Source organism: Arthrobacter sp. 05N425 (assembly GCF_056397125.1).
The window spans coordinates 1-44,488 of record NZ_JBFTMU010000017.1 but is presented as its reverse complement, the minus strand read 5'-3'; the positions used below and the strand labels follow the sequence as shown (position 1 = coordinate 44,488).

The following is a 44,488-nucleotide window of genomic DNA, read 5'->3' as shown; positions in this document are numbered from 1 at the left end:
GCGTCGTGCCGGACGGCCGGCCCGGGGTGGCCGGTGCCGGCTGCGCTGCCCGGGCAGGCTGTCCGGTGGGCGCCGCCTCCCGTGTCAGGGCCGCGAGCCGTGCCTGCTGGCGCTGCCGGTCGAGTGCGTCCACCCGCGCTGATTCGAGCGCCACGGTGGTGTTGCGAAGGGTGGCGAGTTGGCCGACCAGGACCGTCCGCTGCGCCGCGGCCTCTGACACTGCTTTCTGCCGGTCCGCGTCGGCGCGTTCGGCGTCGGCCTTGCGGGACTCCGCGGTGCGGGCAGCATCATCGGCGGCGCGGTCGGCCTCGGCGGCGGCATCCTTCGACGACCGGGCGGCGGCAGCGGCGGTCTCTGCTGATTGGAAGGCGCGGGTGCGGCTGGCGGCCACCGCCTCCAGCGTGGCGGCCTGTTGCAGCGCCTCGCCGTTCCCGCCGACCAGGTTGCCGAGCGCCGGCGTCATCCCGCCATTGCGGTAGAGATCACCGGCGAGTTGGCCAATCAGTTTGCGCGCCTTTTTCTGCTCAGACTCGGCGGCGGCGGCCTTGGCTTCCGCCAGCTCGGCGGCATCCCGCCGGATCTGGAGTTCCACCAGGGCATCGACGTAGGCGTTGTTGGCGGCGAGCGAGGTGGCCAGGCCGGCCTCCTTGGCCGCGGAAGCGTCGGCCAGGATCCGGTCGATCCGGTTGACCTGATCCGCCGTCGCGCTTTCGCTGGCCTTCGCCGCGGCGATGTCCGCGGGCGTCGGGAGGTCCGGCGCGGCCGGCATCCTCAGGCCGGGGACCGACTTCGTGGCGGCCGGGGCGGCCTGGGCGGGGATCGCCAACGTTCCGAGCAGTACGACGGCGGTGCACAGGGCGGCGGCCCTGCCGCCGGGTCCGGTCCAACTCATGGAAAAACCTCGTTGCAGTCAGGCTGGCGCGAGCGAGGTCTGAAATTGGCGCATGAAAAAGCCCCTCTGCGGATCGCCCAGCAGGGACGAGGCTACGTGCCAAATACCACTTTGGCAACAAGAGTCACATCAATAACATAAACAACAACAATGTCATTTGGTCACATTCGCAGGGGCGTGTCGAGCATTGCGGCGGGTGCCGGGGCGGGGCAGATGTACCCGTACACCGCTGCGCCGGCCGGTCAGGCGTGCTGGTGCGCCTCGTGTTCCGCATAGGTGGCCGGTTCGAGCTGGAAGGTGCAATGTTCGGTGTCGAAGTGCGAGCCAAGGCAGGTGACCAGTTTGTCCAGCACCCTGTCGGCGCCGCGGGCGCCCAGCGCAGCGTCCTCCACGACCACGTGGGCAGAGAAGACCGGCACCCCTGAGGTGATCGTCCAGATGTGGATGTCGTGGACGGACACCACGCCGTCGACGGCCAGGATGTGTTCGCGGATCATCTGGACGTCCACGCCCTTGGGAGTGGCTTCGAGGAGCACGTCCACGACGTCCCGGAGCAGGTGCCACGCCCGGGGCAGGATCATCAGCGCGATCAGGATCGAGGCGATGGTGTCAGCGGCCTGGTAGCCGGTGACCATGATGACGATGGCCGCGACTATGACGGCGAAGGAGCCCAACAGGTCGCCCAGGACTTCCAGGTACGCTCCGCGGACGTTGAGGCTTTCCTTCTGTGCGCCGCGGAGGATCATCAGCGAGACCAGGTTGGCGACCGCGCCCAGGACGGCGGCGAACAGCATAACGTCGGTGTGGACCTCGGGAGCCGAGCCAAGGCGCCGGATGGCTTCGGTGAAGATGACCACGGAAATGACGATCAGGACCAGCGCGTTGGCCAGCGCGGCCAGGACCTCCGCCCGCTGGTAGCCGTAGGTCCGCGCATCGCTCGCCGGCCGCGCGGCAATCCAGGCCGCCAGCAGCGCGATGAAGACGCCGGCGGCGTCGGAGAGCATGTGCCCGGCGTCGGCGAGCAGGGCCAGCGAACCGGAAACGAGGGCGCCCACGACCTGAATCAGGACCACGGACAGGGTGATGCCCAGCACGGCGATCAGGCGCTTGCGGTGCTTCCCGGTCGCCGTGATCCCATGTGAGTGGCTGTGGTCGTGTCCCATGATTCCAAGGCTAGTCCCACCGGAGGCGGCTAGCCCCAGCCGAGATCGTGCAGCCGTTCGTCGCTGATGCCGAAGTGGTGTGCGATCTCATGGACCACGGTGACCGTCACTTCCTCGACCACGTCCTCGCGGGAGGCACAGAGGTCCAGGATCGGCTGGCGGTAGATGGTGATCCGGTCCGGCAGCGAACCGGCGTCCCACCAGGAATCCCGCTCGGTCAGCGGCACGCCCTCGTAGAGGCCCAGCAGAACCGTGTCCGGGTCCTCGTCCGGTTGGGGGGTGTAGTCGTCCTCGATGAAGACCGCCACGTTGTTCATGGTCTTCGCCAATTCCGGCGGGATCCGGTCCAGGGCGTCGCCCACCGCGGCTTCGAATTCGTCCTCGGACATCGGGAACGGTCCGTGGTGGCGGTCGTGGTTGTGGCCTGCGTCGTCGTTCCCGCTGGGCACGATCGGCAGGCCGGGAGGGAGTGATGCGGGCATACCCGGAACTCTATGCCCTGGCCGGTGCGCCCCGCAGCGGCCGGGAACGGCGCCGGGTCAGCGCGACGCCGGCGAGGCAGATCACGCCGCCCACGAGGCCCCAGATGGTGGGGATCTCGCCCAGCACCAGCCAGGAGATCAGGATGGTGGTCCCGGGCACCAGGTAGGTGGTGGCGGCAAGCCGTCCGGCGTCGATCAGCGAGAGCGCATAGGCCCAGGTGGTGAACGCGATCGCAGTGGGAAAGACGCCCAGGTACACCAGCCCCAGCGTTGCGGGCAGCGGCGCCGCCTGCAGTTCAGCGACGAGCTGGCCGCTAAAGGGCAGGCAGCACACGGCGCCTACCATGATGCCGAACCAGGTGGCCTGGGCCGCGGGGAACTTCCGGAGCACCGGCTTCTGCACGATCACGCTCACCGCCGCGAGAGCGGCCGCGAGCAGGCAGAGCAGCACGCCGGCAACGTCCGCCGTCGAGCGCTGGCCGGAACCGAGGGCAATCACTGCCACGCCGCCGAAGGCCACCAGGCTGCCGATGATCAGCCAGCGCGGGAAGCCTTCCTTCAGGATGATCCCGGCCATCACGGCGACGAGGATGGGGTTGACGTTGATCAGCAGGGCGGCGGTGCCGGCGTCGAGCATGTGTTCGGCGGCGTTCAGGGCAACGTTGTAGCCGCCGAACCACATCACGCCGTAGGCCAGGATGGGCCACCACTCACGGCCCCGGGGCAGCACGGCGGTCTTGCGGAACTGCGGCAGTACCACGAGACCCAGCACGACGGCGGCCACGGCAAGCCGTCCCAGGGTCAGCGGTCCGGGGGAGAAGCTGGGGCCGACCGCGCGGATGCCCACGAAGGCCGACGCCCAGAGCACCACGGTGACGACGACGGCGGCGATTCCGAGCCTGCTGATCTGCCCGGGCCGGCGGGTTGCCTGCGCCGCGGCCGGTGGGGCGGCATGCGAGGCCGCTTCGTGCGTGCTGTCCGGGTGCGTGCCGTCCGGGTGGGTATTGTCCGGATGTGCGCTGTCCGGGGAGGGGGAGCCTGTCTCGGCTGTTGTTGCCATGCTGCCAATCTAGCCCGTGCGGCGGCCCGGCAGCTGGCGGGAATCGGTCAGGTCTAGTCGGTTTACTGCCAAAATGCAGCCAAGCCCAGCGCCGCGCCCGGCCCGGCGCACCGGCGCAGATTCAGCGGCCCTGATTCACCGGAGCGGGCGGGCGGCGGCCCGGATGGCCGCCGCGACCTCGTCAAGTGCGGCCGATCCGTGCCGCCATTGCTGCCAGTGGAGTGGGACATCCACGTGCGCCGCGGGATCCAGTGCCGTCATCGTGCCGCGCTGCAGTTCCTCCGATACTTCGATTTCGGGGAGCAGCCCCCAGCCCATCCCCCAGCGGATGGCTTCGCCGAACTCGTGGGCGGCCGGAATGTAATGCCGGGGCGCGTTCAATGCCGTGCGGCTCACCCACCGGAGGTATCGGTCCTGTAAATCATCCTTGCGGTCGAAAACAATGACCGGGGCGGCGGCGAGGGTAGCCGCCGAGGCGCCGCCGGAAAACCACCGGGCGGCGAAACCGGGGGTGCAGACCGGCAGGTAGCGCATGACACCCAGCCGCCGTGAGGTGCAGCCGGGCGCCGCCTCGGCCGTGGTGGTGATGGCGGCGGCCGCTGCGCCGCTGCGCAGGAGGCCCAGCGAATAGTCCTGGTCCTCCCGGAGAATCTCGAGCTGGACCCTTCCCGCCACCGCGGCCAGTCCGGCCAGCGCCCAGGTATGCAGGGAATCGCTGTTGATCACCAGGGTCAGGCGCGTCCGCCCGTGCGGTTCCTCCGGCCGCAGCTCCTCGGCAAGGTCTGCGGAAAGGAGCTCCAGCTGCCGGGCAAACCGCACCACCGCCTGGCCGGACTCGGTGAGTCCCGCCGGCCGGGCCCGGGTGAGCACGGGACGGCCGACCGCGGCCTCGAGGGCACGGATCCGCTGGCTGATGGCCGAGGGGGTCACGGATAGGTGGGCGGCTGCGGCGTCGAAGCTTCCGTGCGTGACGATGGCAGCCAGCGTCCGGGCCTGCTCGGGGGAGATGTCCATCATTAGCCAATCTTATGTGGCAACAGAAAGATTAGCTGGCTTCATCTTTGCCCGGCGCTTACCGTCGAAGGGTGATCCTTCCCCTGTTTTCCGGCCTCTCCGCCGGCCTGTCGCTCATTGTGGCCATAGGCGCGCAAAATGCCTTCGTCCTCCGACAGGGCATCCAGCGCTCCCATGTGGCCATGGTGGTGGCGGTCTGTGCCGTTTCGGACCTGGTGCTGATCGTGCTGGGCGTCGCCGGCATCGGCGTCCTCTTGGACCGGACGCCCGCCGCCCTCGTGGTGATCAAGTGGGCGGGAGCCGCGTTTTTGCTCGTCTACGGAGCGCTCGCGGCCCGGCGCGCGATCGGCGGGGAACAACTGGACCTGCCCGGGGACAAGCCCCCGGGCAGCAGGGCGGCCGTGCTGGCCACCTGCCTGGCTTTCACCTGGCTGAACCCGCACGTCTACCTGGACACCGTCTTGCTGCTCGGGTCGCTCGCGGCCGCCCACGGCGAGTCCGGACGCTGGTGGTTCGCGGCCGGCGCCGGCCTTGGAAGCATTGCGTGGTTCACCGCCCTCGGCGCGGGGGCGCGATTCCTGGCCTCCGTGTTCCGGCGCCGGGCGGCCTGGCGGGTGCTCGACGCCGCAATCGCCGTCGTGATGATCACGCTTGCTGTGTTGTTGCTTGCTTGAGCGCCGCGCCCGCCTGGCCGGCCCCGGCCGCTACTCTCCGCGCCCGGACCACTCGAGGAGTCGTTCCACCGGCCAGGTGGTGATGATCCGCTCCGCAGGCACGGCGTTCCGGGCGGCCCGCTCCGCGCCGTATTGCAGGAAGTCCAGCTGGCCCGGAGCGTGCGCGTCGCTGTCGATGCTGAAGAGGCAGCCGGCGTCGAGCGCGAGCTGGATCAGTTCATCCGGGGGGTCCTGGCGCTCCGGCCGTGCGTTGATTTCGACGGCTACGTCGTTCGCCGCGCATGCCGCGAACACACGCCTCGCGTCAAAGTCCGAGGGCGGCCTCGTCCCGCGGGAGCCGTCCAGCAGGCGGCCGGTGCAGTGGCCGAGCACCCTGGTGTGCGGATCCTCGATCCCGGCCAGCATCCGCCGGGTCATGGTCCGACTGTCCGAGCGGAGCTTCGAGTGCACGCTCGCCACCACGATGTCCAGGCGGTCCAGCAGTTCCGGTGCCTGGTCCAGCGTTCCGTCCTCCAGGATGTCGACCTCGATGCCGGAGAGCAGGCGGACCGGGGGGTGGCCTGCGCCTGGCCCGGGGGCCTGCGCGGCCACGATCCCCGCGACCACCTCCAACTGCTCGGTGAGGCGTTCGGCGCTGAGGCCGTTAGCGATCTTGAGGGTGGGGGAGTGGTCGGTCAAGGCCAGATATTCGCGGCCCAGCATCCGGGCCGCGTCCAGCATGGACTCGATCGGCGAGCCGCCGTCGGACCAGTCGCTGTGCGTGTGCAGGTCGCCGCGGAGGTTCGCCAGCAGTTCATGGCCGCCGGCGGCGAGGGGCTCGGCGCCGCGTTCCCGCAGGCCCGCGAGGTAGTCGGGGACGCCGCCGCCGACCGCCTGCGCAATCACCTCGAAGGTCCGGTCGCCGATCCCCTTCATCCGTTTCAGCCGGCCGTCGGCCGTCCGTGCGGCCAGTTCCCCGGGGGAGAAGCCGCCGATGAGTTCGGCCGCCTTGCGGAACGCCTGGACCTTGAAGGTGGTGGCGCGTTCGCGTTCGAGCCAGAAAGCGATCTCATTGAGGGCAGCGGTGGCGTCCATCTGACCATCATCCGCACAGCCGCATGGGCCCTGTCCAGAGCTTATTCCCGGGTTGTGGAGTGGATTTTGGAGATTCCGGAAGTTGGCCCTATAGTTTTATAGGTCCAGTTCGGAGGAACCCGAAGGGAACAAAAACGGAAGGCTTCGGCCCTTAATTTTTGCCCTTGTTTCAGTGGGTTTTACCGGATGGCGTCCTGGCCCCCATCGTCTAGCGGCCTAGGACACCGCCCTTTCACGGCGGCGGCACGGGTTCGAATCCCGTTGGGGGTACGCAAGGAACTGGTCAAGCCGGACCAAAAAGTCTGGTAGGCTAAAGGCCTTGAAAAATTGCAGTAGCGATACTGCAGGCAGCAAGAAACAGCAGTAAACAAGCAGTAAAAGCAAGGCCCTGTAGCGCAGTTGGTTAGCGCGCCGCCCTGTCACGGCGGAGGTCGCGGGTTCAAGTCCCGTCAGGGTCGCTCTGATTGCCAGAAGAAATTCCGGCCGTCATGGTGACACGTCACCTAGGCTCTGTAGCTCAGTTGGTAGAGCGTTCGACTGAAAATCGAAAGGTCACCGGATCGACGCCGGTCGGAGCCACCACTGGGAAGCATCAGTTCATAAACGAACTGGTGCTTTTCTTCTTTAACCCACCCGCCGCTCCGTAATGGCCCTATTGCGGCGTGAAACGGCCCCTCTGGAGCAATCGAGGATGCCCGGAAGCTCGGTCCGAACCTGCAGGCACTACGCAGAGGCTACGGATAGACAGGACGCGGCGCAGGGGGTAGACATTGAGCGAACCCATGGCGTAGAGGGGGAGGACGCTCAGTGGAGATCGCCGACAGCTCGGATCTGCAGGAGACGGACACCGTTGGGAAGTGTCCGTGTGCAGGGGCCCGCTTCAACCCCGCTGCCTGCGGCCGCCTCGCCCGGCGCCGTCGGAGCGGCCGCTTCGCCGGGCAAAGGGCGCCCAGATGTTTGTGACTTTTTGGCGGTTTCGCCGCGCCTTGGCACCACGCGCCGCGGCGTTGGCCGCCGGAGCTGCCCTGGTGGTCCTCGCGGCTGCCCTGCAGGTGGCGCTGCCGTGGCCCCTGAAAGTCATTGTCGACGATGTGCTCAAGACCCCGGGCGCTGCGAGCAAGAACGAGTTCCTGCGAACGTTCGGTGCGGCCGGGCTGGAAGGTCAGCAGCTGCTGGTGGTGGCAGTTGCGTGCCTGTTGGTGTTCACCCTGGCGAATGCGGCGGCCAACTATTTTGGGGCGCGGCTGCTCAACGGCGTCGGAGAGCGGGTAATGGCATCCGTCCGCTCCGAGGTGTTCACCCACCTCCAGCGGCTCTCCCTGTCCTTCCACGACAAGCAGAGGCTCGGGGATCTGGTGACTCGGGCGACCACGGATGTCGACTACGTGCGCGCCATGATCATCTCAATGCTGGCTGTCCTGGTACCCAACATCCTCATTCTGGCTTTCATCACGACGATCTGCATGGTGGTTGATCCGGGCTTCGCCATGATCGCCCTGGCGGTCTCACCGGTGTTGTTCGCTACGGTGCTGATGTACCGCCCCCGCATCAAGGCTGCGTCCCGGGCCGCGCGGAGAAGGGACAGCGACATTGCCTCCACGATGGCGGAGACCTTCTCCTCGGTGCGGGTTATGCAGTCCTCTTCCAGCGAGGCGCGCCATGAGGCCGATTTCCAGCTCCGCAATGCCGCGCGGATGAATGCGGGCCTGAGGCTGGTCCGGTTGCAGGCAGCACTGTCCCCGCTGGTGGATGTCATCGTCACACTCGGCACCGTCGTCGTGCTCTGGGCGGGCGTGCAGCGGGTGCTGGACGGTTCAATGACGCTGGGACTGTTGCTGGTCTTTCTGGCGTACCTCAAAGCCCTTTACGATCCGATGAAGGAACTTTCCAAGCTGACGACGGTCATGAGCCGGGGCCAGGTCAGCGCGGAGCGGCTCCAGGACGTCCTCAGCACCGCCCCGGCAATCACGGACCCGCCCGGTGCCCCGCCGGCGCCGCGGCTGGCGGGCGCGGTGGAGCTGCGAGATGTCGACTTCCACTACGACGATTCCGAGGTGCTGCACAAGATTAACCTCCGTGTGGAGCCGGGCCGGATGATTGCGCTGACCGGGCCCACCGGTGCGGGCAAGTCAACGGTGGTCAGCCTTATTCCGCGGCTCTACGACGTGACGGGCGGCGCTGTTCTCCTCGACGGCGTGGACGTCCGCGAACTGCAGCTGGCCTCGGTGCGCCAGCAGATCTCGATGGTCCTGCAGGAATCCATCCTGTTTCACGGCACCATCTACGACAACATCGCCTACGGATCGGACAACGTCACTCCGGAACAGGTTTTCGCCGCAGCCCACGCCGCGCATGTCGATGAATTCGTTGATCAGCTGCCGCTGGGCTATGACACCCCGGTTGCCGAGCGGGGCGTCAGCCTCTCCGGCGGACAACGCCAGCGCATCGCGATCGCCCGGGCCCTGGTCCGCGATACACCGATCGTCATCCTCGATGAGCCCACCTCCGGCCTGGACGCCATCTCCGAACAATACGTGATGGAGGGAATGGACCGGCTGATGGCCGGGCGGACTGTCATCGTGATCGCGCACCGCCTCTCCACTCTCCGGCGCGCGGACAAGATCTACGTGCTGGACCACGGGCGGATTGTGGAAAGCGGTAACCACCGGCAACTCCTCGCAGCCGGCGGTCTCTACAGCCGGCTCGACGGGCTGCAGGGGGCCCAAGATCCTCCAGCCTTGCCGCTGCCTGCGCGGGGCGCGATCCGCGAGGGAACGCCGGCGAGGCCCGCGACCTCGGGAGCCCTCCCCTGGCGGATCGGAAGGGAGGGCGCGCTGGAGGTGCTGTTGGTCCACCGGCGCCGTCATCAGGACTGGTCCATCCCCAAGGGAAAAGCCCAACCGGGCGAGACGGACCAGGAATGTGCGCTGCGGGAAGTGGGCGAGGAGACGGGTCTCGTCTGCCGGGCCGGTGCGGAGCTGCCGCAGGTGACCTATCTGGACCGCCGCCGGCGCCTCAAGACGGTGCGCTACTGGGCCGCGGAGGCCCAGGGCGGCGTCTTCTCGGCCAACGATGAAGTGGACGAGGCCCGCTGGTTCAGCATTCCGGCGGCGCTGCGCACGCTGAGCGAACCACGCGAACGGCCCGTGCTTCTCGCACTGGGCGGCGTCCTGGAGCGGGAACTTGGGATCCGTGCGGTGCCGGCCCGGGACAGGATGCTGCTGCTTATCCGCGGGGCCACGGCAACACCCCGCCAGCTGTGGGACCACTCCGAACTCACCCGGCCGCTGGCCCACGAAGGACGCACGACAGCCCGCTCCCTCGAAGGACTCGGCTCGTTCTTCGAAATAAACCGGATCCTCTCCGCGCCGGCCGCCCGGTGTATCGGCACTGTTGAACCGCTGGCACGCCGTGCATCCCTGACGGTGGAAGTGGCCAGTGATCTTTCCGATGGCCGCATCGAACGGGCGATGCGGCTCGTCGACAACGCCCGCGGCACGGGGACCGTGCTGTGCACGCATGAGGATGTCATCGCCTCGGTCCTGGACCGCCTGGCCGCGCGCGACCGGACAACCCTCGACAGCCGCGCCGGCCGCCGGCGCGGCTCGGTCTGGGCCCTGACCGGGGACACGTCACGCTACACCGGCGCGTATTATCTCCCCATGCCCGAGGCGGTCCGCCTGCCCGAACAGCGCGCGACCAACAATTAGCTGTCCAACGCCGCGCGGGACGATAATTCCCTCGCCCGACACGGGCGCCGTGACCAGGGTTGGGGACACGCCGGCACTCCCGGCTAGACTCGCACGCTGGGGAAGAACGCCATCGCTGCGGACAGTCCCTGGACGGATCCGCGGCGCACGCCCGACCAGAAGAGTGATTTTGACGAAAACTGCACGCCCGCTGACCGTGACCGCCCTCCTCGCCGCCCTGGCGCTAACCGCCTGCTCTGCGCCGGAAGCCGCGGCCCCGCCGTCGTCGTCGKCCCCCGCACCGTCCGCCTCCGCGACGCCCAGCCCCACCAAGTCCTCCGGCCCCTATGGCGACTTCCCGACGGCGGCCGAGGCCTGCAAGACGATTTCGGAGCAGGCCACGGGCGCCTCGCTGTTCCCGCTCTCGGCGGCACAGGGCAAAACCGCCGAACTTGAGCAGCTCAAGGCCGAACTCAGCCGCACGGCCGAACGCGTACCGGACAGCCTCAAGGCCGACTTCGCCAAACTCAACGAGGTCGCCGTCGCGGGCCTGAGCGACCAGACCGTCTATTCCAGCGGCAAGTTCCAGGACGCCATGGCTCCCGTGACCGGTTGGATTGCCGCCAACTGCAAGTAGCTCCTCGGGCACATGGCTCCCGGGTCCGAAGCGGCCCGGAAATCCAGGCGATGTGGCCCCACCGTCGGCCCTAAGGGCTAGGGTGGTGTCAAAGAGAAGGGGGAGTGCCAGATGGAGTACCAGAATCCTCAGTCCGCGGATCCCGGGGTGGGTCTGCCGGCGGCGGCCCGTGCCGCGACCGGCCGCACCGTGATTTCCGAAGCCGCTGTCGCCAAGGTTGCCGGCATCGCCGCCCGCGCCGTTCCCGGCGTGTATTCCCTGGGCACCGGGCCTTCCCGCGCCCTGGGCGCCATCCGCGACGCGGTCGGCAGTTCGGACCACGCTGCCGGGGTGCGCGCCGAGGTCGGCGAGACCCAGGTGGCCGTGGACATTGACCTCGTGGCGCTCTACGGCACCCCGCTGCATGCATTGGCGGACCAAATCCGGGCGGCTGTCTATGCCGCCGTGGAGGAACTCGTCGGCCTCCAGGTCATTGAAGTCAATATCGAGATCCATGACGTCTTCGTCCCCGGTCCGCCCAAGCCCGCGGCCTCCGGCGAGGCACGACCCACGAGGGAGGCCCTGCAGTGAACCTGACCGTAGTCGGCATTGCGGCCGGCGCTTTCCTGGCTTTCATGTCCTTCACGTTCGGGGCCTGGGGCTTCCTCGGCTCCCTGCTCTTCATGGCCGTCGGAGCCCTGCTGGGCCGTGCGGCGGAAGGGAAACTGGACCTGCGCAGCGTCGTCGATGCCCTCACGGGCCGGCGATCCTCCTCATGAGTTCCACCGCCGGACGGCTGCTGGCCGGACACAACCGGATCAGCACCCAGGCCCTCACGAGCGTGGCGCGGGCCGCAACTGCGGAGGCGCTCGGTGTGCCGCCGCAGGACGTCCGGGCCGACTGGGCCGACGACGACGGCCTGCTGGCCCTGTCCCTCGTCACGCCTATCGCCGTCCCGTCGCTCACCGCGGTGCTCCGGGACCCGGCCCGCGTGGCATCCTTCGGCGGCCCCATCTGGGACCGTGCGGTGGCCGCGAAGGCGGAGATTCTGCGCCGCGTCACGGAGCTCAGCGGCGCGCAGCTGAGCCGGGTGGACATCCGCATCAGCGGGGCCAGCGTCAGTGACGGAGGGCGGGTCCGGTGAGCCAGGCCGCCGAACGCCCCTACGGCGGCGCCGGGTCCCCGGAGGCCGCTGGCACGGGCACCCACCCAGCCGGATCCGGTCCCGCCGCGAGTCCCGGGGCAGACCCAGGCGACGCCGTAACCGAGCGGGTCCTAGCCCGCGAGACCAGCTCGTCCCGGGCGTCAGCCGCCGTCATCGCGGCAGTCCTGGTGATCGGGCTGTGCGTCTACGCCCTGCTGGAAACGGCGGTGCGGGCCGTTGGGCAGCCGCCGTGGCTGATCGATCCGCAGACCGCCGCCGAGAAAGTCATCGCCCTCCCGGCCGGAGTCCCGCCGCTCCTGCTCGGCGTCGTCGGCGCGGTGCTGTTCGCGGCCGGGCTCTTTTTCTTCCTCAACGCGGTGTTGCCCGGACGGCGGGCCCGGCACGTGCTCGCCGACGCACGGGCCGCCGTCGTGGTCGATGACGAGGTGATCGCCTCGGCGCTGGCGCGGCGCGCCCGGCTCGCCGCCAACGTGACGCAGGAGCAGGTGATGGTGGTGGTGTCCCGGCGGCAGGTGCTGGTCAACGTCCGGCCCACCTCCGGTGTGCCGCTCCGCGCAACGGACGTCCAGTCCGCCGTGGAGGCGGAGCTCCGAGACATGGCGCTCTCGCCCCTGCCGGAGGTCCGGGTCAACCTGGCCTCCTCGGGGGTGATCGGCGCGTGAACGGTACCCCGCGGATCCTCAACCGGATCCTGATCGGCATCCTCGGCGCCAAGCTCCTGGTCATCGGGGCCCTGCTGATCCTGCTGGCCACCGTCCCCGCCGTCGGCCGCTGGTGGCAGTACTGGTCGGCGGGGGTATGGGCCGGCGCCCGCGGACTCTTCGACCGCACCCGCTTCCCAGGGGGGACCGAGAGCTGGCTGTGGATCGTCATAGTGGTCCTGCTGCTGCTCGTCATCGGGGTCATGGTGGCCTGGCTGGCGCAACAGGGCAAAGGCCGCGCGAACCTGCTCGTCGCCGAGGACGACGCCGGCGAAGTGCCCGGCAATGTCCGGATCGGCGGCGGTGTGGCGGAACAGGCCCTCCGGGCGGCACTGGCCGACCGGCCTGACCTGGCCGGCGCCACGGTGGCCACCTACGAGTTTGCCGGCGAGCCGGCCCTGCGGATCCGGGTACAACCGCGCCAGGGCGTCGCCCCGCACATCCTGGCTGCGGAGGTCTCGGCCCTGGTGGAGGCACTGGATGCCGTGATCGGGAAGCGCACACCCGTGCTGATTCACATCGGCTCCGGCGCTCGGTCCAGGTTCGGCCGCGCCGAACGCGTCCGCTGAGCCGACGCCGGGCTTCGGCCGGCTGACGGTGAGGTCTTGGACACATTTGCCCCACCGGAAACGCAGGCCCCAGCCCGATGGCAACCCCGCACCGCCGCGGCAACGCGCGGAATGACCGCCGCCGCAGGCGGTCTCCATTGCGTAAAGGTTTAATGTAAACGCTTGCATTCCTCACCGCCGGGTCGCTAGTGTGATGGTCACCACACCAACTGCACCACCGGTCCAGCCGGTACTCAGCGAGGAGCACCTGTATGAAATCCCGTAATTACCTACTTCCCGTAGCCGCGGCCGGTGTCTTGGCCCTCTCCCTCTCGGCCTGTGCTGGCGGGGGAGGCGGCGGTGGCACCACGGGCGGTGGCGGCGGCGGCGACGCGGCAGCCAACCTGGACGGGCGCGGCCCCATCACCTACGTGCAGGGCAAGGACAACAGCAACGTGGTCCGGCCGCTGATCGAAAAGTGGAACGCCGCGCACCCGAACGAGAAGGTGACGTTCAAGGAGCAGACCGACCAGGCCGACCAGCAGCACGATGACCTCGTCCAGAACTTCCAGGCCAAGAACGCCAACTACGACGTGGTCAGCGTTGACGTCGTCTGGACCGCCGAATTCGCGGCGAAGGGCTGGCTGCAGCCGCTCAAGGACAAGATGGCACTCGACACCGCCGGAATGCTGAAGCCAACCCTCGACGCCGCGTCCTACAAGGGCACCCTGTACGCCGCGCCGGAGTCTTCCGACGGCGGCATCCTGTACTACCGCAAGGACCTGGTTCCCACGCCGCCCAAGACCTGGGACGAAATGATGGGCATGTGCTCGATCGCCAAGGCCAAGAACATGGGTTGCTACGCCGGCCAGTTCTCGAAGTACGAGGGCCTCACGGTGAACGCCTCCGAGGCGATCAACTCCTTCGGCGGTTCCGTGCTGGACAAGGACGGCAAGCCGAGCCTGAACACGGAGGAAGCCAAGACCGGCCTCAGCAACCTCGCCAAGGCCTACGCTGACGGCAACATTCCGAAGGAAGCCATCACGTACAAGGAAGAGGAATCCCGCCAGGCCTTCCAGGACGGCAAGCTCCTGTTCCTGCGCAACTGGCCGTACGTCTACAACCTGGCCACCACCGAAGGATCTTCCAAGGTCAAGAACGTGCTGGGCATGACCGCACTCCCGGGCAAGGACGGCCCCGGCGCCTCCTCGCTCGGCGGCCACAGCGCCGGCATGAGCGTCTACTCCAAGAACAAGGCCACCGCGCTGGACTTCCTGAAGTTCCTCACCACGGAAGAAACGCAGAAGTTCTTCGCCACGCAGGGTTCGCTGGCTCCGGTGCTGACCAAGCTCTACGACGACAAGGAACTGGTTGCGAAGCTGCCGTACCTGCCGGTGCTGAAGACCTCGATTGAGAACGCCGTCCCGCGTCCGGTGACCCCGTTCTACCCGGCCGTTACCAAGGCCATCCAGGACAACGCATACCCGGCCATCAAGGGCGAGAAGGCAGTGGACGCAGCGCTGTCGGACATGCAGAAGTCCATCGAAACCCAGTCAAAGTAGTCCAAAATGGCAACTGAATTGGGCCCGACGCCGGTTAAGAAGCCGGCGTCGGGCGGGACCGAGCTCCACCACGCACCCAAGGGGGTGGGGGAGGACAACGTGATCGCCAGCCAGGGCAGGTGGGCGTCCTGGCTGCTTGCCCCCACCATCATCGCGCTGGCTGTCGTTATCGTTTACCCGATTATCAGCGCCATCGTGATGTCCTTCCAGGCCGACGCCGGCCTGGATCCGGCCACCGGCCTCTTCACCGAGGGCGGCCCAGCCGGCTTCTCGAACTATGTCAACTGGATCGCCCAGCAGTGCACGTCGCCGGACGGCGGCACAGTCGCCTGCCCGCCGGGGACCCTGGGTTCCCAGTTCTGGTCCGCGACCGCCACGACGTTCTTCTTTACCGTTGTGACCGTGGCCCTGGAGACCGTGCTCGGCTTCTGGATGGCCATGATCATGGCCCGCACCTTCAAGGGACGCAGCCTGGTCCGCGCCGCAGTGCTGGTGCCGTGGGCCATCCCCACCGCCGTCACTGCCAAGCTGTGGCTGTTCATCTTCGCGTTTGAGGGCATCGCCAACAAGCTCTTCAACACGACCATCCTGTGGACCGGCAGCGAGTGGCCGGCCAAGTGGGCGGTCATCATCGCCGACGTCTGGAAAACGACGCCGTTCATGGCGCTGCTGATCCTGGCCGGCCTGCAGATGATTCCTGCCGAGGTGTACGAGGCAGCCAAGGTTGACGGCGCTTCGGCCTGGCAGCGGTTCCGGATGATCACCCTGCCGCTGGTGAAGCCGGCGCTCATGGTGGCCATCCTCTTCCGCACCCTCGACGCGCTGCGCATGTTCGACCTGCCGTACATCCTGACCGGCGGGGCCAACAACACCACCACGCTGTCCATCCTGGTGATCAACCAGATCAGGCAGGGCTTCAACGTGGCGGCGGCACTGTCCACCATTACGTTCATCATCATTTTCCTTGTCGCCTTCATCTTCGTGCGCTTCCTTGGCGCGAACGTGGTGGAGCAGCAGACCGGCGCTAGTAAGGGGAAGAAATGACCACCGCCGCGACCGAGCTGCGCGCGCAGCAGGACCGGGGGCGCAAGGTCGCCCAGAACCGGGAAAAGTGGGCCCAGGGCCGGACCTACATCAGTGCCCTGGTGATCCTCATCTGGTGCCTCGCCCCGGCCTACTGGATGGTGGTGACCGCCTTCCGCGACGTCGGGTTCACCTACGACACCTCGATCCTGCCGACGCACGTCACGCTGGACAACTTCAACACCGCGTTCGATACGTCCTTCGGGAACCACTTCGGCCAGGCGCTGCTGAACAGTGTGTTCATCGGCGTCGTGGTGACCGTGGTCTCGCTGCTGATCGGCGTCTTCGCGGCCTACGCCCTGGCCCGGTTGAACTTCCGGTTCAAGTTCCTTGTGCTGGGCTTCATCCTGGGGGCCTCGATGTTCCCGGGCGTCGCCCTCATCACCCCGCTGTTCCAGCTGTTCACCAACATCGGCTGGATGGGTACCTACCAGGCCCTGATCATCCCGAACATCTCGTTCGTGCTGCCGCTGACCGTCTACACGATGACGTCGTTCTTCCGCGAAATGCCGTGGGAGCTCGAGGAATCGGCGCGGGTGGACGGCTGCACGCAGGGCCAGGCCTTCCGGAAGGTGATCATGCCGCTCGCGGCTCCCGCCATCTTCACCACGGCCATCCTGGCGTTCATCTCCTCGTGGAATGAATTCCTGATCGCCAGCCAGCTTTCGTCCGACGCGACCCAGCCGGTCACCGTCGCCATCGCGAGCTTCGCCGGCGCACAGCCCAACCAGATCCCCTACACGGCGATCATGGCGGCTGGCACCATCGTGACCATCCCGCTCGTGGTCCTGGTGCTGGTGTTCCAGCGCAAGATCGTGGCCGGGCTGACGGCCGGCGCCGTCAAGTGACGGTTTCCTGATGGCGGACTACTGATGGCACGCGGACAGAACCAGGGTGAAATCCACCCCACGCACCGCAGGGTGCGTTCGGGCGAGGACTTCGACATCATCATCGGGTTCCTGGGCTTCTGGGCGCTGGTCCTGCTGGCGGTCACCGTCTGGATGGAGGTGACCGCCCAGCCGGCCGTCGGCTGGGCGCTCGGGCTGCTGGCGACGCTGCTGGCCCTGTACGGAATGATCCGGCTCCGGCGGCGTTTGCCCGGCCGGACGGCCACCCGGCGGCGCTGAGGGCGCACGCTGGGGCGGATCGGAAACTAGGAAGGACCGGCGCCGTGGGGGCGGCACGCTAGCCGCGCTTCTGCGGGTAGCCGACAAGGGGATACGGTGGCACGGACAACAGACAGGGCGCAACGCGGCGGCCACTCCGGCGTCAGCATCGAGGATGTGGCGGCCGCCGCGGGCGTCTCCACCGCCACCGTCTCCCGGGCCGTCCGGGGRCTGCCCAGAGTCTCTCCCGCGACCCGGGAAAAGATCCTCGAAATCGCCGAGGCCCTGGGCTACGTGGCCTCCTCCTCGGCGTCGGGCCTGGCCACCGGCCGCACCCGGACCATCGGGGTGCTGGCCCCGTTCGTGAGCCGCTGGTTCTTTTCCAAGGCCATTGAAGGCGCGGACCGGGAGCTGCACGGCCGCCAGTACAACCTCTCGCTCTTCAACCTGGGCGGTCACGGGAGCCACCGCGAGCGGCTGTTCAGCAAGACCATGGTCTACAAGCAGATCGATGCGCTCCTGGTCCTCTGCATGGCCCTGAGCCGCGAGGAACTCGAGCACCTGCAAAAAATCGACATCCCGCTCGTCGTGGTGGGCGGCCACGTCGAGGGCTGCGCCTACATCGGGATCGACGACTACGAGGCGGCCTCCACCGCGGTGCGCCACCTCATCGGCCTGGGCCACAAGGACATCGCGCTGCTGCACGGCGACGACGAAACAGACCTGAACTTCGACGTTCCGCGGGTACGCATCAAGGCGTTCCAGGATGTGATGGCCCAGTCCGGGCTGGACGTCCGGCCCGAATGGGACGAGTGGGGCGACTTTACCGTCCGCAGCGGCCAGGACGCGTTCAAGCGGCTCTGGGACCGGCCCGGACCGAAGCCCACCGCGATCTTCTGCGCCTCGGACGAGATGGCCATGGGGGTCCTGTTCGAAGCCCGCCGGGCGGGCGTCCGGATACCGGAGGACCTGTCCGTGGTGGGGATCGATGACCACGAATTCTCCGCCGCCGTCGGCCTCACCACCGTCGGCCAGCGCCCCGACGAGCAGGCCGAGCTCGGTACCAAGATGCTGCTCGATGAGCTCGACGGGATTGCCGGGGCCGTGCGTTCCACGGTGGCTCCGCACCGGCTGATCGTGCGGGACACGACGGCGGCCCCGTTGCTCGCGGTGCCGCTCGCCCCGGCTTCCGGCCAGGGATCCCGGCGGGCTTAGGCCGCGGGGTTCGGCGCCGGGACCGGGCTTCGGCGCCGGCGGTACGGGCTCAGGAGGCGCGGGCCAGCTGCCGGATCGGAATCCAGCGGGAGGCAAGACGCCGGTAGGCGGCCGCCGCTCCGGTCATGTCACCCTCGGCAAGGCACTCGATCCCCAGCCGCACGTCCATCGGGGACTCGTCCGGGTAGACCTTGTCCGCCACCGCGCCGTAATCAAGCTCCACGACCGACTCGGGGTGGAAGAGTTCGAGCCACTCGGTGAGCTGGGTCAGGTCCTCCAGCATGTCCAGGTCCGGGGCAGCGAGGGCAAGATGCGCGACGGCATGCCGGACCCGTTCCAGTGCGGCGGCGATCGTTGCCCGGATGCGCACGGTGACGATCCGGCCGTCGGACTCCACCACGTCCGTGGGATCGGCTTCCTGGAAGAGGCAGAACCAGCTGAACGGAATGCCCCAGGTCGACGCGCGGGTGTGCACCCGGCCAAGCCCCTCGCGCGCCTTCACCTGGTCGATGCGTTCCTGGTGCCGGTCCCGCTGCTCCTCGGGGATCAGCAGCTGCGCCAGCGGGCCGTKGATCCCCTCCATCAACGCGTTGGCGGCCAGACCGGCGCGGAGCACCAGCTGGCTTGGGCAGTACAGCAGCCTGGCCGGCAGGACTTCGCCGTCGCCGATTTCCTCCCCCTTGCCGGCAGCGTCGTTGCGGGCGGCGGCGGAACCGCTGACGGCCAGCACACGCACCAGGTCGGTCTGTCCGGTGGGGAAGGGATCCCCGCCGGGGCGGGTGATGCGGCCCAGGGAGGCCAGCAGCTCGGCGTTCTCCACCGCGGCGCGGGACTCCGCGCGGGCACCGGCGGTCCGCAGGGCCGCCTGTTGCTCGGCCGGGAAGGCCTCCAGCGGCTCGTAGACCCGGAGCGTGGAGGAGAACGGCAATCCGGCCTGGCCACGGTAGAGGTTGCCCGTCATCGCGGGCCTGCGCTTCCCTGGCGGGCGTCCATCAGTCGGCCAGCTCCACGATGACCGGGGCGTGGTCCGAGGCGCCCTTGCCTTTGCGCTCCTCGCGGTCGATCGAGGCCCCCGATACCCGGGCAGCCAGAGCGGGGGAGGCGAGGACGAAGTCGATCCGCATCCCCTCCTTCTTCGGGAACCGCAGCTGGGTGTAGTCCCAGTACGTGTACACGCCCGGCCCGGGCGCGTGCGGGCGGACGACGTCGGTGAACCCGGCGTCTTCGAAGGCGTGGAAGGCCGCGCGTTCCGGTTCGCTCACATGCGTCAGGCCCTCGGCGCGGAAGTAGTCGATGTCCCACACGTCCTCGTCCCGCGGGGCGATGTTCCAGTCACCCATCAGCGCGATCTGCGCCTCCGGGTCGGCCCGGACCCAGCCCTCGGCGTGGGCGCGGAGCGTGTCCAGCCAGCTGAGCTTGTACGGCATGTGCTCATCATCGAGCGCCCGGCCGTTAGGGACATAGAGGCTCCAGACCCGGATCCCGCCGCAGGTCGCACCGATCGCGCGGGCTTCCTGCACTTCGTCCTTACCGCCCTTGCCAAAGACGGGCTGGTTCATGAAGGTGCGCTCGACGTCGTCGAGCCCCACCCGAGAGGCGATGGCCACCCCGTTCCACTGGCTCAGGCCGAAGTGCGCGACCTCGTAGCCCATCCGCTCGAACAGTTCCCAGGGAAAGTTGTCGTCCTTGCACTTGGTTTCCTGGATGGCCAGGACGTCACAGTCGGTGCGCTGCAGCCAGGCCTCAACGCGGTCGGCACGGGCACGGAGCGAGTTCACATTCCAGGTAGCAATCTTCACAGTTCCTAACTTACCGTTCCTTGGCCGGGCGGCGGTGCGGCAAGTACGCGCCGGACAGGGCAGGCCGCTGCGGCCGGGCACTCTGGAGATTAGTAGGAAGTCCGAGTATATTCGGGTGCAGAGATGATCTAGGTCACATGCAAAGGAGCATTCCATCATGGTTCGTGAGCTTTCCCATTACGTCGGAGGACAACACGTGGAGGGCACCTCGGGGCGCTTCAGCGACGTCTACGATCCCTGCACCGGCGAGGTCCAGGCGAGGCTTCCCCTGGCCAGCGCCGAAGAAGTCCGCAACGTGGTCGCCAATGCGGAGAAGGGCCAGCTGGAATGGGCTGCGATGAACCCGCAGCGCCGCGGCCGGGTCCTGCTGAAGTTCGTGGACCTGGTCAACCAGAACATGGACGAGCTCGCCACCCTGCTGTCCTCCGAGCACGGCAAAACCTTCCTGGATGCCAAGGGCGACATCCAGCGCGGCATCGAAGTGGTCGAGTTTGCCGCCGGTGCCCCGCACCTGCTCAAGGGCGAGTTCTCCGACAGTGCCGGGACCGGCGTCGACGTCCACTCGATGCGGCAGCCGCTCGGCGTCGTCGCCGGCATCACGCCGTTCAACTTCCCGGCCATGATCCCGCTCTGGAAGTCCGGTCCGGCCCTGGCCGCCGGCAACTCCTTCATCCTCAAGCCCTCCGAGCGGGACCCCTCCGTGCCGCTGCGGCTGGCCGAGTTGTTCACCGAGGCCGGGCTGCCGGACGGCGTGTTCAACGTGGTCAACGGCGACAAGGAGGCCGTGGACGCGCTGCTGGAGGACCCCCGCGTTCAGGCCATCGGCTTCGTCGGTTCCACCCCGATCGCGCAGTACATCTACGCCACCGCCGCCGCGCACGGCAAACGCGCCCAGTGCTTCGGCGGCGCCAAGAACCACATGGTGATCATGCCGGACGCGGACCTGGACATGGCCGCGGACGCCCTGATCGGCGCCGGATTCGGCTCCGCCGGCGAACGCTGCATGGCGATCTCGGTGGCCGTCCCGGTGGGCAAGGCCACCGGCGACGCACTCGTCGCAAAGTTGCAGGAACGGATCGCGGACCTCAAGGTGGGCCACAGCCTCGCCAAGGACTCGGACTTCGGGCCGGTCGTGGCCGCTTCCGCCAAGGAACGGATCGAGGGCTACATCGCCTCCGGCGTCGAGGAAGGCGCCAGCCTGCTTACGGACGGCCGCGGCCTCAAGGTGGAGGGCTACGACGGCGGGTTCTGGGTAGGCCCGACCCTCTTTGACAACGTCACCAAGGACATGAAGATCTACCAGGAGGAGATTTTCGGCCCGGTGCTCAGCGTGCTCCGCGCCGAGGACTACGACGAGGCCCTGCGACTCTGCAGCGAGCACGAATTCGGCAACGGTGTTGCGATCTTCACCCGCGACGGTGACGCCGCCCGCGACTTCGCCAGCCGCGTGCAGGTGGGCATGGTGGGCATCAACGTCCCGATCCCGGTGCCGATCGCCTACTACACCTTCGGCGGCTGGAAGGCCTCCGGGTTCGGCGATCTCAACCAGCACGGCGCCGACGCCTTCCGCTTCTACACCAAGACCAAGACGGTCACCACCCGCTGGCCCTCCGGCATCCGCCAGGGCGCCAGCTTCGTGATGCCGGAAGGCAGCTGATGGCGGCCCGGCCCTCCGAAGAGACCGCAGGAGAATCCGCCGAGGTCCTCTTTGAGCGCCGCGGCCGGCTCGGCGTCATCACGCTGAACCGGCCCAAGGCCGTCAACGCGCTGACCGCCGGCATGGCGGCGGCGATGCTGGACCAGCTCACCCTCTGGGCCGACGACGACGCCGTCGCCGCCGTGTTGGTCCGCGGCGCCGGCGAACGGGGGCTGTGCGCGGGCGGGGACATCGTGGCGATCTACCGGGACATGCTCGACGGCGGCGACGCGACGGCGGATTTCTGGGCCGTCGAGTACCGGCTGAACCTGCTGATCTCGGACTACCCCAAGCCCTACGTGGCGTTCATGGACGGACTGGTCCTGGGCGGCGGCGTGGGAATCTCCGCGCACGGCTCGGTCCGGATCGTCACCGAACGCACCCGGATGGGCATGCCGGAAACCACCATCGGCTTCGTGCCCGACGTCGGCGGGACGCTCCTGCTGTCCCGCTCGCCCGGCGAGACCGGCACCCACGCGGCCCTCACCGGGGCGCATCTGAGCGGCGCCGACGCGTTGTTCCTAGGCCTCGCGGACACCTTCGTGCCCTCTGCAGAGCTCGCTGAACTGGCCGCGGCGCTGGAAACCGAACCCGTGGACGCCGCCGTCGCACGCTTCGCCGGGGAAGCACCCCCGTCGGTCCTCGCCGCGCAGCAGGAATGGATTGACGCCTGCTACTCGTCCGACGACGCCGAAGAGATCCTGGACCGGCTCCGCACCGTGGGCGGCGAGGCCGCCGACGTCGCCGAGACCATCGCGGGCAAGTCCCCCACCGCCGTGAAGGTGGCGCTCGCCTCGCTGCGCCGCGCCCACGGCCTGAGCCTGGCCGAAGCCCTGGAACAGGAGTACCGGGTGGGCCTGCGGTTCCTCGCCGGGCCCGACTTCCGCGAGGGCATCCGCGCCCAGGTCGTGGACAAGGACCGGACGCCGCACTGGCAGCCGGCCAGCCTGGCCGAGGTCAGCGGCGACGACGTCGAGGCCTACTTCGCGCCGCTGGGGGAGCGTGAACTGCAGCTGTCGCCGCAGGCGAAGAGTTCAGAGACGAACATGGAGAAGAACAATGTCTGAGACCGCTGCGCCGGAAACCGCTGCGCCCGCCCTTGGCGCCATCGCCTTCCTCGGCCTGGGCCACATGGGCGGCCCGATGGCCGTCAACCTGGTCAAGGCCGGCTACACGGTGACCGGCTACGACGTGGTGCCGGCGGCGCTGGAAGCCGCGCGGGCCCACGGGATCGCGACCGCGGACACGGCCGCCGAAGCCGTCGCGGGCGCCGCCGTCGTGCTGACCATGCTGCCCAGCGGCAAACACCTGCTGGACGCCTACCGCGGCACCCCCGGCGAGCCGGGACAGCACAGCCAGCCGGGCCTGCTGGCCGCCGCGGCGCCGGGGACTATGTTCCTGGACTGCTCGACCATCAATGTGGACGAGGCCCGCGAGGCCTCGGCCCTGGCGGTGGCGGCCGGCCACCGGGCCGTCGACGCCCCGGTTTCCGGCGGCGTGGTCGGAGCCGAAGCCGGAACGCTGACGTTTATGGTTGGCGCGCTGGAGGAGGACTTTAAGGCCGTCAAACCGATGCTTGAGGTGATGGGTAAACGCGTGGTCCACTGCGGCGGGCACGGCGCCGGGCAGGCGGCCAAGATCTGCAACAACATGATCCTGGGCGTCTCAATGATTGCCGTCAGCGAGGCCTTCGTGCTCGGCGAGAAGCTCGGGCTGACACACCAGGCGCTCTTCGACGTCGCCTCCGCCGCGTCGGGGCAGTGCTGGGCGCTGACCACCAACTGCCCCGTGCCCGGCCCGGTCCCCACCAGTCCCGCCAACCGCGACTACCAGCCGGGGTTCGCCGGGGCGCTGATGGCCAAGGACCTGAAGCTCGCGCTCAACGCGCTCGAAAGCACCGGCGTCGCCGCCCGGCTGGGCCCGCTGGCCTCCGAAATTTACGATACCTTTGCCGCGGAAGGCGGTGCCGGCCGGGACTTCTCCGGCATCATCACCGACATCCGGGACAAATCCGAACATCAGCCGAGGGGACAGGCATGACCGACTACGCAAACATTCTGGTGGAGCGCCGCGGCCGCGTGGGGCTCGTGACGCTCAACCGGCCAGAGGCGCTGAACGCCCTGAACAAGGCCACCATGGACGAACTCGTGGCCGCCGTGTCCGCGATGGACACCGACCCCGGGGTCGGCGCCGTCGTGGTGACTGGCTCGGCCAAGGCCTTCGCTGCCGGCGCGGACATCAAGGAGATGCAGTCCAAGGGCTACATGGAAATGTACGCGGCCGACTGGTTCCGCGGCTGGGAGGACTTCACCCGGCTCCGCATTCCCGTGGTGGCGGCGGTTTCCGGCTTCGCCCTGGGCGGCGGCTGTGAACTGGCGATGATGTGCGACTTCATCATTGCGGGGGACAACGCCAAGTTCGGCCAGCCCGAAATCAACCTCGGCGTGCTCCCCGGAATGGGCGGCTCGCAGCGGCTCACCCGCGCGGTGGGCAAGGCCAAGGCGATGGACATGATCCTCACCGGCCGCTTCATGGACGCCGCGGAAGCCGAGCGCGCGGGGCTCGTGTCCCGCGTGGTTCCGGCCGCCGACGTCGTGGAGGAAGCCGTCAAGGCCGCCGAGGTGATTGCCTCCAAGTCCAAACCGGTGGCCATGGTGGCCAAGGAAGCGGTCAACGCGGCCTTCGAAACCGGGCTGGCCCAGGGCGTGCTGTTCGAACGCCGGGTGTTCCACTCGCTCTTCGCCACCGAGGACCAGAAGGAAGGCATGGCGGCCTTCAGCGAAAAGCGGCAACCCGACTTCACCCACCGCTAAGCGGCGCCTGCTTGCCGCAGCGATCCAATTCCGACAGCGAGGCGGCCATGCACGCAGGCTTTCTGGGGGTAGGGGCGACGCCGGAGGAGGTCCGGGCCGTGCTTCCCGGCGACGGGCTGGTCCCGGTCCCGGATGTGGTGATGGACCGGGGCTTCGGGCTGCCGGCCCCGCCCGACGCCGTCTGGCCGTGGATCGTCCAGCTGGGCAAGGAACGTTCGGGTTGGTACCTGCCTGGCTGGGCGGAAGCCCTCATTCCGGCCCGGCGCCGCGCCCTGCGGACCATTGATCCCGCACTCCAGGACCTCAGCGCCGGGGACGTCATTGCTGATTGGGGCGGCCCCAATGCCAGCTTCGAAATCGTCGAGGTGGACCCGCCAAAGGCGCTGGTGCACCGCTCGCAGCGCGGTGCGCTCACCATCAGCTGGGCGATAGTGCTGCGACCGTCGTCGGGCGCGGCAACCGGGACGCGGGTGCACCTGCGGCTCCGGCTCGCCGGCGTTAGACGCCGACGACTCGTGGAACTCGGCGGGGGCCTGTTCGATCTCCTGACCATCGCCGGACTCGCGGCCGGGCTGCGGGAAAGGCTGGGCACCCGGGGGTGACGCGGCCGCGCTAGGCCTTGCGCTTGGCGCGGAGCACCGAATCCCGGACCGTCACCGGTGCGCCGTCGGAATCTGCGGTGGCCCGCGGCCGGGACGTGCAGGTGACGATCTCCCACTCGTGCGGATCGAGCTCCGCCGCGAGCTGCTCGGCGGTGAAGAGCAACCCCGGGGCGGAGGGCCGGCGCACGCTGGTCTCCAGGTCCGAGGGGTGGTGGCCGACGATCAGCAGCGTCCCGCCCGGTGCCACCGACGCGGCGAGCCGGCTGTAGACGCTGTCGCGCTGCGGGGCGGGCAGGTGCAGGTACTGGGCGGAGACCAGGTCGAAGGTCCCGGCCGGCGGCGGCGAGGCCGTGAGGTCCTGGTGCTGCCACGTGATGCGGGCGGCGGTCTCCGGGTCGTCTTCGAGGGCGGCGGCCGCCCGGGCCAGGGCCACGGACGAGATGTCCACCGCCGTCACCCGCCAGCCGCGCCGGGCAAGCCAGGCGGCGTCGGCGCCTTCTCCGGCGCCGACGTCGAGGGCGGAACCGGCCGCCAGGTCCGCCACCTCGGCGACCAACTGGGGGTTCGGTTGCCCGCTCCACACTGAGCCGTGCTGGCCGTGCTGGCGGTACCGTTCGTCCCAGAACGATTCGTCGAATTCCATGCAGCTCTCCTCCGGTGCCCGTGCCGTGCGGCAGGGCGCCTGCCGCCTATCCAGTCTAGGCACGCCCGCCCGTCCCCGGGGCGGCGCGGAATGGCAGCGCCTGCCGCTGCTGAAAGGCTACGCGGCGCTGATCCCGAACAAACCGATGATCAGAGCCATCACCATCAGGGTTACGAGCTCATGGGCGCAGTTCAGCACGGTCAGGCCAACGGGGCGGCCCTCGAACGCGTCGTGCGTGATGAAGCGGGCGGCCGTGAACCCGGCCCACAGGATCAGGGCGGTAACCAGGGTGTTGGCGAGGAAGTTTCCGCCGTAGAAATGCTGCGAGATGGCGGCGGAGCCAGCCAGCACCCAGGCGCTGACAAAGCTGACCACCAAGGTGATCAGGATGGGCTTGACGGCGTCCCTGGCGTCCCCGCTGGGGCTGACCTTGGCGATGCGCATCCAGTAGTTGCCGAACACTTTGGGCGTGTACCAGACGGACCCGACCACCATGCTGGACAGCGTGGCCAGCAGTACCGCCCAGATGTTGATCTCCGGAATCATGGGGCTCTCCTCACCTCCTGGCCGTCCGGCCGACGGCCCGCAAACGAAGTGTACGGCTTAGCCGCTGAAGTCCCCGGCATTGCGCCGGAAGTTACCGAGGATCCGGATCAGCTGCTCCACATCCTGCTCCTCGAAGCCGGATTGGCCGAAGACCTCCGAGTTCAGCACCGCCGTCGCCCGCTTGGCCAGGGTGCGCCCCTCCGAGGTGAGCTCGATCAGCGTGGTCCGTCCGTCGGTGGGGTGCGGGGAGCGGAGCACCAGCCCGGCTTCCTGCAGCCGGTCGACGGCGTTGGTCACGGACGTAGGGTGGACCTGGAGCAGGGCGCTCGCCTTGTTCATAGGGAGCGCCCCGCTGCGGGCAAAGCTGAGCAGGGCCAGCAGTTCGTAGCGCGCGAACGTCAGCCCGAAAGGCTTGAGCGCGCTTTCGATCCGTGCCAGCAGGATCTGCTGGGTCCGCATGACGGCCGTGATGGCAGCCATCGGGGCGGCGACGTCGGCCCAGCCGTGCCGTTCCCAGTTCCGCTGGGCGTCGGCGATCGGATCACGCGGCAGCGGGGTGCCCATGCCTAGCCCTGCCCTTTCAGCCCGGGGAAGTCCGCCTCCGAGTACTCTGTGCCGAGGCCCTCCGGCACGCCGCCGGCCCCATGCCGCAGTTCCTCGCTGTGCCGCAGCTCCACCCGCCGGATCTTGCCGGAAATGGTCTTGGGCAGTTCGGCGAACTCCAGCCGGCGGATCCGTTTGAACGGCGCCAGGTGCTCGCGGCAGTAGCGGAGGATGTCCTCGGCCAGCTCGGGCCCGGGTTCGTGGCCGGCCGCCAGGACCACGAAGGCCTTGGGCACGGACAGTTTGAGCGCGTCGGGGGAGGGGACGACGGCGGCCTCCGCCACCGCCGGGTGCTCGATCAGCACGCTCTCCAGCTCAAACGGGGAGAGCCGGTAGTCGGAGGACTTGAAGACGTCGTCGCCCCGGCCCACGTAGGTGATGATGCCGCGTTCGTCCCGGCTGGCCATGTCACCGGTGTGGTAATAGCCGTCGCGGAAGGCCTCGGCCGTCTTTTCCGGGTCCCCGTAGTAGGCCTTCATCAGCCCGACGGGCCGCGGGTCCAGGCGCAGGCACAGCTCGCCGTCGTCGGACTCCTCCCCGGTGGCCGGGTCCACGAGGACGACGTCGTAGCCGGGCAGCGGCCGGCCCATCGCGCCGATCTTGATCGGCTGGCCCGGGGTGTTGGCGATCTGCACGGTGGACTCGGTCTGTCCGAAGCCGTCCCGGATCGTCTGGCCCCAGGCGCGGTGGACCTGGTCGATCACTTCGGCGTTGAGCGGCTCGCCGGCGGAAACCACCTTCGTGGGCGGGTTCTTGAGCAGGGTCAGGTCGGCCTGGATCAACATCCGCCAGACCGTGGGCGGGGCGCAGAAGCTCGTCACCCGCTCGCGGTCCATCTGCTCCATCAGCGCCTTCGCGTCGAAACGCTCGTAGTTGTAGATGAACACGCAGGCCTCGGCGATCCAGGGCGTGAACACGTTGGACCAGGCGTGCTTGGCCCAGCCTGGTGAGGCGACGTTCAGGTGCACATCGCCCGGCTCCATCCCGATCCAGAACATGGTGGACAGGTGGCCCACCGGGTAGGAAGTGTGGGTGTGCTCCACGAGCTTGGCCTTCGAGGTGGTGCCGGAGGTGAAGTAGAGCAGCAGGGTCTCGTCGGCCAGGGTCGGCGCGTCCGGGCTGAAGTCTTCCGCCGCGCCCGCGGCCTCGCTGTACTGAAGTGCCGCTGTGTTGGTTTCGGCGTTGCCGGCGGCGCCAATTTCGATCAGGCGGTAGTCACCCGGGACGCCGGTGAACTTGTCGATGTTGGCGCTTCCGACGGCGGCCCAGCTGGCCCCGCCGCGTTCCACCCGGTCCTGCAGGTCGGCCGGACCCATCAGCGTGGTGGTGGGGATCATCACGATCCCGAGCTTGATGCCGGCCAGCATCAGCTCCCACAGCTCCACCTGGTTGCCGAGCATGATGATCATCCGGTCCCCGCGGCGCACGCCCTGGGCCCGGAGCCAGTTGGCCACCTGCGCGGAGCGCGCCGAAAGGTCAGCGAAGCTGCGCCGCGTGGCCGTGCCGTCCTGCTCCACGATCACCAGGGCGGGCTTGTCCGCCTTGGCCGGATCGGCGGCGATCTGGTCGAACCAGTCCAGGGCGAAATTGAACTCCTGGAAGCGCGGCCATTTGAATTCCTGCCGGGCGGCGGCGTAGTCCCCGCGCAGGGCCAGCAGCCTGTCCCTCGCGGCGCGGAATTCCTCAGTGACGGTCATGGTGCACCTTTCGCAGCCGGTCGCAGCCAGGCGGTCCGGTGGCGGCCGCCGCTGGCCTAGTGATCCACATCACTGTGCAATATACTAGGACATCCAAGGGTTTGGAAGAGCCGATGTTGCTGCCGATGCGCGGCACATTACGAAGGGATATGTGCCCGTGCAGTCACAAGGAAGTGCCGGCGGACAGACCGCCGTCCAGGCAATGGCAGGCCAGGCAACGGCAAGCCGCGGCGCCGCGGAAAGTTCGGCCCAGGCCCCGGCAACTCCGCCGTTCCCGGACGCAGACCTGATGTACATCGTGGACCTCCTGCCCGCGGACGAGCGGGAGCGCTACCAGGGGATCCGGGATTTCCTGCAGGCCCGGATCCGCGCCGCATCGATCGACTACTGGAACCGCGAGGAGTTCCCCTTCGGCCTGCTCGCCGAGCTGGGCAAGCACGGCCTCGGCGGCCTGCAGACGGACGGCAGCTCCAAGCTCTTCAAGGGGCTGATGTATGTCGAGGTGGCGCGCGCCGACGTCTCGCTCTCGGCGCTGGTGGGGATCCACAACGAGCTGATCGTCGGCATGATCGACGAGCTCGGCTCGGAGGAGCAGAAGGCCCGCTGGCTCCCGGGGCTCACCGCCTTCACCCAGCTCGGCGCGTTCGCCCTGACCGAGCCGGACCACGGCTCGGACATCGCCGGCGGACTGTCCACCACGGCGCGGCTGGAGAACGGCGAATGGGTGATCACCGGAGCCAAACGCTGGATCGGCGCCGGCACCATCGCCGACTTCGCCCTGGTCTGGGCCCGCGACGTCGCGGACCAGCAGATCAAGGGCTTCATCGTCGAGACGGACCGGCCCGGCTACACCGCCACCAAAATCGCGAACAAGATCGGCCTGCGGATCATGCAGAACGCGGACATCGTCCTGGACGAGGTCCGCATCCCGGAAGCCAATCTGCTGCCCGGTGCCACGGACTTCTCGCGGGCCAACGAGCTGCTGCGGGACTCGCGCGCCTGGGTGGGCTGGCAGGCTGCCGGCATCCAGTTGGCCGCGTTCGACGTCGCCCGGGCCTACTCGCTGGAACGCAAGCAGTTCGGCAAGGAGCTGGCGCGCTTCCAACTCGTGCAGCAGCAGCTGGCCGAGATCCTCGGCAACGCCAGCGTCTCGCTGGCGTTGATGGCGCAGCTGGCGCGGATCCAGCAGGAGGGCAAGCTGGACATGGTGCAGGCCGCTATGGCGAAGTCCACCACCACCCGGCTGGCGCGGGCCTCCGTCGCGATGGGACGCTCGCTCTTGGGCGGCAACGGGATCAGCACCGACTTCGAGATGGGCAAGCTCTTCGGCGACGCCGAGATCCTCTACACCTATGAGGGGAGCTACGAGATCAACTCCCTGATCGTGGCGCGGGCCGTTACCGGGAAGTCCGCTTTCGTCTAGAGTCCGACGCGGCCGCGCTCCGGCTGGCCGCGGCCGGCCGGAGCGCGGCCGCGAGCCGGGAACGCCCTAGCGTGAGGCGCCGTAGCGTTCGCTGCGGTTGCGGCCGGCGTGCTTGGCCGCGTACAGCGCCCGGTCCGCGCAGGCCAGCAGGCTGTGGCTGCCGGCGTCGCGGAGTTCGCAGACGCCGGCCGAAACCGTGATGGAGCCGACCTCGCCGAACGGCTCCGACTCGATCGCCTTACGGGCCCGTTCCGCCGCGAGCAGGGCCTCGGCGCCGTCCGTCCCCGGCAGCAGCCAGACGAATTCCTCACCGCCGAAGCGGGCCACGATCTCATCCTGGCGGGCGACGCCGCGGAGCCGGGCCGCGACATCCGCGAGCACCACATCGCCGATGATGTGGCCGAAGGTGTCGTTGACCTTCTTGAAGTGGTCGATGTCGAGGACGACGGCGCTGAGGCTGGTGCCGCGGGTGGCCGCCAGTTCAATCTCGTGCGAGAGGTGCTGCTCGAGGGCACGCCGGTTGGGCAGGCCGCTGAGCTGGTCGGTGGTGGCCTGCCGCTCCAGGCTGGCGCGGGCCTCGGTGTTGCCGATGGCAATTTCCACCAGTTCGGCGAACTGGGCCAGCCGTTCCAGCATCACCTCGGTGACGCCCGTGCTGGACTTCGAGGTCAGGTTAACCACGCCCCACAAACTGCCGTGGACCCTGATCGGGGCGCCCGCCGCGGACTGGAAACCTCCGGCCCGCATCTGCTCGGCGGCGGGGCCCCCTTCCGGGCCGTAGACCACCAGGGCGGGCTTGCCCGTGACGGCGACGCGGACGGTGGCCGAGATGTCGGTCGGCGAAAAAACGTGCGTGCGGCTCAGGGTGGGCGGCAACGCCGGCGCCATCGCCACGATTTCCGCTGACAGTGCGCCGGTGAAACGGACGACGGCGGCCGAGTCCACCTGGAAGAGGTCCCGCACAATGAAAGCGACCTGCTCCGAGATGGCCGCCGGGGCGGCGTTGCGGGCGACGGCGGTGGCGATCTCGTGCAGCGCGGCCCACGTCTGTTCCTGCCGGAGCCGATCGGTGACGTCGACCGCCACCACCATGCCGGCGGTTGCGTCGTCGTCGGAGTAAACGGGGCCGGCCTTCAGTCGGTAGGTGCGGGGCCCGATCTGCCGGGTCCAGGAGACCTCCTGGCCGGACAGCGCGGCGCGGTAGCGGGGTTCCAGTTCGTTGGCGAGGGCGCCGTCGAGCACATCGTGGATCCGCCGGCCCTCGAGCTCGGCGGAGCGGTAGCCGAAGGCCTCCAGCTCCTGGCCTTCGGCGATCAGGTAGCGCAGTTCCGAATCGAAGAGCAGGACAAAGACGCCGGGGACACTGCGCGCCAGTGCCCGGTAGCGGTCGGTGTCCCGCTGCTGGCGGCGCTCGGCGAGCACCCGCTCGGTGATGTCCGTGACCATCACGAAGAAGCCCTGAACCCCGCCGTCGCTCAGGTCCGGCATGTAGGAGACCTCGGCGAAACGCGTCGCACCTGCGGCATCCGTGAGCGTGCGCTTGAAAAGCTGCGGCTCGCCGTCGAGGACCTTGGAAATGTGGGGGTAGTTGGCCTCGTACACGGCGTCGCTGAGCAAATCCCGGATGTGGATGCCGTGCAGTTCCTCGGGGGAGACCCCGAACCACTTGCGGTACGCGTCGTTGGCCAGCCGGTTGCGCAGCTCGGCATCCCAGTAGCCCACCATCGCCGGAATGCCGTTGAGCACGGCCCGCAGCTGGGCGGGTACCTCCGGCAGCGGCGGCTGCCGTGCGTTCTCCAGGGCGAGAGCGCTGTGAATATTCATTGCCCCAGTATCTATTGCGGCGGCTCCCGACGGAAAACCGGGGCTGCCGCCCTCGCGGCCGCCCGGGCGGCCGTCTCTATCCTGTTCCGGTGGGCCGCCCAATCCTCGCCAGTACGTGGCGTCAGGTTTGGGTCGCCGGGTCCTTTCCCGGCCGTCCCGTCGATGAGTTCGCGGAGGATGTCCGCATGGCCCAGATGCTGCGCCGTTTCAACGCACAAGTGGACCAGGATCTGCTGCAGCGTGACGTGCCGGCGGTCCTCGGCCCACCATGGAACCTCGCCCGGGGCGTCCAGCGGAAGGGCCTCGATGGTGGCATCGCTGTGGGCAGCGGCGGCGTGGTGCAGTTCCACAATCTGGTCCCGGGTCTCGTCCGGGGTCGCCCACAAGTCGGCATCCGGTTCGGCACCCTCTTCCAGCCAGGGCAGGGGCTGGGCGTGGGGGCGGCCGAACACTTCGCCGAAGTAGCCGATCTCGACGCTGGCCACGTGCTTGACCAGGCCCAGGAGGTTGGTTCCGGTGGGCGTCACGGGCCGGCGGATGTCGTACTCATCCAGACCGTCCAGCTTGGCCAGCAGTTCGGCGCGGCGCAGGCGCAGGTAGCGGTGCAGAATCTCCTTCTCGTCCATGCCCGGAATCCTACCGGGGCCGCCCGCCGCTTCAGGGCTGGAAGCGGTAGCCGATCCCGGCCTCGGTGAGCAGGTGCCGGGGTGAGGCGGCATCCGATTCCAGCTTGCGGCGAAGCTGGGCCATGTACACCCGGAGGTAGTTGGTCTCCTTCGCGTAGGCCGGACCCCATACCTCGGACAGCAGCTGTTGCTGGGTGATGAGCTTCTCCGGGTTACGGACCAGCACTTCCAGCATTTTCCACTCCGTCGGCGTGAGCCGGACGTCCTCGCCGTCGCGGGTGACCCGGCGCTTGCCGAGGTCCACGGTGAAGGCGTCGGTTGTGACCACCGGTTCGTGCTCCGGATCGGCGCTGCGGCGCAGCAGCGCGCGCAGACGGGCCAGCAGCTCGTCCAGCCCGAACGGCTTGGTGATGTAGTCATCGGCGCCGGCGTCGAGAGCCTGGACTTTGTCGTCCGAGCCATGGCGGGCGGACAGCACCAGCACGGGAACCTGGCTCCAGCTGCGGAGTTTCGCGAGGACTTCGGTGCCGTCCATGTCCGGGAGGCCAAGGTCCAAGACGATCAGCGCGGGCGGGATTCGGGCCGCAGCCAGGAGCGCGGACCGGCCATCCGCCGCCGCCGTGACGTCATAGCCGTGGGCCCGCAGCGTGATCCGCAGGGCGCGCAACAGGTAGGGGTCGTCGTCGACCACCAGCACTGCGGTCATGGTACGTCCGTGGGGGAAGAGAGGATCGGCGGTGCATGGTGGCGCCGGACCAGGGCGGACTGGGGCTCCAGCGGCGCCTGGTCCGGGTCCTCCCGGAAGGGTGCACCCTCGGAGATCGGCAGGCTGATGACCATGGTCAGACCGCCTCCCGGCGTGGCCTCCGCGCTGAGCCGGCCGCCCATGGCCTCGGTGAACCCTTTAGCCACGGCGAGGCCGAGGCCGACGCCGCTGGCCCGGCTCGCGTCGTCCAGACGCTGGAAGGGACGGAACATCTCCACGACCTTCTCCGCCGGGACTCCCGTGCCGTGGTCGATGATCCGCATCTCCCCGGCGGGCCGGCCACCCACCATTGCGGGACTGAGTCCGCCGCTGCTGCCCGTGAGCACAATGTCCGAATCCGGGGCGTACTTCACGGCATTTTCCACGATGTTCGCGATGACACGCTCAAGCATTCCGGGATCCGCCTCCACCTCCGGCATGTTCGCCGGCAGCTCCACCCGGACCCGTCCGGCCGGGACTCCGTGCAGGCCGCCGCCCACCACCTCGTACCAGCGCACGGGCCGGAGCATGGGGGTGACGGAATCGGAGGTGATCCGGGACATGTCCAGCAAGTTTCCCACCAGGCTATCGAGCCGGTCGGAGCACTCGTCGATGGTCGCCAGCAGCTCCTGTTCCTCTTCCCGGCTGTAGCGGACACCGGGCTGACGCAAGCCCCCGACCGCGAGCTTAATGCCGGCCAATGGGGTGCGGAGGTCATGCGAGACGGCGCGGAGCAGCGAGGTGCGTACCGTGTTGCTTTCAGCAAGGCGGGCCAGCTGGCTCCGGCTGGCCTGCAGTTGCTGGTTCTCCAGCTGGGCCAGCAGGTGCACGCCAAACGCTCCAAGCAGACGCCGGTCGCTGGCCGGAAGCACCCGCCCGGAAAGGACCAGCCGGGTGGTGGCATTGATCTGTTCGACGTTGTCCCCGGACGGTCCGTCAGTGGTCGACGGGCCCCCGCCCTGGCGGGCTGCCACGGGTGGAAAGTCGCCGACGCCGGCCAGCAGCCGCCACTGCGCTGGTCCCGGCTCGGCGTCGACGTCGCCGCCAGCCAGGCCGAACAGGGCGGCGCCGCGGACCTGGAAGACGTCCAGAGCCTGTTCCAGCAGGCCCGTGACGGTGTCTTCGGAACCCGCTGCGCCGCGTGACAACTCGGCCAGCGTAGTTGCTTCGGCCCTGGCCCGGGCGGCCTCCTTGGAGCGCCGCGCGGAGAGGTCGACGACGACGGCGACGGCGGCGGACACGCCCACAAAGACCAGCAGGGCGAGAACATTCTGGGCGTCGCTGATGGTCAGGTTGCCCAACGGTGGGGTGGAGAAGTAGTTCACCAGCAGGCTGCTCCACAGCGCGGCGAAGATCGCAGGCCACAGCCCTCCGACCAGCGCCACAGCCACGGAACCCGTCAGCTGCACCAGCATGGACGTGGCCAGGTTCTTGTCCGGATTGACCGCCAGCAGCAGCTGGAGCAGCGCAGGAACAACAACAGCGAGGCCGAAGCCGACGCTGACGCGGAGCCTGCCCAGGTCCCTGTGCCGGTTCCGGCGCACACCGCTTGGGGCACGCTCCTGCGGCACGAGATGGACATCGATGCCGGCGGAAGCGCGGAGCACCCTGGCGGTGGTGCCCCCGCCACGGAGGCCCGCCATCAGGCGGGCTGCAGGGTCCTTGCGGGAGACGCCAAGGACCAGCTGGGAGGCATTGACGCTGCGCGCGAACTCCAGCAGCGCCTCAGCCGGATCCTCGCCGGTGACCACGTGGTAGCTGCCGCCAAGGTCCTGGACCAGCTGCCGCTGCCCTTCAAGGGCCTGCGGCGACTCGTCCGCGATCCCTTCGGAGGCCCTGACATGGACGGCCAGCAGGTCGATGCCGCTGACGCGGTGGAGCAACCGGGCGCCGCGGCGGATCAGCGCCTCGCCCTCGGTGCCCCCGGCCAGTCCGACCACGACCCGTTCCCGGGCCGGCCAGCTGTTGCTGATCCGCTTACCCTCCCGGTAGCTGGCCAAGCCCTCGTCCACCCGGTCGGCCAGCCACAACAGCGCGAGTTCGCGCAGGGCCGCCAGGTTCCCGGGGCGGAAGTAGTTGGACAGTGCCGCGTCCACCCGGTCCGGCGGCACAATTTTGCCGGCCGCCACACGCTGCCGCAGGAGGTCGGGGGAGAGGTCCACGAGTTGGAGCTGGTCGGCCCGCCGGACGACCCCGTCGGGGACGGTTTCCGCGGGACGGCCCTGGGTGATCGCACTGACGACGTCGGCCAGGGAGGCAAGCTGGTGGATGTCGAGGGTGGACAGGACGTTGATCCCGGCCGCCAACAGTTCGTCGATGTCCTGCCAGCGGTGCCGGTTCCTGCTGCCGGGGGCGTTGGAGTGGGCGTACTCGTCCACCAGGGCGGTGGCCGGCGCCCGGAGCAGGACGGCGTCCAGGTCCAGTTCCTCGACGTCGAGCCGGCCAAGGGGCACCCGGCTTGGCCCAAGCACTTCGAGACCCGCCAGCAGTGCGCGGGTCTCGCGGCGGCCCCGGTCGCGGGCGAAGGCGACGACCACATCCTCGCCGGCGCCCTGGAGCCGGTGCCCTTCCCGGAGCATGGCGTAGGTCTTGCCCACGCCCGGGGCGGACCCCAGGAAGATGCGCAGCGTTCCACGTGCCATGCAGCCATTCTTCCATTCCGACCAAGCCCCGGCGGAGGAGCGCGGCGTAAAGGATTCATCAAGATCCGCGCCAGGGGGGCTGCCGGAGTCCCGGCCGCTGCTAGCTTCGCAACTGAGGGGCAGAATGCGGCGCCCGCCCGTGAGAGAGGCGCCGTGAGGAAAGGACGAGATGACCACCCTGAGCAGGCCGCCGGTAGACCCGTCGGCGCCGAAGCCCGCCCGCCGGACCATCCTGCGGAATTGGCTGCTGGTGGGGCTGCAGGACAGCAAGGGCGCGCACCAGGGCCCCGGCGGCGTGCCCACGGCCCAGGAGAAGAAGCACACCTGGTGGCAGGTCATGTGCCTGACCGGCGTCGACTACTTCTCCACCCTGGGCTACCAGCCGGCCATCGCCGCGCTCGCCGCGGGGGTGATTTCGCCGCTCGCGACGCTCGTCCTGGTGGCGATTACGCTGCTCGGCGCGCTGCCGGTCTACCGCCGCGTCGCCGGCGAGAGCCACCGCGGCGAAGGGTCCATCGCCATGCTGGAACGGCTGATGCCGCGCTGGGGCGGAAAGCTCTTCGTCCTGGTCCTGCTCGGCTTCGCCGCGACTGACTTCATGATCACGATGACGCTGTCCGCCGCTGACGCCACCGCCCACCTGGTCCAGAACCCGGTGGCGCCCGGTTGGCTGCAGGGACAAAACGTCCCCGTCACCCTGATCCTGCTGGCCCTCCTCGGAGCGGTGTTCCTGCGCGGCTTCAAGGAAGCGATCGGCGTCGCCGTCGTGATCGTCGGACTCTATCTGGGCCTGAACGTCGTGGTCGTCGCCGCGTCGCTTTGGGAGGTGCTGAGCCATCCGCTGGCCGTGGACAACTGGTGGCAGGCCATCTCCACCTCGCACGGAAACCCGCTGCTGGCGGTCGGGTTCGCGCTGCTGGTCTTCCCCAAACTCGCCCTGGGCCTCTCCGGGTTCGAAACCGGCGTCGCCGTAATGCCGCAGATCAAGGGCCATGCCGACGATACCGAAGAGTACCCGGCCGGCCGGATCCAGGGCGCGCGCAAACTGCTGACCACCGCCGCCCTGATCATGAGCACCTTCCTGATCGTCAGCAGCTTCACCACCGTGGTGCTGATTCCGGAGCAGGAGTTCCAGCCCGGCGGCCAGGCCAACGGGCGCGCCCTGGCCTTCCTGGCCCACGAACACCTCGGCGTGGGCTTCGGCACCGTCTACGACATCTCCACGATCGCCATCCTCTGGTTCGCCGGCGCCTCCGCCATGGCCGGGCTGCTCAACCTCGTGCCGCGCTACCTGCCCCGCTACGGGATGGCCCCCGGCTGGGCCCGGGCCGTGCGTCCCCTGGTCCTGGTCTTCACCCTCATCGGGTTCCTGATCACCTGGCTCTTCGACGCCGACGTCGACGCGCAGGGCGGCGCCTACGCCACCGGCGTGCTGGTGCTGATGACCTCGGCGGCCGTGGCCGTGACCCTTTCGGCCCGCCGCCAGCGGCAACGCAAGCGCACCGTGGGCTTCGGCGTCATTGCCGTCGTGTTCATCTACACCACCGTGGCCAACATCATCGAACGCCCCGAAGGCATCCGGATCGCGTCGATCTTCATCCTGGGCATCATCGTGATTTCCCTGCTCTCCCGCGCCCGCCGGTCCTTCGAGCTGCATGCCACGCACGTCCATCTGGACCGGCAGGCGCTGGAGTTCATGTCCGACGAGCTGGAAGGGCCGCTCCGGATCGTCGCCCACGAGCCGCTGCGCCTCAGCGCGGAGGCGTACCGGCAAAAACTCGAGTCCGCGATTGAGGTCAGCCACCTGCCGCTGGACTACCGGGCGCTGTTCCTGGAGGTCATCGTGGATGATTCCTCGGACTTCGAAACCGAACTGGAGGTCCGCGGAATCACCCGGCACGGCTACCGGATCCTTGAAGTGCACGGCCCCGTGGTGCCCAACACGATCGCCTCGGTGCTGCTGCACATCCGGGATGTGACCGGGCTGATGCCACACATTTACTTCCGCTGGACCGAGGGGAACCCGCTCACCAACCTGCTGCGCTTCCTCGCGTTCGGCGAAGGAGAAATCGCGCCGGTCACCCGCGAGGTGCTGCGCGAGGCCGAACCCGATGTCACACGGCGGCCCTGGGTGCACGTCGGCTAGGACTGGGCGGCAACCAGTGGCTCGGGCTGGGGGCGCTACAGGGTAGGAAGATCCTGGCTCTTCGCCTCCCTGGGCGTGGCCGTGGCGCGCTCGACGATTTCGCTGGCAATGGCGGTGACCTTGCGGTTCGTGTCGGCGCTCAACTGGCTGATGAGCCCGAATGCTTCATCTGCGTTGACCCCCGTGCGCCCCATGAGGATGCCTTTCGCCTGTTCGATAACCGCCCGGTTGCGGGCGGATGCCGCGACGGCTTCTGTGGCGAGTTGATGGCGGTCAGTATGGATTGATTGGGTGAGGTCCACGATGACGCCCCAGACACCGACGGGTGTATTGCCTTCGAGGATGTAGTCCGCGGAGAAGAGCAACTTGTGCTGCCGGTTCTTTTTGTCGCGGATTGAGACGTAGATGGACGATGGCCCGCCCACGGCCGCCACGCGTTCCCAGTAGGCCTGGACTTTTGGCCGGTCTTCGGGCTCGAGGTGGGGGAAGACCATTTCCATGGACGGGACCACTTCGCCCCGTTCATACCCGTAGATTCGGTAGAGGCCGTCAGACCAGCGGAAAACGCCGTCGGCGAAGTAGTACTCGACCAGCCCGGTGGGGCAGTCGAGGAAGTCGTCGCTGGGGGCCCGGTCAGGGACTGACCCCGGATATTTGCTCTTTGATGTCATGGGCCGGGCCGTTCGACGTACTGCGCCCGGCGTTCCTGCGTCTGGGCCTGAAAGGTCCAGAATATCGCAGGGCCACTGTCTGACAACGAAACAAAGCCCCTCCGGAGTGACTCCGGAGGGGCTTCATGTTTTCTAGGAGAAGTGTTCCGGCAGGCCGGGCCTTCCTGAAAGCTTAGAGCGGGCGGATGTTCTCAGCCTGGGGGCCCTTCGGACCCTGGGTGACGTCGAACTCGACCTTCTGGTTCTCGTCCAGCGAGCGGTAGCCGCTGGAAGCGATTGCCGAGTAGTGGGCGAAAACGTCGGCCGACCCGTCATCCGGGGCAATGAAGCCAAAACCCTTTTCGGCGTTGAACCATTTAACTGTGCCTGTAGCCATGCCTTTATCCTTCTGAAATGCTGCTGATCTCCGGCGGCCACGGAAGGCCAACGGCTGCGGAGACATTCGTCCGCTGTCCCCAACGTACGGGGCGCAGGGCCGCGGTGCAAGAGGCTGAGTGCGGGAGTTAATCCCGGGCTGGAGCTATAGTCGGCTCACCATGACAACAATCTCGGTGGTCATTCCCACCCGGAACGATGCGCAGATGCTCGCCGCGTGCCTGGCGGCACTCGGCAGGCAGAGCCGCCGCGCCGACGAGGTGATCGTGGTGGACAACGGCAGCACCGACAACACTGCCGCGGTCTGCACGGCCGCCGGGGCGCGGCGGATCGTCGTCGACCTGCCCGGAATCGCGGCGGCTACCGCCCGCGGATTCGACGAGGCGGACTCGGAAATCATCGCGCGCCTGGATGCCGACTCCGTCCCGCCCGCCGACTGGCTGGAACGTGTCGAAGCCATCCTGGACAAGGCCGGTCCGCTGACCGCGGTGAGCGGGCCCGGGAACTTCTACGGCGGGACGCGGTTTGCGCGCTGGGTGGGCCGGAACATCTGGATTGCCGGTTACTTCTGGGCCATCGGTCTCCTGCTGGGGCATCCGCCGCTGTTTGGCTCAAATTTCGCCCTGCGGGCCGACGTCTGGGAAAAGATCCGCGGCACGGTCCACCGGGGCAGGCCGCCGGTGCACGACGACCTCGACATTTCCTACCAGATCCCGCCGGAGGTGTCCGTGCTCTGGGAGCCGGCGCTGCGGGTAGGCGTCTCGGCCCGGCCGTTCGAAAGCCGGCACGCCGTCGGGCGCCGGCTGTCGATGGCGTGGACGACGTTCGGCGTCGAGTTCAGGTCCGAGCGCCCGCTGCGCCGGCGCCGCCGCCGCAAGAGGTGGGAACGCGCCCACCGGCGCTAGCTGCCTGGCGGCGTCCCGTCGGCGTCGGCGTAAAGCGCGATCAGGTCCCGGCTCATCTGGTGCGGCGACGTTTCGCTGGGGCTGTGGCCGCCGCGGTAGACGGAGATCTTCGCCCCGATCGCCTGCGCAAAGCGGCGGTGCAGTGCGAGCGGCCAGAGGTCGTGTTCGCCGACGGCGACAAACTTCGGCAGCGCCGCCGCGGCCAGGACCGGCCGGAGGTCCGGGGCGTGCTGCATCAGCCCGAAAATGTCGTTCACAGCCTTCCGGCGGGTGAAGCGGAAGCGGTATCTCACGAAACGGATCCGGTTCGGCGCCACGCGGACCACGTTGCTGCGGATGCCCCAGATCATCAGCGCCGCGCCGACCCTGGCGCTGGCCCAGCCGCTGAACCGGCCGATCCGCTGGACCCCCCGGAAGCTGTTGCCGGGCTCGGGTGGGCAGCTGAGCAGCGTGAGGCTGCGGAACAGCTCCGGCCGTTGCGCGAACGCCACCTGCGCGACGATCGCGGCGAAGGAGTAGCCGACGACGTGCGCGGCGCCCTCCCCGTCCTCCAGCAGGGCGATCAGGTCGTCGGTGAAGAGCTGGTAGTCGTAGTGCTCCCGCGGCGGGTCGAGGTGCTCGGGGCCGGCGTCGGCGGACTCATACTGGCCCGCGATGTCGCAGCTGAGCACAAAGTAGCCGGCGGCCGCGAGCCGGGGCAGCATCAGCGAGAAGTCTTCCTTGGACCCCGTCGCGCCCGGGACCATCAGCACCCGTGGATGGGCCGGGTCGCCCATGGACAAGGTCGCCAGCTCACCGCTCGGCGCATGGAAGGTCCCGCGGACAGAGCCCGACGGCGGGGCGCACCAGTCGACGTCGGGCAGGGCGGCGTCCAGCCGGGCGGCCTCGTCGGTGAGCCCCGAGCCGAAGACTCCGGGGTCCGGTTCCGGTGTGCCCGGAAGGTTGCGGCCTGTTGACGCCATGGACTAAACATAGCCCCCGGCGCGGGGGCGGTTCCCGGACGGCGGTCCGCCGGGGTCCTCAGGCGCCGGCCACCCTGCGCACGAACGCGTGCAGGCGGCGGTAGACCTCCTGCGACTCCGGGTACCGGAAATCCTGCTGCCACGTGTGTTCGGTGTTTGGGGAGTCCCAGCCGTATATCAGGGTGTCGACCTGCACCTCGTGCTGCCGCAGGCGCTCGATGAAGTTGAGGTTGGCGGCGTAGAAGAAGTCGCGTTCCGAAGTGGTCACGAAGACCGGCGGGAACCGGGCGTCGAGCCACTCGATCGGGGACAGGAAGCCGGCCGCCCCGCGCAGCTCCGCGATGCGGCGCCGGCTAGGGCGGGGCGCTGCCCGGGGCAGGAGCATCCGGACGAAATCCAGGCTGAGGACGAAGCCCTTGTCGAAGAACACGGAGAAGTCCACGACGCTGCAATGCTGCACCAGCCCGCGCAGGCTTGAGGCGGGGGTTGCCGGCGCCAGCGCGTAATGGCCGGCCAGTTCGGGACGGAAGCTGGCAGCGGCAAGGAGAGCGGCGATCTGGCCGCCGGCGGAGTCGCCGCCGAGGACAATCCTGGCGGGGTCGCCGCCGAAGCCCGCGATGTTGTCGCGGACCCAGGCCAGCGCAGCGTTGGCGTCCTGGAGGACGTGGGCCATGTGGAAGCGCGGGGCCCGGCGGTAGTTCACGTTGACGGCGACCATCCCGCCCTCCGCTTGGCTGGCGCAGTACTTGGTCAGCGAGGCCTTGTCGCCCGAGGTCCAGCCTCCGCCGTGGAAGTAGACATAGACCGGCTGCGGCCCGGCGCCGTCCGCAGGAGCGGCCCCAGCGGCGGACGGGGTGATGACGTCCAGGCGGTGAGCCCTGATGCCGTCGCCCACGAAGTCAATGTCGTGGAAGTAGTCGACGCCGGTGACGGGGTCGGCGTTGAAGCGGGCCTTTTCGCTCGGGCCCAGCGAGTGCATCAGGACCCGCCAGGCCCACACCGGAACCCGGCGGAGCACGCCGCGCGCGCGGCGTGCGAGGCCGAAGGCGCCGCCGGCCGGCTGTGCAGGGTATTGCACGGGCTGCTGCGGGAAGGGTTGCTGGGGTGGTGGCTGGACCGCCGGGGTCATGCTGCCATTCTAGCTGGCACGGCTGTGCTACCACGGTGAGGACAGCCTGTTCCCGGCGGAGGCCCGGGGCTACGCCCCGGGCCTCCGCCTGGGTGCGGCTGAGCTCAGTCCGGCAGTTCCTGGACCGTGCCGGCGGCGCCGTCCACGGTGACCCGCTGGCCGGTGTGCAGCCTCGTGGTGGCATCCGGCACGCCCACCACCGCCGGGATCCCGTACTCACGGGCGACCACGGCCCCGTGCGAGATGACGCCGCCCATCTCCATGACCAGGGCACCGGCCGTCATGAAGAGCGGGGTCCAGCCGGGGTCGGTCGAAGGGGCCACCAGGATTTCGCCGGGCTCGAGGCGGGCGCCTACCGGGTCCAGGATCACCCTGACCAGCCCGGTGGCGGTGCCGGCCGATGCCGGGGTCCCGGACAGGGCGCCGGTGGCCGGACGCTTCGCCATCACGGCGGCCTCCACGTCGGTCCCGTCCGAGAGCAACACCCGCGGGATGTGGCGGCGGCGCAGTTCGACGTCGTACAGGCGGCGGCGGCTCGCGACGAGAGGCTGCATTCCGGCACCCCGCAGGGCCACCCGGAGCTCGGCGAAGTCCAGGAAGAACACATCGTCGGGCGCCGCGATAACCCCGGCACGCACCAGCTCTTCGCCAACCAGCAACAGCTGCCGGTGCATTTCGCCGAGGATCTTGACGATGTGGAACTTGGGCAGCTCGCGCAGGCCGGACAGCTCCCGGACCCGGCGCAGGGACAGCTCGAGCAGCCGGGCCCGCCACTGGCCCCGGGCGCCGGCGCGCTCCACGAGACTGCGGATCCTCTCCTCCGCGTGCTCGGCGGCCCGGCGGAATTGCCGGTCCGGGGCCTGCTCGGGGTCCTCGACGCGCAGGTAGTTGGAGATCATTCCCAGGATGTGGTCCGGCTGGTCCGACCAGCGCGGCATGCCCAGATCGATCTCGGCCACCGCCCGGTGGCCGTACCGGACCAGGAAGTCACGGACCCCGGCCTGCGCCGGCGCGGGAAGCGAGCCGGCGCGGTATGCCGCCGCGAGCCGCGCCGGGTCCTGCGCCAGGAAGACGTCCCGCGAGTCGGGATCGGCGCCGATCCCGACGGCCAGTTGCCAGAGTTCCAGGTCCATCTCGGTGGTCACATTGTGCGGCAGCCCGCGCAGTACCGCCTCCAGCTCGCGCGGCGGGGCGATGCCGCGAAGCAGCCGCCGTGCCACGGCCAGCATGATGTAGCCCACGGATGGCCCGGGCAGGGTGGCGCGGATCAGCCCGTCAATGGTCCGATTGGTGATCAGTTCGGTGTAGTCGAGCCGCTGCACGGCGGTGGCGGGCTCGGGCAGCACCAGCTCCGCTTCGAGGCGTTTTCCGTAGGCCTCGGCCCGGCGAAGTTCGGCCTCAGGCCGGAGGGCGGCGCCAAACAGCGCCGGGATCAGGCCGAGGAGCATGGCCAGGGTGGTGCTGGCCTCGGCGCCTTGGACCTGCCCACCGCCGGTGGCCCGGGCGGGCCGGGGGAGGGCCTTCCGGGGGCGTTGCCTGAGCGCGAATCGCGGATCCGCCAGCAGTTCGGGGAAGATCGCGGCCGATCTGCCGTCCGCCAGCGGCAGCACCCGCGTCAGGTAGCGGCGGCCCCACTTGTTCTGCACAATCGCGGTGAGGTCCACGTACATTCGCAGCCCGGGGTTGACGTACCGCCATGGGCCCTTGCGGTTCCGCATCAGGCCGAGGGCCGCGAGCCCGATCGGCGTGATCGGTCGGGTGAGCCCCTGGAACAGGGTGCCGCAGAGGTAGACGCGCGCCCCGGCCGAGGGCGGATCAATGGGGGTCAGGGTGTTGGAGAACGGATCCTCCAGCGGATACAGCGTGGTGATCGGACGGGACTGCGTCAGCCAGGCCTTGCCCGCGGCGTCGATGACCCACTCCACATCCTGCGGCGCGCCGAAGAGACGCTGGACTGCGTCGCCGAGGCGGGTCAGTTCGGTGAGTTCGGCGTCCGCCAGGCTCCAGCCGCGTGCGGGACCGCCGTCGCCCGGAACCCGGGCCAGGACCGCCGCCGTCGCGGTGTCCACGGTGAACTGGTCCGGATTCACGGCGCCCGACACCACAGCCTGCCCCGCGCCGGGGCTGGCGTTGATCACCGTCTCGGTCCGGGTTCCGGTCACCGGGTTGGCGGTGAACATCACGCCGGCAGTGGCGGCGTCGACCATGAGCTGGACGACGACGGCGAGCCCCACCTCGCGGTGGCTGATCCCGTTGGCGGACCGGTAGGCCACCGCCCGGTCGGTCCACAGCGAAGCCCAGCAGCGCCGCACGGCGTCGACGACGGCGTCGGCGCCGCTGACGCCGGTGAACGAGTCCTGCTGGCCGGCGAAGCTGGCAAAGGGCAGGTCCTCGGCCGTGGCCGAGGACCGCACCGCGACGGCCGGCTGCGCGCCCAGCAAGCCATAGGCCTCCCGCAGCGCCGCGTCGACGCCGGGCGGAACCGGCGCTGACAGGATCAGTTCGYGGGCGCTGGCCGCCAGGCGGTCCAGTTCCGCCGGCCCCGGCCCGGCGGCCTGGCCAGCCGCTGCGACGGCGCCGGGCGCGCTGTCGGCGGG

The 44,488-nt window shown here is 68.9% G+C and carries 41 protein-coding genes, 3 tRNA genes and 1 pseudogene; 24 read left to right on the top strand and 21 right to left on the bottom strand.

The window, feature by feature from the left end:
* The 5 genes and pseudogenes from AC1DGE_RS15880 to AC1DGE_RS15860 form a co-directional block, all read right to left on the bottom strand.
* Nucleotides 1–892, bottom strand: a pseudogene (locus AC1DGE_RS15880) (C40 family peptidase); the annotation flags it as partial.
* A gap of 242 nt (nt 893–1,134) precedes the next feature.
* A complete protein-coding gene (locus AC1DGE_RS15875; RefSeq protein ID WP_476917777.1) occupies nt 1,135–2,055 on the bottom strand; it encodes a cation diffusion facilitator family transporter in 921 nt (306 codons plus the stop codon).
* 29 nt (nt 2,056–2,084) lie between these two features.
* The gene (locus AC1DGE_RS15870; RefSeq protein WP_441417990.1) at nt 2,085–2,537 is read right to left on the bottom strand and encodes a metallopeptidase family protein; all 453 of its coding nucleotides are present in this window, start codon (nt 2,535–2,537) and stop codon (nt 2,085–2,087) included.
* A 10-nt stretch (nt 2,538–2,547) separates the two neighbouring features.
* Nucleotides 2,548–3,597, bottom strand: coding sequence for a DMT family transporter (locus AC1DGE_RS15865; protein WP_441417989.1), 1,050 nt, complete (start codon nt 3,595–3,597; stop codon nt 2,548–2,550).
* A 135-nt stretch (nt 3,598–3,732) separates the two neighbouring features.
* Nucleotides 3,733–4,614 carry an ArgP/LysG family DNA-binding transcriptional regulator gene (locus AC1DGE_RS15860; protein WP_476892916.1) on the bottom strand — a complete coding sequence of 294 codons (882 nt, stop codon included), beginning with the start codon at nt 4,612–4,614 and terminating at the stop codon, nt 3,733–3,735.
* Nucleotides 4,615–4,682: 68 nt separating this feature from the next.
* Between AC1DGE_RS15860 and AC1DGE_RS15855 the strand changes: the two genes are divergently transcribed.
* On the top strand, nt 4,683–5,285 hold the full coding sequence (locus tag AC1DGE_RS15855; RefSeq protein WP_476892915.1) for a LysE/ArgO family amino acid transporter: 603 nt from the start codon (nt 4,683–4,685) through the stop codon (nt 5,283–5,285).
* A 30-nt stretch (nt 5,286–5,315) separates the two neighbouring features.
* On the opposite strand, the gene AC1DGE_RS15850 is transcribed toward AC1DGE_RS15855, so the two are convergent.
* A complete protein-coding gene (locus AC1DGE_RS15850; protein ID WP_476892914.1) occupies nt 5,316–6,359 on the bottom strand; it encodes a PHP domain-containing protein in 1,044 nt (347 codons plus the stop codon).
* A gap of 197 nt (nt 6,360–6,556) precedes the next feature.
* Between AC1DGE_RS15850 and AC1DGE_RS15845 the strand changes: the two genes are divergently transcribed.
* From AC1DGE_RS15845 to AC1DGE_RS15775, 15 genes are all read left to right on the top strand, one after another.
* Nucleotides 6,557–6,629: transfer RNA gene (locus tag AC1DGE_RS15845), tRNA-Glu, on the top strand.
* 114 nt (nt 6,630–6,743) lie between these two features.
* Nucleotides 6,744–6,817: transfer RNA gene (locus AC1DGE_RS15840), tRNA-Asp, on the top strand.
* Between the two features lie 48 nt (nt 6,818–6,865).
* Nucleotides 6,866–6,941, top strand: a tRNA-Phe gene (locus AC1DGE_RS15835).
* Between the two features lie 371 nt (nt 6,942–7,312).
* Nucleotides 7,313–10,069: an ABC transporter transmembrane domain-containing protein gene (locus AC1DGE_RS15830; protein WP_476917776.1), complete on the top strand. Its 2,757-nt coding sequence runs from the start codon at nt 7,313–7,315 to the stop codon at nt 10,067–10,069.
* 169 nt (nt 10,070–10,238) lie between these two features.
* Nucleotides 10,239–10,685 (top strand): hypothetical protein, encoded by a 447-nt coding sequence (locus AC1DGE_RS15825; RefSeq protein WP_476917775.1) that lies wholly within the window; start codon nt 10,239–10,241, stop codon nt 10,683–10,685.
* Nucleotides 10,686–10,796: 111 nt separating this feature from the next.
* Entirely contained in the window at nt 10,797–11,255 is a 459-nt protein-coding gene (locus tag AC1DGE_RS15820) for an Asp23/Gls24 family envelope stress response protein (protein WP_441417980.1), read from the top strand.
* Nucleotides 11,252–11,443: a hypothetical protein gene (locus tag AC1DGE_RS15815; RefSeq protein ID WP_441417979.1), complete on the top strand. Its 192-nt coding sequence runs from the start codon at nt 11,252–11,254 to the stop codon at nt 11,441–11,443. The genes AC1DGE_RS15820 and AC1DGE_RS15815 overlap by 4 nt, the downstream gene beginning before the upstream one ends.
* Nucleotides 11,440–11,808, top strand: a complete 369-nt coding sequence (locus AC1DGE_RS15810; RefSeq protein ID WP_441417978.1) for a hypothetical protein — start codon at nt 11,440–11,442, stop codon at nt 11,806–11,808. The genes AC1DGE_RS15815 and AC1DGE_RS15810 overlap by 4 nt, the downstream gene beginning before the upstream one ends.
* A complete protein-coding gene (locus AC1DGE_RS15805) occupies nt 11,805–12,491 on the top strand; it encodes a hypothetical protein (RefSeq protein ID WP_476892912.1) in 687 nt (228 codons plus the stop codon). Before AC1DGE_RS15810 ends, AC1DGE_RS15805 begins: the two co-directional genes overlap by 4 nt.
* On the top strand, nt 12,488–13,099 hold the full coding sequence (locus tag AC1DGE_RS15800; protein ID WP_441417976.1) for a hypothetical protein: 612 nt from the start codon (nt 12,488–12,490) through the stop codon (nt 13,097–13,099). Before AC1DGE_RS15805 ends, AC1DGE_RS15800 begins: the two co-directional genes overlap by 4 nt.
* A 251-nt stretch (nt 13,100–13,350) precedes the next feature.
* Nucleotides 13,351–14,640 (top strand): ABC transporter substrate-binding protein, encoded by a 1,290-nt coding sequence (locus AC1DGE_RS15795; protein WP_441417975.1) that lies wholly within the window; start codon nt 13,351–13,353, stop codon nt 14,638–14,640.
* Between the two features lie 6 nt (nt 14,641–14,646).
* Nucleotides 14,647–15,684: a carbohydrate ABC transporter permease gene (locus AC1DGE_RS15790; protein ID WP_441417974.1), complete on the top strand. Its 1,038-nt coding sequence runs from the start codon at nt 14,647–14,649 to the stop codon at nt 15,682–15,684.
* Nucleotides 15,681–16,571, top strand: a complete 891-nt coding sequence (locus tag AC1DGE_RS15785; RefSeq protein WP_441417973.1) for a carbohydrate ABC transporter permease — start codon at nt 15,681–15,683, stop codon at nt 16,569–16,571. Before AC1DGE_RS15790 ends, AC1DGE_RS15785 begins: the two co-directional genes overlap by 4 nt.
* A 24-nt stretch (nt 16,572–16,595) precedes the next feature.
* Entirely contained in the window at nt 16,596–16,850 is a 255-nt protein-coding gene (locus tag AC1DGE_RS15780; protein ID WP_441417972.1) for a hypothetical protein, read from the top strand.
* 96 nt (nt 16,851–16,946) lie between these two features.
* A complete protein-coding gene (locus AC1DGE_RS15775) occupies nt 16,947–18,044 on the top strand; it encodes a LacI family DNA-binding transcriptional regulator (RefSeq protein WP_476892911.1) in 1,098 nt (365 codons plus the stop codon).
* Between the two features lie 49 nt (nt 18,045–18,093).
* Here the strand turns inward: AC1DGE_RS15775 and AC1DGE_RS15770 are convergent, their stop codons facing one another.
* A complete protein-coding gene (locus tag AC1DGE_RS15770) occupies nt 18,094–19,005 on the bottom strand; it encodes a DUF8083 family protein (protein ID WP_476917774.1) in 912 nt (303 codons plus the stop codon).
* A 31-nt stretch (nt 19,006–19,036) separates the two neighbouring features.
* Nucleotides 19,037–19,843, bottom strand: coding sequence for an exodeoxyribonuclease III (locus tag AC1DGE_RS15765; protein ID WP_441417969.1), 807 nt, complete (start codon nt 19,841–19,843; stop codon nt 19,037–19,039).
* Between the two features lie 157 nt (nt 19,844–20,000).
* Here AC1DGE_RS15765 and AC1DGE_RS15760 point away from each other — a divergent pair, with 157 nt between their 5' ends.
* Genes AC1DGE_RS15760 through AC1DGE_RS15740 form a run of 5 tightly spaced genes read left to right on the top strand, consistent with a single transcriptional unit; the run spans nt 20,001 to nt 24,954 of the window.
* The gene (locus tag AC1DGE_RS15760; RefSeq protein ID WP_476892910.1) at nt 20,001–21,500 is read left to right on the top strand and encodes a CoA-acylating methylmalonate-semialdehyde dehydrogenase; all 1,500 of its coding nucleotides are present in this window, start codon (nt 20,001–20,003) and stop codon (nt 21,498–21,500) included.
* On the top strand, nt 21,500–22,606 hold the full coding sequence (locus AC1DGE_RS15755) for an enoyl-CoA hydratase/isomerase family protein (RefSeq protein ID WP_476908952.1): 1,107 nt from the start codon (nt 21,500–21,502) through the stop codon (nt 22,604–22,606). The genes AC1DGE_RS15760 and AC1DGE_RS15755 overlap by 1 nt, the downstream gene beginning before the upstream one ends.
* Nucleotides 22,599–23,579, top strand: a complete 981-nt coding sequence (gene mmsB, locus AC1DGE_RS15750) for a 3-hydroxyisobutyrate dehydrogenase (protein WP_476917773.1) — start codon at nt 22,599–22,601, stop codon at nt 23,577–23,579. The genes AC1DGE_RS15755 and mmsB overlap by 8 nt, the downstream gene beginning before the upstream one ends.
* Complete coding sequence (locus AC1DGE_RS15745) at nt 23,576–24,352, top strand: enoyl-CoA hydratase (protein WP_476892907.1); 777 nt, start codon at nt 23,576–23,578, stop codon at nt 24,350–24,352. The genes mmsB and AC1DGE_RS15745 overlap by 4 nt, the downstream gene beginning before the upstream one ends.
* Nucleotides 24,353–24,399: 47 nt before the next feature.
* Nucleotides 24,400–24,954 carry a hypothetical protein gene (locus tag AC1DGE_RS15740; RefSeq protein ID WP_476892906.1) on the top strand — a complete coding sequence of 185 codons (555 nt, stop codon included), beginning with the start codon at nt 24,400–24,402 and terminating at the stop codon, nt 24,952–24,954.
* A gap of 10 nt (nt 24,955–24,964) precedes the next feature.
* Here AC1DGE_RS15740 and AC1DGE_RS15735 read toward each other — a convergent pair whose 3' ends face one another.
* The 4 genes from AC1DGE_RS15735 to AC1DGE_RS15720 all read right to left on the bottom strand — a co-directional run bounded on the left by AC1DGE_RS15735 (nt 24,965) and on the right by AC1DGE_RS15720 (nt 28,443).
* Entirely contained in the window at nt 24,965–25,597 is a 633-nt protein-coding gene (locus tag AC1DGE_RS15735; protein ID WP_441417963.1) for a class I SAM-dependent methyltransferase, read from the bottom strand.
* Between the two features lie 117 nt (nt 25,598–25,714).
* Complete coding sequence (locus tag AC1DGE_RS15730; RefSeq protein WP_441417962.1) at nt 25,715–26,143, bottom strand: DUF1761 domain-containing protein; 429 nt, start codon at nt 26,141–26,143, stop codon at nt 25,715–25,717.
* A 57-nt stretch (nt 26,144–26,200) separates the two neighbouring features.
* Nucleotides 26,201–26,707 (bottom strand): MarR family winged helix-turn-helix transcriptional regulator, encoded by a 507-nt coding sequence (locus AC1DGE_RS15725; protein WP_441417961.1) that lies wholly within the window; start codon nt 26,705–26,707, stop codon nt 26,201–26,203.
* A gap of 2 nt (nt 26,708–26,709) precedes the next feature.
* Nucleotides 26,710–28,443, bottom strand: coding sequence for an AMP-binding protein (locus tag AC1DGE_RS15720; RefSeq protein ID WP_441417960.1), 1,734 nt, complete (start codon nt 28,441–28,443; stop codon nt 26,710–26,712).
* Nucleotides 28,444–28,732: 289 nt separating this feature from the next.
* Here AC1DGE_RS15720 and AC1DGE_RS15715 point away from each other — a divergent pair, with 289 nt between their 5' ends.
* On the top strand, nt 28,733–29,866 hold the full coding sequence (locus AC1DGE_RS15715; RefSeq protein ID WP_476893035.1) for an acyl-CoA dehydrogenase family protein: 1,134 nt from the start codon (nt 28,733–28,735) through the stop codon (nt 29,864–29,866).
* A 66-nt stretch (nt 29,867–29,932) separates the two neighbouring features.
* Here AC1DGE_RS15715 and AC1DGE_RS15710 read toward each other — a convergent pair whose 3' ends face one another.
* The 4 genes from AC1DGE_RS15710 to AC1DGE_RS15695 are packed head-to-tail and all read right to left on the bottom strand — an operon-like array spanning nt 29,933 to nt 35,703.
* Entirely contained in the window at nt 29,933–31,690 is a 1,758-nt protein-coding gene (locus AC1DGE_RS15710; protein WP_476892905.1) for a sensor domain-containing diguanylate cyclase, read from the bottom strand.
* A gap of 11 nt (nt 31,691–31,701) precedes the next feature.
* Nucleotides 31,702–32,316, bottom strand: a complete 615-nt coding sequence (locus tag AC1DGE_RS15705) for a DinB family protein (protein WP_476892904.1) — start codon at nt 32,314–32,316, stop codon at nt 31,702–31,704.
* A 31-nt stretch (nt 32,317–32,347) separates the two neighbouring features.
* Nucleotides 32,348–33,022: a response regulator gene (locus AC1DGE_RS15700; RefSeq protein WP_476892903.1), complete on the bottom strand. Its 675-nt coding sequence runs from the start codon at nt 33,020–33,022 to the stop codon at nt 32,348–32,350.
* Entirely contained in the window at nt 33,019–35,703 is a 2,685-nt protein-coding gene (locus AC1DGE_RS15695; RefSeq protein ID WP_476917772.1) for a DUF4118 domain-containing protein, read from the bottom strand. Before AC1DGE_RS15695 ends, AC1DGE_RS15700 begins: the two co-directional genes overlap by 4 nt.
* Before the next feature lie 169 nt (nt 35,704–35,872).
* Between AC1DGE_RS15695 and AC1DGE_RS15690 the strand changes: the two genes are divergently transcribed.
* Complete coding sequence (locus AC1DGE_RS15690; RefSeq protein WP_441417955.1) at nt 35,873–37,849, top strand: APC family permease; 1,977 nt, start codon at nt 35,873–35,875, stop codon at nt 37,847–37,849.
* Between the two features lie 35 nt (nt 37,850–37,884).
* Here AC1DGE_RS15690 and AC1DGE_RS15685 read toward each other — a convergent pair whose 3' ends face one another.
* The gene (locus AC1DGE_RS15685; RefSeq protein ID WP_476908963.1) at nt 37,885–38,520 is read right to left on the bottom strand and encodes a PAS and ANTAR domain-containing protein; all 636 of its coding nucleotides are present in this window, start codon (nt 38,518–38,520) and stop codon (nt 37,885–37,887) included.
* A 172-nt stretch (nt 38,521–38,692) separates the two neighbouring features.
* Entirely contained in the window at nt 38,693–38,896 is a 204-nt protein-coding gene (locus tag AC1DGE_RS15680; RefSeq protein ID WP_013599688.1) for a cold-shock protein, read from the bottom strand.
* Between the two features lie 160 nt (nt 38,897–39,056).
* Between AC1DGE_RS15680 and AC1DGE_RS15675 the strand changes: the two genes are divergently transcribed.
* Entirely contained in the window at nt 39,057–39,800 is a 744-nt protein-coding gene (locus AC1DGE_RS15675) for a glycosyltransferase family 2 protein (RefSeq protein WP_441417953.1), read from the top strand.
* Here AC1DGE_RS15675 and AC1DGE_RS15670 read toward each other — a convergent pair.
* The 3 genes from AC1DGE_RS15670 to AC1DGE_RS15660 all read right to left on the bottom strand — a co-directional run.
* Nucleotides 39,797–40,762 (bottom strand): alpha/beta fold hydrolase, encoded by a 966-nt coding sequence (locus AC1DGE_RS15670; protein ID WP_476917771.1) that lies wholly within the window; start codon nt 40,760–40,762, stop codon nt 39,797–39,799. The genes AC1DGE_RS15675 and AC1DGE_RS15670 overlap by 4 nt on opposite strands.
* Before the next feature lie 58 nt (nt 40,763–40,820).
* On the bottom strand, nt 40,821–41,891 hold the full coding sequence (locus tag AC1DGE_RS15665; RefSeq protein WP_476917770.1) for an alpha/beta hydrolase: 1,071 nt from the start codon (nt 41,889–41,891) through the stop codon (nt 40,821–40,823).
* Nucleotides 41,892–41,995: 104 nt separating this feature from the next.
* Nucleotides 41,996–44,488, bottom strand: a 2,493-nt coding sequence (locus AC1DGE_RS15660) for a PEP/pyruvate-binding domain-containing protein (RefSeq protein ID WP_476917769.1), incomplete at its 5' end; no start/stop codon positions are given.

Bases quoted from the DNA above. Each gene is read 5' to 3' on its own strand.
- AC1DGE_RS15875 (WP_476917777.1), bottom strand. From the start codon at position 2,055: ATGGGACACGACCACAGCCACTCACATGGGATCACGGCGACCGGGAAG.
- AC1DGE_RS15870 (WP_441417990.1), bottom strand. From the start codon at position 2,537: ATGCCCGCATCACTCCCTCCCGGCCTGCCGATCGTGCCCAGCGGGAAC.
- AC1DGE_RS15865 (WP_441417989.1), bottom strand. From the start codon at position 3,597: ATGGCAACAACAGCCGAGACAGGCTCCCCCTCCCCGGACAGCGCACAT.
- AC1DGE_RS15860 (WP_476892916.1), bottom strand. From the start codon at position 4,614: ATGATGGACATCTCCCCCGAGCAGGCCCGGACGCTGGCTGCCATCGTC.
- AC1DGE_RS15850 (WP_476892914.1), bottom strand. From the start codon at position 6,359: ATGGACGCCACCGCTGCCCTCAATGAGATCGCTTTCTGGCTCGAACGC.
- AC1DGE_RS15830 (WP_476917776.1), top strand. From the start codon at position 7,313: ATGTTTGTGACTTTTTGGCGGTTTCGCCGCGCCTTGGCACCACGCGCC.
- AC1DGE_RS15820 (WP_441417980.1), top strand. From the start codon at position 10,797: ATGGAGTACCAGAATCCTCAGTCCGCGGATCCCGGGGTGGGTCTGCCG.
- AC1DGE_RS15810 (WP_441417978.1), top strand. From the start codon at position 11,440: ATGAGTTCCACCGCCGGACGGCTGCTGGCCGGACACAACCGGATCAGC.
- AC1DGE_RS15795 (WP_441417975.1), top strand. From the start codon at position 13,351: ATGAAATCCCGTAATTACCTACTTCCCGTAGCCGCGGCCGGTGTCTTG.
- AC1DGE_RS15790 (WP_441417974.1), top strand. From the start codon at position 14,647: ATGGCAACTGAATTGGGCCCGACGCCGGTTAAGAAGCCGGCGTCGGGC.
- AC1DGE_RS15785 (WP_441417973.1), top strand. From the start codon at position 15,681: ATGACCACCGCCGCGACCGAGCTGCGCGCGCAGCAGGACCGGGGGCGC.
- AC1DGE_RS15780 (WP_441417972.1), top strand. From the start codon at position 16,596: ATGGCACGCGGACAGAACCAGGGTGAAATCCACCCCACGCACCGCAGG.
- AC1DGE_RS15760 (WP_476892910.1), top strand. From the start codon at position 20,001: ATGGTTCGTGAGCTTTCCCATTACGTCGGAGGACAACACGTGGAGGGC.
- AC1DGE_RS15755 (WP_476908952.1), top strand. From the start codon at position 21,500: ATGGCGGCCCGGCCCTCCGAAGAGACCGCAGGAGAATCCGCCGAGGTC.
- mmsB (WP_476917773.1), top strand. From the start codon at position 22,599: ATGTCTGAGACCGCTGCGCCGGAAACCGCTGCGCCCGCCCTTGGCGCC.
- AC1DGE_RS15745 (WP_476892907.1), top strand. From the start codon at position 23,576: ATGACCGACTACGCAAACATTCTGGTGGAGCGCCGCGGCCGCGTGGGG.
- AC1DGE_RS15740 (WP_476892906.1), top strand. From the start codon at position 24,400: ATGCACGCAGGCTTTCTGGGGGTAGGGGCGACGCCGGAGGAGGTCCGG.
- AC1DGE_RS15735 (WP_441417963.1), bottom strand. From the start codon at position 25,597: ATGGAATTCGACGAATCGTTCTGGGACGAACGGTACCGCCAGCACGGC.
- AC1DGE_RS15730 (WP_441417962.1), bottom strand. From the start codon at position 26,143: ATGATTCCGGAGATCAACATCTGGGCGGTACTGCTGGCCACGCTGTCC.
- AC1DGE_RS15725 (WP_441417961.1), bottom strand. From the start codon at position 26,707: ATGGGCACCCCGCTGCCGCGTGATCCGATCGCCGACGCCCAGCGGAAC.
- AC1DGE_RS15720 (WP_441417960.1), bottom strand. From the start codon at position 28,443: ATGACCGTCACTGAGGAATTCCGCGCCGCGAGGGACAGGCTGCTGGCC.
- AC1DGE_RS15715 (WP_476893035.1), top strand. From the start codon at position 28,733: ATGTACATCGTGGACCTCCTGCCCGCGGACGAGCGGGAGCGCTACCAG.
- AC1DGE_RS15710 (WP_476892905.1), bottom strand. From the start codon at position 31,690: ATGAATATTCACAGCGCTCTCGCCCTGGAGAACGCACGGCAGCCGCCG.
- AC1DGE_RS15705 (WP_476892904.1), bottom strand. From the start codon at position 32,316: ATGGACGAGAAGGAGATTCTGCACCGCTACCTGCGCCTGCGCCGCGCC.
- AC1DGE_RS15700 (WP_476892903.1), bottom strand. From the start codon at position 33,022: ATGACCGCAGTGCTGGTGGTCGACGACGACCCCTACCTGTTGCGCGCC.
- AC1DGE_RS15695 (WP_476917772.1), bottom strand. From the start codon at position 35,703: ATGGCACGTGGAACGCTGCGCATCTTCCTGGGGTCCGCCCCGGGCGTG.
- AC1DGE_RS15690 (WP_441417955.1), top strand. From the start codon at position 35,873: ATGACCACCCTGAGCAGGCCGCCGGTAGACCCGTCGGCGCCGAAGCCC.
- AC1DGE_RS15685 (WP_476908963.1), bottom strand. From the start codon at position 38,520: ATGACATCAAAGAGCAAATATCCGGGGTCAGTCCCTGACCGGGCCCCC.
- AC1DGE_RS15680 (WP_013599688.1), bottom strand. From the start codon at position 38,896: ATGGCTACAGGCACAGTTAAATGGTTCAACGCCGAAAAGGGTTTTGGC.
- AC1DGE_RS15675 (WP_441417953.1), top strand. From the start codon at position 39,057: ATGACAACAATCTCGGTGGTCATTCCCACCCGGAACGATGCGCAGATG.
- AC1DGE_RS15670 (WP_476917771.1), bottom strand. From the start codon at position 40,762: ATGGCGTCAACAGGCCGCAACCTTCCGGGCACACCGGAACCGGACCCC.
- AC1DGE_RS15665 (WP_476917770.1), bottom strand. From the start codon at position 41,891: ATGACCCCGGCGGTCCAGCCACCACCCCAGCAACCCTTCCCGCAGCAG.